Here is a 57671-nt window from a genome sequence, read left to right as displayed (position 1 = left end):
CAAATTTCCAAATTTTGTCCAGCCCGGCAAATGTAATATCAAAAGCGCCATCGGTAATTTCAGAAATTTGATTTGCCCTTTCTATGAGCTTAAATAACTCCACGCTAACCTTAACAGGCTTTATACCTGCATTTCTATTTATCTCTGAGGTTTCCGATTCCTCGTCCCAAGAAGATATCAATTTTTCTATCCTTTTAATTTCAGATACGGCCTCCTCTATATTTATATACCCTATTTCCTCGTTATCGGCAACTATGGTGATATCAAATTTTTCACCCATCAAAGTAAAGGTTCGTTGAACAGTAACGAACTTTTGCTCTTGAGCATGGCCCATTAGCGCCATACAACATAAAATAAGAGAAAATAAAACCCTCACCCTAAAACGAAATTAAAAATTGAACTATTTTCCTTCATAAAATTAAAAAGTGAATCGCCATTGACAGATTTCAATTTACCACGAGACAACCTATAAAAATTAACCTTTGCCCTATTCAAAAACCTATGATTATTAAAAGAGCGAATAATTCCATTGCCTAAAAAAGGAAATCCTAAAAAGACATATGGTAAGGGTGTGCAGAAAGATTTTAGGGGGAAATTCATGAAAGAAAGTAGGTTATAAATCCGAATTGATTATTCAAATACACGAAGGATCTGCCCGTTCAACTCCGTTTTAAAAATTTTCAGTGGTTTAGCCGGAACGCTATCAACTTGATTTAAAGGGGTGCCGTCCAGTTCAAATCGCGACCCATGTACATCGCAGTGAAAAATACCTCCATTACTAGTTGTAAAACGGACTTGATCATATGATTCATGACTACAAACCTGACTAGCTGCCACAAAGTTACCATCCAAATCTTTAACCACTACCACCAAATTTTTTAAAATAAAACTGCCAAGGTTCGCCAACTTAGCTCCCTCTGAGGAATTCAAATCAATGGTAAAGTTGACACTCTCAGGGATTTCCACAATATCGCCGTTGTTGTTATCTTTGGAACACCCATTTAAACATGGAAATGTAAGGGCGAACGCTGCTCCAGTGCCTAAAGTCCTTAAAAACTGCTTTCTTTCCATAACGTAATTTCTTTATAAAACAACGTTGAAAAAAGGGTATTCGTATACCTTAATAGACAAAGGCGCCGAACTCGCTTTCAATTGTGAGCTTTTTAACAGAATTGGCTTCCACTTTACCCACAATTTGTGCAGACACCCCGAAACTTTCCGAAATGGCGATAATGTCATTGGCAATGGATGGATCTACATACAGTTCCAACCTATGGCCACAGTTAAAAACTTGGTACATTTCCTTCCAGTCTGTCCCCGATTGTTCCTGAATTAATTTAAACAATGGAGGAACCGGAAACAAGTTATCTTTTATAATATGGAGGTTTTCCACAAAATGAAGAATTTTGGTCTGTGCACCTCCGCTACAGTGTACCATTCCGTGAATATCCCCCGCCTTATATTTATTGAGTATTTTTTTAACTATTGGTGCATAGGTGCGGGTTGGAGACAATACTAATTTCCCAGCATTCAAGGGAGAGTTGGGAACCTCATCGGTCAACTTTACATTACCGGAATACACCAAATCCTCAGGCACTGCAGCATCATAACTTTCAGGATATTTATCTGCCAAGTATTTTGCAAAAACATCATGTCTCGCAGAGGTAAGCCCATTGCTTCCCATACCACCATTATATTCCTTTTCGTAACTGGCCTGTCCAGAAGAGGACAATCCAACAATCACATCCCCGGCCTTAATATTGGCATTGTTGATCACGTTACTCCGTTTCAATCTTGCCGTCACGGTGGAATCCACGATTATGGTCCGTACCAAATCCCCTACATCTGCAGTTTCTCCACCAGTAGATCTAATGGTAATTCCGTGTTTTTCCAAATCATCGATCAACTCCTCGGTACCATTTATTATAGCAGATAAAACCTCTCCGGGAATTAAATTTTTATTTCTCCCAATGGTGGAGGACAACATAATATTGTCCGTAGCCCCAACACATATAAGATCATCAACATTCATGATCAAGGCATCTTGGGCTATTCCCTTCCAAACGCTGACATCCCCGGTCTCTTTCCAATACATATAGGCCAAGGAAGATTTGGTTCCTGCCCCATCGGCGTGCATTACCAAACAGTAATCACTATCATTGGTAAGGTAATCGGGCACAATTTTGCAAAAGGCCTGCGGAAACAAGCCTTTATCAATATTTTTTATGGCATTGTGCACGTCTTCTTTGGAAGCAGAAACCCCTCTTTGATTGTATCTTTTGCTGTTGGATGAGCTCATGAATATAAGTTTGCGACAAAAATAGTGGAATCCATAAAAAAAAGCCCACAAATTGTGGGCTTTTAATCCAATATTTTATAAACGTCCAATTATTTAATGAACAACAGTTCCCTATATTTGGTCAGGGGCCAGTATTCATCTCCTACCACCTGTTCCAATTTATCGCAATGGTAGCGTATCTCATCAAAATATGGGCGCACATTGTCACAGTAGGCAAAGGCTTTCTTGTTTATATCCGACATATTATTGGCTTTTTTTCTTTCATCCACCATGGCATCGGTCTTAATTTTTATGGCACGGATGTGCTCTGAAATGCGCTCAACAATGTCCAATTGACTTTCTGACATTTTTTTATGGGCGGCACCGTAAATCTCTTTTAGACCTACCACATTTTTTATTAATTTATTCTGATATTCCACGGCAGCCGGAATAATATATCCGTAGGCAAGCTCATTAAACACCCTACCCTCTATCTGAATGTGGAGGATATATTCCTCCAATTCAACTTCCTTTCGCACCCTCACCTCTATTTCGCTCAGGACGTTCATAGACTTGAACAATGCCAAGCTTTCTTTAGAAGTAAGTACCTGTAATGCCTGAGGGGTATTCTTATTATTGCTTAAGCCACGGGATTTTGCCTCATTTTCCCAAGCTTTACTGTAACCATCTCCCTCGAACCTTATCCTCTTGGAGGTTTTAATATATTCCCTTAGGACATTGAAAATGGCCTCATCCTTTTTAAGTCCTTTCTTATCCACCAATTGATCTACCTCTTTTTTGAAGGCAATAAGTTGCTTGGCCACAATGGTGTTTAGAACGGTCATTGGTTTTGCACAATTGCTTTTGGAACCTACCCCCCGCATTTCAAATTTATTTCCTGTAAAGGCAAAAGGAGAGGTACGATTACGATCCGTATTGTCCAATAAAATTTCTGGTATTTTACCAACTACATTCAACTTTAACTCCGTCTTTTCCTCGGGAGATAATTTCCCCTTGGTAACGCCTTCCAACTCGTTTAATACCTCATTCAATTGCTCTCCGATAAAGACAGACAATATTGCAGGTGGAGCTTCATTGGCACCCAATCTATGATCGTTGCTTGCAGAAGCTATGGAAGAACGCAATAATTCCTCATAATTATCAACTGCTTTTATGGTATTCACGAAAAAAGTTAAAAACTGGAGGTTTTTCATCGGAGTAGACCCTGGACTAAGTAAATTAACCCCGGTATCTGTAGCCAAAGACCAATTGTTATGCTTTCCAGAACCGTTTATATCCTTGAAGGGCTTTTCATGAAAAAGGACTTTAAAAAAGTGCTTGTCCGCAATTTTTTCCATGACGTCCATTAGTAACAGATTGTGATCGACCGCCAAATTGGTTTCCTCAAAAATGGGTGCTAATTCAAACTGGTTGGGTGCCACTTCATTATGCCTTGTTTTTACGGGAATACCCAATTTGGTGCATTCCATTTCCAAATCTTTCATGAAATTCAACACCCTATTTGGTATAACCCCAAAATAATGATCATCCAATTGTTGCCCTTTTGCTGCAGATTGCCCAATTAATGTCCGGCCAGCCAAACTTATATCAGGCCGTGAAAATGCCAAGGATTTGTCAATCAAAAAATATTCCTGCTCCCATCCAAGGGTTGCATAAACTTTGGTCACGTTTTTATCAAAGTACTTTGCTACGGCGGTAGCTGCTTCGTCCATTGCCCCCAAAGCCCTTAGTAGTGGGGCCTTATTATCTAGGGCCTCACCGGTATATGCCACAAACACTGTGGGTATACATAAGGTGGTTCCATATAAAAATGCGGGCGATGTTGGATCCCAAGCAGTATAGCCCCTCGCCTCAAAAGTGTTTCGAATTCCTCCATTCGGGAAGCTGGAAGCATCGGATTCCTGCTGCACCAATTGCCCCCCACCAAACTTTTCCATTACCCTGCCTTCCGGTGAAAAGTCAAAGAAAGCATCGTGCTTCTCCGCTGTGGCACCAGTAAGTGGCTGAAACCAATGGGTATAGTGTGTAGCACCCATAGATATAGCCCAAGTTTTCATGCCCTCGGCCACCTGATCGGCAACTTTTCTGTCTATTTTGGCACCGGACACTACAGCTGCCTTCACCCTGTCATACGCATCTTTGGTCAAGTATTGCAACATTCGCTCCTCGTTGAACACGTTTACTCCAAAATATTCCGAGCGCCTCCCAGTCTCCTCAACTTCTAATTTACTCCTAGTATGGCTGTTAGCTATGGCATTAAACCTTTGATTTGACATAAATACTTTTTTGACAAAAATAACAATTCATTAAAATAAACCACGAAAAATAACTATTTAATAATTTACCCCATAAAAAATAGGGGGTTCAAGAAAAATAACACCATTTTAATCATTTAACCCACTAAAAAATGGCGTATATGGTGAAAATTATTATTTTTGTCTGCGTTAATAATAAAAATCAACAAGAAATATTATGAGCAAGTCTAAATTAGAATACATTTGGTTGGATGGGTATGAGCCCACACAGAACATGAGGAGCAAAACAAAGGTTGAGGAGAATTTCAGTGGAAAACTGGAAGATTGCCCAATCTGGTCCTTTGACGGAAGTTCAACCCGCCAGGCTGAAGGAGGATCTTCTGACTGCGTTTTAAAGCCAGTGGCCATTTATCCTGATCCACATCGCATTGATGGTTATTTAGTAATGACCGAGGTTATGAATGCCGATGGCACTCCCCACGTATCCAATGGCAGAGCTACAATTGAAGATGAAGACAATGATTTCTGGTTTGGATTTGAGCAAGAATATTTCATAATGGACACTAGAACGGAACTTCCTTTAGGATTCCCAAGAGGTGGATATCCAAAACCACAAGGTATGTATTACTGTTCTGTTGGTGGTCTTAATACCCATGGTCGTGATTTGGTTGAAGAGCACGCCGATGCATGTATTGATGCAGGCCTAAACTTCGAAGGTATTAACCAAGAAGTAGCTTGTGGCCAATGGGAATTTCAATTGTTCGCCAAAGGTGCCAAAAAAGCTGGTGATGAAATTTGGATTGCCAGATACCTTCTTGATAGATTGACCGAAAAACATGGTTACTATATTGAATACCATCCAAAACCACTTGGTGATACCGATTGGAATGGTTCAGGAATGCATGCGAATTTCTCCAACACTACATTGAGAACTTGTGGGTCAAGAGAAGTTTACGAAAAAATATGTGAAGCCTTCCGTCCAGTTGTTAAAGAACACATTGCAGTTTACGGTGAGTTCAACGATCAACGTTTAACAGGAAAGCACGAAACAGCCTCTATTCATGACTTTAGTTATGGTATTTCAGACAGGGGTGCCTCTATTAGAATTCCGATCATCACAGTTCAAAAAGGCTGGAAAGGTTGGTTGGAAGATAGAAGACCAGCTTCTAACGGAGATCCATACAAAATTGCCGGTAGAATCGTTAAAACTGTTAAATCAGTTAAAATATAAAGAGAATAAAAATAATTGTTGATTATTTTTACCGACCGTTCCTCTTGTAATAAGAGGGGCGGTTTTTTTTTGCCCTTTATTTTCCTACAGCAACTTGGTTAAGCATTGGATTATTCATCCCAAAAATCGCCAATCATAAATTCCCAGGAATCATAACCCATATAGGTAATCTCCAAAGTGTCATTATGCTCTCTAAAATTAAAGTGAATTCTAAACTGCTGTCAATATTGGAAATTACCGAACAACCCTATTCTTAACCCTAAAATTGACAAAGGATATTGGCTCTATGATTTGCGCATCGAGGAACATTCCACTTAAAAATTCCTTTCCTTGGCCATGACCAATTAAATAAAACAAAATTAAGAAAGCTATAATTTTGGATCTTTTTCACATCCGCCGAATATACTATCGGCTTTTAGGTAATTGTTAAATATACAAATACCACGTACACGGCTATAAGGATTAGCCCGTCCTTCCACCCTAACCGAAGGCCCTTTGGCAAAAACACCAAAGGAAGGACCATAAAAGAAATACCCAACATCCAAAAAATATCGTTGCTCAACAGGCGTTGATCTACCACCCTGATTGGCGTTATCATTGCCGTAATTCCCAAAACGGCGAGAAGATTAAAAATATTGGACCCAATAAGATTTCCCAAAGAGATGGCCTTTTCTTTTTTCAGCACTGCAATTATGGAGGCCGCCAATTCCGGAATACTGGTTCCTATAGATACCACAGTCACAGCAATTACCCGCTCACTAACACCATATATTGTAGCCATTCCCACTGCTCCCTTTATCAATAGCTCAGATCCTCCCCAAAGGGTAAGATCACCTAAACTTAAAAACAATATCGTTTTATATAGTGGCAAAGGAACATCGTCTTCAGGTAATTCATCAACAACGGCCGTCTTCTGAAATCGTAATAGATACACCAAGAAAACAAAGAGGACAACCACCATTACAATGCCCTCATATCTCTGAATTTCACCATCAAAATAGATAAAACCAAAAAACAACATGGATGCCACCATCATAACTGGCCAATCTGTAGTATAAAAACTTTTTTTGACTTCTATACTGCCAAGGATAACGGTTATAGCCAATACCAAACCTAAATTGGCAATATTGGAACCAACAACATTCCCCAGCGCCAAATCGGGAAAGCCTTCCAGAGCTGCATTTACACTGACTATAAGTTCCGGTGCGGAGGTGGCAAAGGAAACTACGGTCATCCCTATAACAATCTTTGGAATGTTGAGCTTTAGGGACAAGGCAACGGCTGCCTTTAAAAGCCAATTTCCTCCTGCAATCAACAAAACAAGTCCTAAAACAATAAAAAGTAAATCCAGCATTAAAGGTTTTCCGGCAAATATAACCAAGAATCCGACTCTTTTTTCCTCCTACCCTAGCTTTCAATAAAAATTTTGGAAGTATAAAATGTGTTTCAAAAATTCATCGATTTCAAAGGAAAACAATAAAAAAAGTACTTTTCCCAATAAAATCCTCATTCCATTTCAATAAACAACCAAAAAAGTATATTGTTTGATTACACATTACCACCTTTAATCGTATTTATTATTTCGTATTACAACTCCAGTCAAGAAGTATTTTAAAAAAGTATAATTCAATTGATTATTTTGATTACGATATTGTAGTCAAATATCTTAATTCCATCATCGAGTTTTGGAAATCTACACAAGTATTGTATATCTTAAATGGATAAACGATTATTACACTATTCATTAACCATAAAACTTGTATTATGATAACACTAACCAAAATTTTATTGTTCCTGATTGTTTCAATATTTTTCCGGAAATAGAAATTAAGATATCGGCCTATATTATTTCAACGTCTCTGCCCTTAACATAGGGGGACGTTTTTACCCAACAAGAAATAATTCATGCTATCCCAATCATAAAACCCATAACATCCAAGTCCCTGGTAATTTTCCACGCCTAAAATTATAGCACATAATCAACGTGGCAAACCTCAGTTTACACAGCTTATAAAAATAGATTCTTGGAACAATGGCATATAGTATTAAATTGTATCTTTGCGCCCATGAATTTAGAAATTACAAAGGCTATAAAGACGTTATTGAACGTACCACAAAAAATTGTAATTATACCTCACAAAAATCCTGATGGCGATGCTATTGGTTCTACCTTGGGCTTATGGCATTATTTGAAGAACAAAGGACAGGACGCTACCATTATTGTGCCCAACGATTTTCCTAAATTCTTGAAATGGATGCCAGGAACCGAACAGATAATAATTTTCGAAAAAGACGCCTCAACGGCCAGGCAGCTCATAAACAACGCCTCTATTATATTTACTTTAGATTTTAATCACTTGGGTAGGATTGGACAATTGCAGCCTCTATTGGAAGATGCCTCGGCAACATTTGTGATGATCGATCATCACCAAGAACCTGATGATTACGCCAAGATTACTTACTCTGATGTTAGCATGAGTTCCACTTGTGAAATGGTTTACAATTTAATTGAAGGCCTAAATGACGTAGAATGCATTACCCCGGAGCTTGCAATTTCCTTATATACCGGTATTATGACCGATACCGGATCTTTTAAATATTCTTCCACCACTAGTCGTACCCATACCGTGGTCGCCAAATTAATTGAAAGAGGTGCCAAAAATACGGAAGCACACAACAAAGTATATGATACCAATACACCGAGCAGATTACATCTACTGGGTTGCGCTTTAAAAAACATGGTGATCCTTGAAGAGTTCAATACGGCATTTATTACCCTGTCACAAGCGGAGTTGGACGCCAATGATTATAAAAAGGGAGATACCGAAGGATTTGTGAATTACGGCTTAACCTTGGAAGGAATAGTGTTTGCCGTAATTTTTATTGAAAACAGGGAAGAAGGAATTATTAAAATCTCCTTTAGATCTGAAGGTGATTTTTCTGTTAATGAATTCGCCAGAGCCCATTTTAACGGAGGTGGACATACCAATGCGGCAGGAGGGCGAAGTGATGTTTCCCTGGAAGACACCACTGCCCTATTTAAATCCTTACTACCCCAATACAAAGCTGATCTAAACGCATGAAACACTTTTTATTCTTTTTCCTGATTATCGCCATTGTAAGTTGTGGTGGTCCGGAGCCACGAAAACCGGTTAAAGTTAAAACAGGAAGCATTTTACAGAAATCAGTGGAACGCAATAAGGAGCTATTGGCCCAAGAAGAAAAACAAATAATGGAAATTATTAAAAATGATTCCATGAACGACTATTTCTCTAGTGGCATTGGCTCATGGTACCATTATATATACCAAAACAACGACTCCAATTATTACCCACAAACAGATGACTTGGTTACCCTGGAATACAATGTGATCAGTTTTGGCAACGACACCATTTATTCCAAGGAACAAATTGGGCCTATTACTTATAAAGTAGATAAACAGGACCTTTTCCCAGGCTTAAGGAATAGTATAAAACTATTAAAAGAGAATGAAAGTGCTACGTTTTTATTCCCTTCCTCATTAGCGTACGGTTATCACGGGGACAACAATAAAATTGGGGTAAACATCCCAATTAAATCCACTATTACCATTTTAAAGATCGATAAACAAAAAGACAACAATTAAAATTAAGTAAAATGAAGAGAATTTATTTATTATTGGCAATCGTATCCATAGCATTTTCCAGCTGTAAGTCTAGCAAGCATGCCGATTTGGGAGATGGTATTTTTGCAGATATCACCACTACCCAAGGTGAAATTGTCCTTAAATTGGAATACCAAAAGACACCATTAACCGTTGCCAATTTTATTTCCCTTGCAGAAGGCAAAAACCCCTTTGTTAGTGATAGCCTAAAAGGAAAAAAATACTTCGATGGAATCATCTTCCACAGAGTCATTAAAGATTTTATGATTCAAGGCGGTGATCCCACTGGAACGGGGACAGGAAATCCTGGGTATAAATTCAAGGATGAATTTAACGATTCACTTACCCACCATAAGGCCGGAATTCTATCGATGGCCAATTCTGGACCCACTACCAACGGAAGTCAATTTTTCATTACCCATAAGGAAACCCCTTTCTTAAACGGCAGACATACAGTTTTTGGCGAGGTAGTTGTAGGAATGGATGTAGTTGATTCCATTGCCAATGTTAAAACAGCGCAAGGCGATAGACCTATTACAGATGTAGTCATGAACACTGTTGAAATTATTAGAAATGGGAAGGAAGCCAAAAAATTTGATGCCGTAAAAATTATGAGCAATTATTTTGCCGAGGAAGAGGAAAGAACCAAGGCAATGGAGAAAATGAAAACCGATTTCGTAGCCCAACTTACCACAGAGGAAGGTTCCGCCAATGAACTTCCTTCTGGCCTTAAAATACTTACCTTGGCCGATGGCAATGGTGAAAAACCCAAAGTAGGTCAGAAGGTAAACGTTCTATATGCCGGGTATTTATCTGATGGATCACTTTTTGATAGCAATTACGAAGAGATTGCTAAAAAATATGGAGTATATGACGAGGCCAGGAAACAAGGTCGCGGATATGAAGCAATCCCTATGGATTATAGCCCGGAAGCAAGGATAATCCCGGGTTTTAAGGAGGGGCTTATGCAAATGAAGGTTGGAGATAAGGTTCGTTTGTTTATACCATCGCATTTAGGCTATGGTGAAGCTGGATACGGGCCAATACCTCCGGATGCAAAGTTGGTTTTTGATCTAGAAATTACAGGCATAGCCCAATAATTATACTCCAAAAGATAAAAATCCTTGTTGATCTCCAATATAGAGACCAACAAGGATTTTTTAATTTCCTTTTTTATTATACCGGTACCCTTACAAGCTAAAATGTATCAGGGCCTAAAGAAATTTCCCCTTCTAATCTATCTCAGGAGAAAATCCTATTTCCAGTTTTGTGGTTTAAGCTTCAAGGTAGCTTTTAATATGTCTTTCTGGGAAATTTGTCCAACCAATTTTCCATTTTCCACGATTGGAAATCTTCTTCGTTTTTCATTCAAAAACTTATTGGCCGCATCGAAAATATTCATATTACCGTCAATGGTTTCCACATTTTTTATCATGTGTCCCTCCACTGTTAAATTTGAGCTAGGCAAATTGTGATATCTATTTTCGCTTATATGTTTTATACAATCGCCTTCAGAAATCATCCCGACCAATTCGTTATTATCGTTCACCACAGGACCTCCTGAAATTTTATACTTTATAAGGGATACTATTACCTCCTCAACGGATTGTTCAGGCTTAAATGTAATCAGCTTTCTGGTCATATAATCACTTACCCTAAGAGGTGGTTCCTCACTGGGTTGTTGAATTCTTCGCCCTTGAAAACTTTTAATTCCCATAACGGATATTACTTTGTTTCTACTAAAAATAAGGAATTTTAGGATGCCAACCTAGAAAAATAAATTAGTATTAGCTAAATTGGACATACCTACGAATGGCCGGGACGAAAATTATACATCCCAGTGTTTATTAATTTACAATAGATAATTTTAAAAGGTCTCCGCTATTTTTTTGGGATTTCCTCTAGGATTTTTACAGTAAACTTCCAAAATTTTTGCAATGATGATATACTAGCCCGCTCATCAGGTGAATGTGCCCCTTTAATCGTTGGACCAAAACTTATCATGTCCACATCCGGATAATTCTTCCCTAAAATACCACACTCCAGACCTGCATGACATGCCACTACATTTGGCTGATCCTTAAACAATTCAACGTATTTGGATTGCAACAGCTTTAAAATATCCGAATCAGGATTGGGATCCCAACCAGGATAATCACCACTTAAAGTCACTTGATATCCTGCCGTTTCAAAATTACCCTTAAGGCTATTGGCCAATTCCATCTTTCCAGCTTCCACTGAAGACCTAGTTAAACAGGCGATTTTTACGGTTCCATTTTTCACAACCACCCTAGCAATATTATTTGAGGTCTCAACCAAATCTTCCATTGCTTCACTCATGGCGTACACCCCATTATGGGCATTTTTAACGGCTTTCAATAAGGCTTGCTGATCTTGGGCTTCCATAAGCGATTCTGAAGTCTTGGAAGGTGTGGCTACGATACTAAGGTTGGGTTCGGTAGTGGCAAAATCCTTTTTCAAACCTTGGGCCCAATCCAGGAACATAGCATTAAACCTTTTTGATTCCGAATTATCTACCACCACCAATGCTGTACTTTCCCTAGGAATTGCATTTCTTAAACCTCCCCCATTAATTTCTGAAACCCGTAAACCAACATGCTCCTGCCCCAGCATCAATAAAGAATTCATAATCTTATTGGCATTACCCAGACCTTTATGAATATCCATACCACTATGCCCCCCGGAAAGGCCTTTTACGGCTATTTTATACCCTTTACAACCTTCTGGCAAAGTTTCTTCCTTATAATTTCCAGTGGCGGTAATATCTATTCCCCCTGCGCAACCAATATCGATCTCATCATCATCTTCCGTATCTAGATTCAATAAAATTTCACCTTGCAACAAACCGCCTTTCAACCCTTTCGCCCCTGTCATTCCGGTTTCTTCATCAATAGTAAACAAGGCTTCCAATGGAGGATGGGAAATATCAGTACTTTCCAAGAGTGCCATAATGGTAGCAACCCCTAGACCGTTATCAGCTCCCAAAGTTGTTCCTTTAGCCCTTACCCAATCTCCGTCCACGTACATTTCTATACCCTGGGTACTAAAATCGAATTCGGTATCGGCATTTTTTTGATGTACCATATCCAAATGGGATTGGAGGATGACCGACTTTCTATCTTCCATCCCTGTGGTGGCCGGCTTCTTAATAATTACATTGCCAACAGCATCCTTGATTGTTGTGAGACCAAGGGCATTCCCAAAATCCATCATAAATGCTATTACCCGTTCCTCATGTTTGGAAGGTCTTGGTACTGCGTTTAAATCAGCAAATCTATTCCAGATATTCTTAGGCTCTAAATTCCTTATTTCGTTGTTCATATGCATAAATTATAAAATCAAAAATACAGATAGAAAAACAACCATGCTAGATTATTGGTTATTTTTGATTTGTGAATAAAAAAATAAAAAATTTAATTGCCCTTTTAATAATTCCTCAGGTAATCATAGTAAAGTGGTTGGGCAATTACCCTGAATTTATAGAAACCTATTACAGTAATGGGCTATATCCCATTATTTCAGGATTTTGGCGAACTATATTGGGTTGGATTCCTTTTTCTGTCGGTGATTTAATATACGCACTTCTGATTATCTTGGGAATAGGATATATCATTGAAAACAGATTGGCCATTAAAAAAAACCTACTCGGATTCTTAAGGGATATTGCCATGGTCTTATCCGTAGCTTACTTTACATTTCATCTCTTGTGGGGTTTAAATTATTACCGAGAACCCATTGCAAAAACATTGGAAATAGGTGGAAAACACAGTCAAGAGGATTTGCTGAACTTGGTAGACCAACTTGTTCGGAAAACCAATGAAGTCCATTTTCAAATTACTAGGGACACCGGTAAGATTGTTGAAGTCCCCTATACCAAAAAGGAAATTTTAGACCTTACGTTAATGGGTTATGAAAGCCTTGGAAAGCAAATACCCTTATTCACTTATAATCGACCAAGCCTAAAGCAGTCGATTTTTAGTACGGCTTTGACCTATATGGGTTATGGCGGGTATTTAAATCCGTTTACCAATGAGGCCCAAGTAAATAGCAAGCTACCCAATTTTAGATTCCCGGTCATATGTGGCCATGAGATTGGCCATCAATTGGGATTTTCGGCCGAGAATGAAACTAATTTCATTGGATATCTGGTAACGGTCAACAATGAGGATATTTATTTTAAATATTCCGCCTATGCCTACGCCCTTAGTTATTGTCTTAATGAACTTGCAAGGCGTGACCTCGATGTCTTTAAAAGCCAATATAACAAACTCAACCCAGGAGTTAAAAAGAACTACAAAGAAGTAACCAACTTTTGGCTGGCACATGAAAATCCGCTAGAGCCCGTTTTTAAATCTATATTCAACAGCTTTTTAAAGGCCAACAATCAAAAAGACGGTATAAAAAGTTACAATGCCGTTGTTTCACTCTTGGTAAACTATTATCGGCAAAACCCAATTTAAGGAATAAGCAATTTGGATTTCACCCCCTAATACTTATGCGGAATATCGCATCTAAGCTCACTAAACATGAGATTTTTTATGTTATAAATAGCTTAAAACAGTCTTTATTATTTATTTGTTATGTTATTTTTAACACCTTATAAAAACGAATAAACTTATTTATGAGAATACGATTTTTTGTACTCGTCACATTTTTGTGCGGAGTATCTCTTTCTGCCCAGGATTACTTTCCAAAAAATGATGGCGTAAAAGCGGAAAACAACAATTACACAGCATTCATTAACGCAAAGATCTTTATAACACCCACAAAAATATTGGAGAAGGGAACATTGCTGATAAAAAAAGGCAAGGTGGTACAGACCGGAAAATCGGTAACAGTTCCAAAAAACTCAGTAATAATCGATCTACAAGGAAAATCCATATATCCATCATTTATTGATATCTATTCTGATTTTGGGGTGAATAAACCCAACAAAGCGACTTCTGGCGGGCGTTCTGCACAATATGAACCCACAAGGGAGGGCTTTTATTGGAACGACCACGTTATGCCGGAAAACGATGCGATATCCAGATTCAAATATGACAACAAAAAAGCGAAAGAATTACGGGAAGCAGGATTTGGCACTGTAAATACCCACATTCAAGACGGGATAGCTCGTGGAAGTGGTGCCTTGGTAACATTAAACGATACCGGCGATGATTCGGATAGAATTTTAGCCGATAAATCTGCACAATATTTTTCTTTGACCAAAAGTGTTGCCAAACGGCAAGCTTATCCAAGTTCGCTAATGGGCGCCTTGGCACTTTTAAGACAAATGTACTTTGATGCAGATTGGTACGCCCAAGGCAATATTGCTACAAAAGACCTTTCCCTAGAAGCTCTGAACGCCAACAAAGGTCTAGTACAAATATTTGAAGCCAAGGATAAAGGCAATGTGCTACGGGTAGATAAAATTGGGGATATGTTCAGCATAAATTACACCATACTTGCCGGTGGAAATGAATTTGAAAATGTGGCGGGAATAAAGGCCACCAATGCCACTTTGATCGTTCCGATTAATTTTCCAGACCCCTATGACGTTTCCGATCCATATTTGGCAGAATATATTAGCTTGGAAGATATGCGCTTTTGGAATCAAGCCCCTACAAACCCTAAAGTTCTTGAGGAAAACAACATCACATTTGGTCTAACACTTCACGATCAAAAATCTACGTCTTCTTTCAGAAACAATTTATTAAAGGCTATAGATTATGGACTGTCCAAAACAAAGGCTTTGGAGGCGCTTACCACAGTACCTGCGCAGATCCTGGGCCAATCCAACTTAATTGGATCTTTACAAAACGGTAATCAAGCTAATTTTTTAATTAGCTCCGGGGATATTTTTGAAAAGGAAACGGTACTCTATGAAAATTGGGTCCAGGGTCAACAGCACATTATCAATAACAAAGAACTTAAGGACATCCGAGGAAACTACAATTTGGCTGCTGGAAAAAAAACGTATCAATTATCCATTACTGGGGAATTGGACAAACCCAAGGCAGAGCTTAGGGAAGGAGACGAAAAATTGACTTCCAAAATTAATTATGAAGACAATTGGGTTACCCTTTCATTCAATAACAAGGAAGGTAATATGGTTTTCAGATTAACGGGAATGGCAGCCTCCAACTCGGATAATATTTCAGGGAAGCTATTGCTGCCGGACGGTAGCGAATCCACTTTTAATGCCACAAAGACCACTGCATTTTTTGAAAAAGAAAAAGATGGGGTCAAAGAAAAACATATAGTGGTTCCTATTACTTTTCCAAATATAGGTTACGGGTATTCCGACATGCCTAAGCAAGAGTCCATTTTATTTAAAAATGCCACGGTTTGGACCAGTGAGGAGGCCGGTATTTTGGAACATACGGATGTACTTGTTAAAAATGGTAAAATTACCAAAATAGGCAAAGATCTTAAAGCTAGCGGCGCATCGATTGTGGATTGCAATGGAAAACACCTTACAGCAGGCATCATTGATGAACACACCCATATAGCGGCTTTGGCCATTAACGAATCCGGACAAAATTCCTCTGCGGAGGTAAAAATGGAAGACGTGGTGAACCCTGAACATATTGGCATTTATCGGGACTTAGCGGGTGGCGTTACCTCAGCACAACTTTTACATGGGTCGGCCAATCCTATTGGTGGCCAATCGGCAATCCTAAAATTAAAATGGGGTGCCAGCGCAGAAGGTATGATATATGACAACTCTCCCAAATTTATAAAATTTGCCTTAGGTGAAAATGTAAAGCAGGCCAACTGGAACAGTTACAGTAGATTTCCGCAAACAAGGATGGGTGTGGAACAAACATTTATTAATTATTTCCAGAGGGCAAAAGAATATGATATCAAGAAAAAAAGTGGACAACCCTTCAGGTTTGATGAAGAGATGGAAACCTTGGCAGAAATAATAAACGGAGAACGCTTTATCAGCTGTCATTCCTACGTTCAGAGTGAAATAAATATGCTCATGAAAGTAGCCGAAAAATTTAACTTTAAAATAAATACTTTCACCCACATTCTGGAAGGCTATAAGGTAGCCAATAAAATGGTAGAGCATGGTGTAGGAGCATCCACATTCAGTGATTGGTGGGCCTATAAATACGAGGTAAACGATGCCATACCTTACAATGCTGCTATCATGCAAAGTCAGGGTATTACCGTTGCCATTAACAGTGATGATGCTGAAATGTCCAGACGATTAAACCAAGAAGCTGCCAAAACTGTTAAATATGGTGGCATGACAGAGCTGGAAGCATGGAAAATGGTCACTATTAACCCCGCAAAACTTTTACATATAGACCACAGGGTAGGCAGTATTAAAGAAGGAAAAGACGCGGATATTGTTCTGTGGAGCAACAACCCTCTATCGATTTATGCAAAAGCGGAAAAAACGATGATCGATGGTGCCGTTTACTTTGACCTGGAAAAAGATAAACAACAAAGGGAAGCCATAAAAAAAGAAAAGGCCTTACTCATCAACCTAATGTTAAAGGAGAAGGACAAAGGCAGCCCTACACAGGAACCCAAGAAAAAAAACCAAGAGCAATTGCATTGTGATAGCCTTTAAAAATAAAAAGATGAAAAATTTAAGAAACACTTTAGCACTTGCCGTCTTAATCATAACAACAAAGGGGTTTACACAGCAAACACCGGCTGCGCCACAAAAAGAAGCCATAACTATTGAAGGTGCTGTTGCCCATTTGGGAAATGGCGAAGTTATAGAGAACTCCCTTATCATGTTCGAGGATGGAAAAATTTTCTTCGTTGGAGATGCCAAAACAAGAATTGCGCGAAAAGGAACTATAATAAATGCCAGTGGAAAACATCTTTACCCAGGGTTCATAGCAACCTGCGCCTCGTTGGGATTGATAGAGGTAGATGCTGTTAGGGCCTCCAATGACAAGGATGAAATTGGGGAGTTAATTCCCCATGTAAGAAGCTTAATTGCCTATAATGCAGAATCCAAAGTTGTGGAAAGCATGCGTCCAAACGGGGTACTCTTGGGGCAAATTTCCCCTAAGGGAGGCACCATTGCCGGAACTTCTTCCATTATGCAATTCGATGCTTGGAACTGGGAAGATGCTGTGGTAAAGGCGGATGACGGAATACACCTGTCCTGGCCAAAAAGCTTTAAACAAGGTCCTACCTCGGTAGGTCAAGAGCGCAGGCATAAGCCAAATGATGATTATTCAAAGGAAAAAAATATAATAATAAGCTTTCTAAAAAATGCATCGGCCTATGGAAAAAGTCCGGCGCCAGAAATCAATCCGGCATTTGCAGCTACCCAAGGTTTGTTCAACGGAACACAAAAACTATATGTTTATGCCGATGGTGAAAAGGAAATAATAGACGCCATAACAAATACCAAAAATTTAGGAGTTAACCAGGTTGTCTTGGTTGGTGGATACCATGCCTATAAAATCACCGATTTTTTAAAACGTAATAATGTACCTGTATTGATAAGGGCTCCCCATAACTTACCCGTATTTGAGGACGATGATTATGACCTGCCTTATAAACTACCCAAATTATTATCCGATGCCGGAATATTGGTAGCCATGCAAAACATAAACGCGAAAAATTTTCAAAATAGAAACCTCCCGTTTTATGCCGGACAGCTTGTTCAACAAGGACTATCCCAAGAAAAAGCACTTCAAATGATCACACAAAATCCTGCGAAAATTTTAGGGATAGACAAGGACTATGGTACCTTGGAGGTAGGAAAAAGTGCTACGTTATTTATTTCTGAAGGCGATGCACTGGACATGAGGACCAATCAATTAAACAAGGCCTATATAGATGGAAGGGATATTTCTTTGGAAACCCACCAAACGGAACTATGGAAAAGGTATATGGGAAAATATAACGGCAAATAGTCTAGAGTTCACAAGCATCAAGAAAATGAAGGGGCATCGAAATATTATTTTCCTGCCCCTTTTCCTTTTTGGGGACTACTCTTGTACTTTTCCTTCTACAAATATTCCGTTTTCTGGCTTCGCAAAGAAACTTATCGGTTTGGGCTGCTCACTAAACTCTATCGCTTCAAATACAACCGGTTTTCTAGGTTCTTTAATCGTGCGCCCTTCTGAACTATACCAAGTTAATTCCTTTGGAACCTTTAGTCCATTTACTTCCGTCCAATCGTGATAACCTATCCAACTTACATTATCGGAACGTTCACCACTTCGGTAGCTCACCGTATATCCAAGCCAAGCCATTTCAAAGGTCTGGGGGTCATAATGAAGGAAATACTCATCCTTATATGAGGTGCCTATTCCGGAATTGAAGCGTACTGCTATACCGGGATAATTAACCCCTTCATAAACCAAATCTTCCGTTTCATCATAAACAATACCTTTATCACCCAATACAAAGGGCATATTAAAAAAATAAGACCTAAGATTGTGATAAAACACTGGATCGCCTTTAAAAGCATTTTCTTCGTTGAGCAGCCATACCTTATCGCCGTCAAATCCGAGGGAATAGGCTGGTCCGTCCACCCTATCCATCCTAGATTGAAGATCAATAGTATGAAGCTCTTGCCCTTGCTTAAAAACCAAACTCTTTTTGTTCTTCCAATTCACAATTCCTCCATGGGCTTCAAAAACCTTTAACAAAGGTTCTGGATATCGCTCCAAGTTTATTTTTGATTCCGTTTTAGTTTTGGCCAATTCCATATCAACTTCCTTTGCTTTGTTTTCCATCTTACAGGATAACACGCCAGTCAACATCAGCACTACAATCATATATTTCATCATACTTATCTTTAGTTGCTCCATTCGTCGCACAACTTTAATTAAGTTAACAATAATATATTATTTTTGCTGGGATGAACTACCTTAAAGAAATCACGAGTACCCACAACCCTCTAGTAAAGAGCATCATATCATTAAAAGAAAAATCGCGTGAACGAAAAAAAAATGGGCTTTTTGTTATAGAGGGAGTCAAGGAGCTTCAGCTTGCCATAAAAGGCGAATATAATCTTAGGACCATCCTTTTTTACCCTGAGTTAATTTCCCATGATACTATTTTGGATTTAACACAAGGCATTTCACCACAACCAGAAATTATAGCCATTTCGAGAGAGATTTTTCAGAAATTGGCCTACAGGGGTACCACGGAAGGCATTTTGGCAGTCGCTGCAACTAAAGAACATTCACTGGAATCATTAAGTTTCAGAAACGACCGCCCTTTAATTCTGGTGGCAGAAGCGCCTGAAAAACCTGGCAATATAGGAGCCCTTCTTCGTACTGCGGATGCCGCCGATCTGGATGCCGTAATTATTGCCAACCCAAAAAGCGATTTGTACAATCCCAATATAATTCGGTCCAGCGTAGGTTGTGTTTTTACAACTAAATTGGCCCAAGGTTCCACGCAAGAGATTATTCAGTATTTAATAAATCGCAACATAGCAATCAACTGTGCAGCCTTAAGTGCTTCCAAACCATATACAGAATTGGATTTTACCCAACCAACTGCCATTGTTGTGGGTACAGAGGCTACCGGTTTATCCGAGGAATGGCTGAACAAATCCTCACAAAATATTATTATTCCCATGCACGGAGAAATAGACTCTATGAATGTTTCCGTATCCGCCGCAATACTTATCTTTGAAGCAAGGAGACAAAGGGGATTTTAGAAATAGAATCAGCGTAAAAAACCTGCTCCTTAAATTAATATATAAATCCACCAATTTTTTAAATGAATAGTAGCATCCTTTTTTATATAATAATAGCCATATTGGTAATACAATTTTTCATTGAAACCTTTTTGGAGTACTTAAATGCCAAACGCTATTCCGATGTGGTACCAAACGAACTAAGTGATGTGTTTGACCAGGAAGAATATCGAAAATCCCAGGAGTATAAAAAAATCAATTATCGTTTTGGACTTGTCAGATCTATCTTTTCGATAACACTGACCTTGCTCTTCTTGATTTTTGGAGGATTTGAATGGATAGATACGATGGCTAGGAGCCTTAGCGACAACCCTATTCCAAGTGCACTGATATTTTTTGGAATAATCATGATTGGGAATGATATAGTAACCATACCCTTTTCATATTACCATACCTTTGTTATTGAGGAAAAATTCGGCTTTAATAAAAGTACTAAAAAGTTATTCTGGACAGACAAAATTAAGGGATGGATCATGATGATGATTTTAGGCGGAGGAATATTGGCATTGGTCATCTGGTTTTTTCAATGGGCAGGAACCAACTTTTGGATCTATGCATGGGCGCTGGTTGCCGTATTTTCCCTTTTTATGAATTTGTTCTATAGTAAACTAATAGTTCCACTTTTTAACAAACAAACTCCCTTAGCGGAAGGTAGTTTAAAAAGTAAAATCGAAGCCTACGCCAAAAACGTGGGCTTTGAGCTCAAAAATATCTTTGTTATAGACGGATCAAAACGATCTACCAAGGCCAATGCCTATTTTTCGGGTTTTGGTAAAGAAAAGAGAATTACATTATACGACACGCTTATCAACGATCTAGAAGAGGATGAAATTGTCGCTGTTCTGGCCCATGAAGTGGGGCATTATAAAAAGAAGCACATCATTTTTAATTTGTCTGCCTCCATTTTACTTACTGGTCTTACCTTATTTATATTATCCATTTTCATTAACAATCCAGAGGTTTCTTTGGCTATTGGTGTTTCACAACCTAGCTTTCATGCTGCGCTTATCGGTTTTGGAATATTATATAGCCCTATATCTGAAATCACGGGGTTGGTCATGAACTTCATGTCCAGAAAATTTGAATATCAGGCAGATGATTATGCCAAAAATACTTTTGGCTCCAAACCCCTGATCACGTCCTTAAAAAAATTATCAAAAAATAGTCTAAGTAATCTCACTCCACACCCAGCCTATGTTTTTATGCACTATTCGCACCCGACCCTAATGTCCAGAATTCAAAATTTAAAGGCATAATTTTTGTTGTCTACTATATTAGTTTATGCTATTTTTAAATTATGATGACCGAAGCTGCAATAGAAAGAGAAAACAAGGAGATTGCCAAGCAATACAAGGAATTGCTCCGCATAAGCTATCAAAATCTTAACGATGAGGATAAGAAATTAATACGCTCCGCCTTTGATATTGCTGTTGATGCGCATAAAAATCAAAGAAGAAAATCTGGCGAAGCTTATATTTTTCACCCTATAGCAGTTGCCAAAATAGTGGCCTCCGAGATAGGTTTGGATGCCGTTTCCATAGCCTCTGCACTATTGCACGATGTTGTTGAGGATACTGAGTATACTCTGGCCGATATAGAGCGTATGTTCGGGGAAACGGTGGCACGGATCGTGGACGGACTTACTAAAATTGCCCACCTTAAAAAGGATATGAACATATCCCAACAGGCTGAGAATTTTAGAAAAATGCTTTTAACGTTAAATGATGATGTACGGGTCATTATTATAAAAATTGCCGACAGGTATCACAATATGCTCACTATGGATTCCATGCCAGAGCATAAACAAGTAAAGATAGCGTCCGAAACCCTGTACATATACGCACCATTAGCGCACAGAATAGGTCTGTACAATATTAAGACCGAACTGGAAGACCTCAGCCTTAAATATACGGAACCCGATGTTTACGACGATATTTTAGGTAAAATTGAAGAATCCAAGGAAGAACAACAGGCATATATTGACGCTTTTTCTGGAGTAATTAGCGATTCTTTGGACAAAGAAAAGTTAAATTACTACATAAAGGGGCGGATGAAATCCATATTTTCAATACGCCGAAAAATGAAGGTTCAGAATGTTTCCTTCGATGAGATTTATGACAAATTTGCGATTCGGATCATTTACAAATCGGACCGTCCAAACGAAAAGTTTTTAGCCTGGAAAATTTACTCCATTGTCACCGATCACTTCACCCCTAACCCTGTTCGTTTGCGCGATTGGATTTCCTCCCCGAAATCTACGGGTTACGAAGCACTGCATATTACCGTAATGGGGCCCAAGGGCAAATGGGTAGAAGTACAGATTAGAAGTGAAAGAATGCATGAGATTGCAGAGAAAGGTTATGCTGCCCATTTTAAATACAAGCATGGCAATCAAAAAGAACAGGGTATTGAAGAATGGCTGAACAAACTGCAGGAAGCCTTGGAAAATGCAAATACCAATGCGGTTGATTTTGTTGAAGAATTTAAACTTAACCTATATTCCAAAGAAATATTTGTATTTACACCTAAAGGAGAATTAAAATCACTTCCTAAAGGGGCCACCCCTTTGGATTTTGCCTTTAACATACATACAGAGGTAGGTATGCACACCAGAGGAGCTAAGGTGAATGGAAAATTGGTCCCCTTGAACACCACTTTAAATAGTGGCGACCAGGTGGATATCTTAACCTCCGATACTGCCAAGCCAAGTTCAAGTTGGTTGGACTATGCCACAACGGCTAGGGCCCGGGCCAAGATAAAATCTTCTTTAAGGGAAGAAAAAAAGTCCACTGCACAGGATGGTAAGGAAATACTTAGACGCAAACTAAAATCCCAAAAAATCACCCTTAATGAGGATACTATAAATAAATTGGTCATCTTTTTTAAGTTAAAGACCAGTTTAGATCTTTTTTACAGGGTTGCTATCGGGGCCATTGACAATCAAATGTTGAAGGATTTTGCCGCTTCCTATAGCAATGCCTTTATAAGCTTCTTCAAAAATAAGATGAGGAAGCACCCTATTCCAGAGGACATCCATAAAGATGAAATAACTTCCAAATTCGATACCCTAGTTTTTGGAAAGGAAGAAGACAAGCTGGAATATAAATTATCCCAATGCTGTAATCCCATTCCTGGAGACGAAGTATTTGGGTTCGTAAGTGTAAACGATGGTATTAAGGTACACAAGAAAAACTGTCCCAACGCCATTTCGTTACAGTCCAACTACGCCTATAGAATCATTTCCGCCAAATGGATAGATTCTTCACAGGAAGAATTTACGGTAGAAATAAAGCTGACCGGAATAGACAACTTGGGATTGATAAGTGAAATTACCGAAGTAATCTCTGGCAATTTACATGTTAATATGAGAAATATTAATTTCAGTACGGACGGAGGCACCTTTTCGGGAAGAATTACACTTGTTGTAAAAAATAATGCCATCCTGAAAAAAGTTATAGATAAACTAAAGCAGCTCAACGGCATCGATAAAGTATCCAGAATTTAAATTTTAACTGTACATTTGTACCCTAATGCTGGGTAAATGCTATGGGCGAAAATAAGAATCAAGAAATAGTTAAAAATGTCTTCACCACTTTTCTAGAGGGAAATGGTCACAGAAAGACACCTGAGCGCTACGCAATTTTACAGGAAATCTACGATAGCGAAGAGCATTTTGATATAGAATCTCTTTATATCACCATGAAGAACAAAAATTATCGCGTAAGCAGGGCTACACTGTACAATACTATTGAACTTTTATTGGAATGCAAGTTGGTCAGGAAGCATCAGTTTGGGAAAAATCAGGCCCAATACGAAAAATCATATTTTGACCGACAGCACGATCATGTTATCCTTACCGATACTGGCGAAGTCATGGAATTTTGCGATCCCCGCATTCAAAGTATAAAAAAGACCATTGAGGAGGTTTTCAAAATAAAGATCAATACACACTCACTCTATTTTTACGGGACAAGAATCAAAGAAGAGAACACGAATAATTAATCCAATTACATAAAGAATGGCAGTAGATTTACTACTAGGACTCCAATGGGGAGATGAAGGAAAAGGGAAAATAGTTGATGTTTTAACCAAAAACTATGACATTATTGCACGTTTCCAAGGCGGCCCCAATGCTGGCCACACATTAGAATTTGATGGTATAAAACACGTTTTGCACACCATTCCTTCCGGAATTTTTCACAAAACTGCAGTTAACATAGTCGGTAATGGTGTAGTAATAGATCCGGTTATATTTAAAAAAGAACTCGATAATCTAAAGAAATTCAATCTAGATATTAAGTCGAAATTATTTATCTCCAGAAAAGCACATTTAATTTTGCCCACCCATCGCCTACTGGATGCCGCTTCCGAAACGGCTAAAGGCAAGGCCAAAATTGGGTCTACACTCAAGGGTATTGGCCCAACCTATATGGACAAAACGGGAAGAAACGGAATGAGAGTTGGTGATCTGGAATTTTCCGATTGGAAAGAAAAATACCGATCATTGGCCAACAAACACGAGGCTATGATCAGCTTTTACAATGTTGAGATCCAATATGACCTTAAGGAATTGGAGGCCGACTTTTTTATGGCTGTTGAAGAACTAAAAAAATTAACCTTCATAGATAGTGAGGAGTATATTTTTAATGCCCAGCGGGAAGGTAAAAAAATATTGGCGGAAGGTGCACAAGGGTCTTTGTTGGATATCGATTTTGGAACATATCCATTTGTAACCTCATCCAACACTACAGCGGCGGGAGCCTGTACTGGTTTGGGCGTGGCACCAAATAAAATTGGCAATGTTCTAGGTATATTCAAGGCCTATACCACGCGTGTAGGTAGTGGACCGTTCCCCACAGAACTTTTTGACGAAGACGGTGAAACCATGGGTAGGGTCGGAAACGAATTTGGCGCCACTACCGGTAGGCCAAGACGTTGCGGATGGCTAGACCTAGTAGCCCTTAAATACGCCGTTGAAATTAATGGAGTAACAGAATTGATGATGATGAAAGCGGACGTGCTTAGTGGAATTGAAAAACTAAAAGTATGCACTGCTTACAACTATAAGGGAAACCAAATTAAACATTTGCCCTATAGTATAGAACCGGAATATGTGACCCCGGTTTATACTGAAATGAAGGGCTGGGCAAAGGACTTGACCAAAATGAGCAAGTCCGATGAACTTCCGGACACCTTAATGGATTACATAAAATTCTTGGAAAAAGAACTGGAAGTCCCCATCAAAATTGTTTCGGTTGGGCCAGATAGGACTCAGACCATATATCGATAAACAAAAGCCATCTTTTAAGATGGCTTTTTTGTTAATGTCATTTTATTAAAACTATCCCAAACTGTAACTTCCTCCCTCAAAATATACTATTTTTGACCAAAATTTCAAACATTGCTTAAGTCCATATTCTTTTTATTTACAGTATTCATTTGTTGGACTGGTTGGGCCCAGGAGCCGAAGACCGAGGTTAAAGAAATAAATATTGTTTATGGAGCCAACTTCACCAAAGATGAAAAACAATATCCCGGTGCGGCTATTTTTAGTAAAGATGATCGACAAGTGCAATTTGAGCACGAAGGAGCCGATTTATGGTGCGATATTGCAATCTATTACCAAAAAGAAAATAAGCTAAAGGCGATTGGAAATATTAAACTTCAGCAGGGAGATTCTGTACAATTAACCAGTGGAAAAATAGATTATGACGGCAATTTAAATCTTGCCAAGGCCTGGGAAAATGTTGTTTTGAACCATACCAGCATGACCCTTACCACGGACACTTTACGATTTGACAGGGAAAAACAAGAGGCATATTATAAAGATTATGGAACTGTAGTAGATTCTTCCAATACCCTTACCAGTAAAATTGGACGCTACTTTACCCAACTTAAGAAATCACAATTTCTAGATAGCGTAAACCTGGTCAACCCGGAATTTAAATTGGTATCCAAACAATTGGATTATTATACAGTTTCCAAAAACGCTTATTTATATGGTCCGTCTACCATCACTGGTGAAGCCTATAAGATGTATTGTGAACGCGGATTTTATGATACCAAAATTGAAAATGGCTACGGAATTAAAAATACACGAATAGACTATAATAATCGAATAATAACGGGGGACAGTTTATATTTTGACAAGAAGACAGAATTTGCCTCCGCCACTAACAATATTGTCATAAGGGATACTATAAACAATGGATTGATCCGGGCACACTATGCAGAAGTATATAAGGCCAAAGATTCTGTATTTGCTACAAAAAGAGCCGTTTCCATTAATTTGGTAGAGCAAGATTCCCTATATATGCATGGTGACACCCTAATGATCACCGGAAAGCCAGAACAACGTATTCTTAGGGCTTTCAGGAATGCAAAGTTCTATAAGACCGATTTAAGTGGCAAGTGCGATTCCATACATTTTAACCAAAAGACCGGAATTACCCAATTAATTACCAAACCCATTATTTGGAACGGCGAAAATCAAATGACCGGGGATAGCATTCATTTACTATCCAATTTGGAAACCGAAAAATTGGACTCCTTAAAGGTTATCAATAATGCCTTTGTAATTTCCATGGATACTGTTGGCAAAGTAGGCTTCAACCAGGCCAAGGGCAAAGATCTTTTTGGAAAATTCATAGACAATAAATTAAGTCTTATTGATCTTGTAAAAAACACCGAGGTCATCTATTATATGTACAATGATGACCAGGAATTTATTGGAATCGACAAAACCATATGCAGTGCCATTAGAATGACACTTGCGAATAATGAAATAGAGGATATTACTTTTATCACCAATCCCGATGGCGATATTTTCCCAGAAAAAGACATCCCAGAAAACGGTAGGCTTTTAAAGGGGTTTATTTGGCGGGGTGATGAACGAATTCTCAGTAAGGACGACATATTTGACGAGGACGACAACAATATTAAACTGGCTACCATTAAAGGTGTGGAAAATCCCATAGATTTGGACGTAGATCCGTCTGAAGCGGTAGAAGATCAAAGAAAACGCGATTCCATAAATTCTTCAAAATCACTACCACCCAACCCCCTGAAGAAAAAATTGGAAACGAACAAAAACGACCTACAGAAAAAAGGGACAAAACCGGCAGTTACGGAAGGAAAAATAAAGGAACGTTACGAAGAGGGCAACAAGGAAGACGGATTGGATCCCGGCTACTATTTAATTGCCAATGTTTTTGAGGAAAAGAAAAATTATGAGAAATTTTTTAAAAACCTTATAGATAAAGGCCTGGAACCTAAATATTTCTTCCGAAATTTTAATAAATATCACTACGTGTATTTAGAACGATTTAATTCATGGCAAGAAGCACTGAATTCCCGTAATAGTGATTTCAACGGTAAATATTTGGACGAAACCTGGATTTTTAGGGTTCTGGACCATTAGAGCGATGATAAATGATAGAGGATTATTATAAGTACCAGGCACAGACTTCTGCGCACCCCTTGGCCTTGGAAATTTCACATGCCAAGGGCAGTTATATTTACGATTCCAAAGGTAATGCGCATCTTGATTTTGTTGCCGGGGTTTCTGCATGTAGTTTGGGGCACTGCCATCCAAGAGTGGTAAATGCCATTCAGGATCAGCTGCAAAAATATATGCATGTCATGGTCTACGGGGAATATATTCAGGAACCGGCGGTAGCCTATACCAAGCTTTTGGCAGAACAACTCCCTTCTCCTTTAGAAACCACTTATTTGGTTAATTCCGGGACAGAGGCCATTGAAGGAGCTTTGAAATTGGCGAGAAGATTTACGGGAAGAAGCCAAATTCTTGCCGCTAGGAATGCTTACCACGGAAATACAATGGGAAGTTTGAGCATTATGGGCTATGAAGAGCGCAAAAGTGCTTTTAGACCACTTATTCCAGACGTTGGTTTTATTCGTTTTAATTCCGAAGAGGATTTATTTAAAATAACGGAAAAAACTGCTGGTGTGGTCCTGGAAACCATTCAAGGGGGAGCTGGTTTTATATTGCCGGAAAATGGATATTTGAAAAAGGTAAGGGAACGATGTTCCGCAGTGGGTGCCATGTTAATTTTGGATGAGATTCAACCTGGATTTGGGCGAACGGGAAAATTGTTCGCTTTTGAACATTTTGATTGTATTCCGGACATTCTAGTAATTGGCAAGGGTATGGGCGGTGGTTTACCAGTAGGAGCCTTTGTAGCATCGCACAACATGATGCAGACATTAACAGAAAATCCAAAATTGGGTCATATCACCACCTTTGGAGGGAATCCTGTAATTGCTGCTGCCTGCTTGGCCACCTTGCAAGAGTTAATAGAAAGCACACTTATCCAAGAATCCCTGGAAAAAGAAAATCTGTTAAGGAAACTTTTACAACATCGACTAATTAAAGAAATTCGAGGAAAGGGCCTAATGTTGGCCTTAATAATGGAGAATCCAGAAATAGCCAACGAAGTTGTTCTTAAATGTGCTGCAAAAAACCTGATTTTATTCTGGCTGCTTTTTGAGCCAAATGCGGTTCGCATATCTCCTCCGTTGACCATTACCACTGAAGAAATTACACTTGGCTGTGCACTGATTTTGGAGGTATTGGACAGCCTTAAACAATAAATTGTTAACTAATTTGTTAATATTATAGACCAAATCTGTCGGAATTAAGGGGTTCAATAGACTACTTTAGTTCCAATGAATAACTAAAAGTTCCTATGGCGTTAGAACAAAACGAGAGACCAGGGCAACCAATTGCTAAATTTGAATCCATGCTCAAGACCGACGATGTCTACTTCTTTGATGCGGAAGATTTTCAAGATATTATTCACCACTATCTTAATAACGGTAAGATTGCCTTGGCAAAAAAGGCGATTAAAATAGGGCTACAACAGCATCCTGGCAGTATTGAACTGAAGTTATTGTCTATAGAGGTCCTTGTTTTTGAAAATAATCTGGAGCTGGCTGAAAAAATGTTGGATGAACTGCAGGTGATAGATAGCAACAACGAGGAAATATACATTCAAAGGGCCAATATCTATTCTAAAAAGGACAATCACGAAGCGGCTGTCTCTCTTTTAAACCATGCCTTAAATTTGACCGATGACAGTTTTGACATCCATTCACTATTGGGAATGGAGTATCTGTTCATGGATAATTTTGAAGACGCCAAACAAAATTTCATGATGTGTGTTTCCTTTGATGAGGAAGACTATTCATCACTTTACAATGTAATTTATTGTTTTGAATTTCTTGAGGATTATGACGGAGCCATTGTGTACCTAAATGACTATCTGGAACGAAACCCATATAGCGAAGTTGCATGGCACCAATTGGGTAAAATGTATTTTACCAAAAAGATGCATAAGGAAGCATTGACGGCTTTTGACTTTGCCATAATTTCCGATGACACCTTTATTGGTGCTTATTTCGAAAAAGGAAAAGTATTGGAAAAACTGGGCAGATACAATGAGGCCATTGAAAATTATGAGACCACCATTGCCATTGAAGACCCAACCTCCCATGCCTATTTAAGAATTGGCAGATGCCATGAAAAATTAAACAATGATGAGTTGGCAAAATCCTATTATTACAGGACAGTACATGAAGACCCATTATTGGATAAAGGATGGTTATCCATTACAGATTACTACATTAGACAGGAGAATTACGAAAAAGCATTGTACTACATCAATAAGGCCATAAATATTGATGGAGAAAATACCAAGTATTGGAAAAAGTGTGCAAAGATACATGCTGCCTTAAAAAACAATGATGAGGCATACTATGCCTATCAACAGGCAGTGGACTTGGGGAACTACGAGTTTGACACTTGGTTTCATTGGGCCGATGTAGCTGTACAAAACCTAGATGTTCATGCTGCAATAGAAATATTGCTCCAAGGTCATGAATTTTATCCTCAGCGATGTGAAATGCAGTATAAAATGGCTGGATTCTATTTGCTTATAAGCGATTTCCCCAGAGCACAATATAGATTGTTAAATGCCTTAAAAATAGATATAGACCAACTTCATTTATTTGAGGACGAATTCCCCCAATTCTTCAATACCGATTGGGCTCAAAACTTAATTGAAGATGCGAAAAATGCTTCCAGATAAATAAACTATTTTTGTTTTTTTTATCATTTATGGAAAATCGCAATCTATTAAATTACATCATCATTTTATTAAAGGGAATGGCCATGGGTGCTGCAGATGTGGTTCCAGGGGTCTCTGGAGGCACAATTGCCTTTATTTCCGGAATTTATGAAGAACTCATCACCAGTATCAACAATGTAAACTTATCCCTTTTAAGGACTTTGAGAACTGAAGGAATCAAGGCCTTCTGGACCAAACTCAATGGCAACTTTCTTCTTGCCCTAATGCTTGGTATAGGCATTAGTGTCCTATCGCTGGCCAAGCTTATTAGTTGGTTGTTGGAGAACGAACCCATTCCATTATGGTCCTTTTTCTTTGGGCTGGTCGTGGCTAGTATATTGCTCGTGGGCAAGGAAATTAAAAAATGGAATTTGGCTGCCATACTAATATTGATCATAGGTGCCGCCATAGCTTTTTACATTACCCAGTTGCCACCTTCCGAAAATTCAGCCGCCCTCCCTTATCTATTCTTTTCCGGGGCCCTAGCCATATGCGCTATGATTTTACCTGGTATCTCAGGTGCCTTTATCCTTGTGCTATTAGGTTCCTACAAAACAGTTTTGGATGCTGTACACGAACGCGACCTACAAATTATTGCCACCGTTGGCTTAGGCGCAATCTTTGGGCTTTTAAGCTTTGCAAAACTTCTAAAATGGATGTTCACGCATTACAAAAATCTAACATTGGCGTTACTTACAGGATTTATATTAGGTTCCTTGAACAAAATTTGGCCATGGAAGGAAGTCTTGGAGACCAAAATGTTCGGTGAAAAAATAATTACGATTAAGGAGCAGAACGTATCCCCTTTTTCTTTTGAGGGCGACTCTCAATTAATAAGTGCAGTTATTCTAGCTATACTGGGTTTTTCCCTTATTTTTATACTGGAAAAATTGGCCGCAAAAAAATAAACGTCCTACCCCAAATGAAAAACCCCAGAACATTAACGGATAAATTTTTCCTTTTTATCAAAGGATTGTTTATGGGTGCTGCCAACAAAGTTCCCGGAGTATCCGGGGGAATTGTGGCTTTCGTGGGCGGTTTTTATGAGGAGTTCATTTACTCCCTTCAAAAGGTAAACGGAAAAGCCTTTAAACTATTGATCAGCGGAAGACTAAAAAGTTTCTATCAGTACACCAATGGCCAGTTCTTAACGCTACTCATATTTGGGATGTTGGTAAGTTATTTCAGTGTCTCCAAAATTTTGGATTATTTTTTGGAACGCAATGAACTCTACGTATGGTCTGCCTTTTTCGGTATGATATTGGGCTCTATTTACTTTATTGGAAAAGATTTTGGCTATTGGGGAAAAAGGACTATATCTGCCGGTATAATTGGGCTGACAATAGGTATATCTATAAGTTTCCTAAGTCCGGCTACACAGAACGATAACTTGACCTTTATATTCTTTTGCGGCATTATTAGTGTTTCAGGAATGACTTTACCTGGCCTGTCCGGGTCGTTTATCCTCATCCTTCTTGGTAATTATGTACTTCTCCTGGTAGATTCGGTAAATGCACTTTACGACTCCTTTTCGGAAATGTTTAGGGGCGACTTCAGTTTTATCAATAATCCAACAAGGCTCTATACCTTAAAAATACTTGCCGTATTTACGGCTGGATCAGCTACCGGATTGGTAACTCTATCACATTTACTGAGCTATGTACTTAAACATTACAGACATATTACTACAGCTGTAATAATAGGTTTCATCACAGGCTCCCTTGGGGTAGTTTGGCCTTGGAAACGAACTCTGTTTAAAACGGATAATGCTGGCAATTTACTTTTGGACACGAATCAGAATCCCATTATAAAAAATTACGAAAGGTATCTACCAAATTTGGCATCTTCCGAGACTTGGTGGGCTATTTTTTTTATATTTTTTGGGGTATTAATTTTATTAGGTTTAGACTGGTATGGAAAAAATAGAAAAAGATAAAAATAGATTTGGCCTAATAGGAAAGGATATCTCCTACTCGTTCTCACGTGGCTATTTTACCAAAAAATTTTCTGAGTTGGGACTTGAACAACATTCTTATGAGAATTTTGACCTTGAGCAAATTGACCTGTTCAAAAACCTGATGAAACAAAATAGCGATATCAAAGGTTTTAACGTTACCATTCCCTACAAGGAGCAGATCATGCCCTTTTTATCTAAAATAGACGAAGAGGCACAGGCTATTGGCGCCGTGAACACCATTAAAATTGTGAAGAATGCAACAATAGGCTATAACACGGATGTATATGGCTTTCAAAAATCAATTGAGCCCTACCTAAGGAATCACCATAAAAAAGCGCTTATCCTTGGTACTGGGGGCGCTTCCAAAGCTGTAGCCTTTGTTCTTAATAAATTGGGGATAACCTATAAATTTGTCTCTAGAAATCCTAAAAAAGACCAACTTAACTACAAGGACCTAAGCAAAGAGGTCTTATCCGAGTATACGGTTCTTGTTAATTGCACTCCATTGGGCACTTACCCAAACATAAAAGACAAGCCAGACATTCCATACCACTTTATCACCAACGAACATTTGCTATTCGACCTTATTTACAATCCTGAAAAAACGGCCTTTTTATTGGCCGGTGAGCAGGAAGGCGGAAAAATTAGCAACGGTTCCAATATGCTACAATTTCAGGCCGAAAAATCTTGGGAAATCTGGAATTCATAGGATAAAAGAGCCTTAGGTTTGTGAAAACCAAAAAAATATAGGCTTGCCCCACTTATAAAATCCCTAAAAAGAAGTTTCATTACCTTTGATATTAAAACGGATGTAATTATATTTCCGTACATTACATATAGAAAGCTATAAACATTCATAAAATGTTAGAAGATAAAGAAGACAAACTACAGAATAATGTAGGTACAGAGGAAACTTCGGAAAATACTGAATCCACAAATATTTCGGACACCGAAGCCGAAACAAATTCCTCCCTCAAGCCCGAGGACAAGGAAACCGATTCTGGAAATAATTCTGCCGAGGTAAGCGCAAAAGAAAGTGAGTCTATTGAGGCTGAAGCCAAAGAAGAAAAAGAATTGGTTGCAGAAAAGCGTGAAAAACCTTCTATTCAGGAAACACCGGAGGAAATAGTATCCAACATAAAGAATGATGATTCCGAAGAAAAGGCAGAAGAGTCAACAACAGACCCTAAGTCCGAGGAGGAAACTGTAAAAAAGGAAAAAACTGTAGAAAAGGAAGAAGATGTTTTGGAGGAAATAGATGAATCAAATGCAGAAGATGCGGAAGATTCTGACAACCATCAGAGACACCATATCCCTATGCCAGATTACCATGCCATGTCCATGGAGAATCTCGTAGGAGAACTTCAACGATTGGTAAGAAATGAAAAAGTACAGGCTATTAAAAAGCATGTGGATGGAATTAAATATGAATTCGACCAAAAGTTTCAAGAGTTTATAGATGAAAAGAAGGAGGACTTTATCAACAGTGGTGGCAACGAAATAGATTTCCGGTATAATTCCGTTACCAAAAGGCAATTTAATGAGGTTTACTCCGATTATCGGGAAAAAAGAAATAGCTATTATAAAAGTCTTGAACAGGGCCTTAAATCCAATCTTACACAAAGATTGGAAATCATTAATGAGCTCAAGGCATTGGTAAACGTTGAGGAGGACATCAACACCACTTATAAAAACTTTAAAGATCTTCAGGAACGATGGAAAAATGCCGGCCCAATACCACGTACAAATTACAACGATGTATGGCGCACTTACCACCATCATATTGAAATATTTTATGACTTTCTCCATTTAAACAGGGAGCTAAGGGATTTAGATTTTAAACACAACTACGAGGAAAAGTTAAAAATCGTAGTACGTGCAGAAGAGTTGGTCCAATTAGAGGATTTAAACAAAGCATTTCAGGAACTGCAGACCCTGCACAAAATATGGAAAGAAGATATTGGTCCAGTAGGCAAGGAACACAGGGAAGAAATATGGGACCGCTTTAGCAACGCCACCAAATTACTTCACCAAAGACGTCAAGAATATTTTAAAGACCTGGAAAAGGTTTACGAACAAAACCTGGAGAGGAAAAATGAAATTATCCAATCCATAAGTAAAATAGCCACCCATATTGCATCTAGCCACAAAGAGCTACAACAACAAATAAGGGAAGTAGAAAAATTGCGCGATTCCTTCTTCAAAGCTGGAAAAGTACCACAGAAAGTTAATGAAAAAACTTGGGCAAATTTTAAGGATGCAGTGCGTGAATTCAACAGAAACAAGAATAACTATTACAAAAATCTTAAGAAGGAGCAGCAAGTAAACCTAGATAAGAAAAGAGCTTTGTTGGAGCTGGCGGTTTCCTTAAAGGATAGTGAAGACTGGGACACAACTACCCAGGAGTTAAAAAGAATTCAGAACGAATGGAAAAAGATAGGACATGTTCCCAGAAAGTACTCCGATAAGATATGGAAGGAGTTCAAAACCGCATGTAACCACTATTTTGACCGTTTCCATGCCCTAAAAAATAAAGCGCACAAAGAAGAGGCCGAGAATTTTGAACGGAAAAATGCCTGCTTGGAAAATTTAAAAAGTTTTGAACTCAGCGGAGATAAGGATAAAGATTTGGCTACCATTAAAGAATTCATTTCCGAATGGAAAGAGGCAGGTAGGGTACCTTTTAATAAAAAGAGTATAAATGCCAAATTCAATAAAATTCTTGATGCTTTGTTCAAAAAATTAAATGTCAATAGACAGGAGGCCGAATTGTTGAAATACGGGAATAAGATTCAGCAGTTGGCCAATAATGACAATGACTATGCCATCTCCAATGAGCGCACTTTTATCAGAAGAAAAATTGACGAAAGTAAAAATGAAATTAGGCAATTGGAAAACAATCTTCAATTCTTTTCCAATGCCTCAGAGGATAATCCCTTGGTAAAAGAAGTTATTAAAAACATAAATAATCACAAGGATTCGTTGGCCACATGGAAAGCCAAACTTAAAAAGTTGAACATTCTGGAAAACAATTTAATGAAAGAGATGGAGGAGACGGAAAATGAAGAGGACCCATCCACTGAAGAAGAATAGGCCACACCCTAAATAAATAAAAATATAAGCATATTAGAAAATGTAAGGTTGGTTTTACTGTAGCTATGTGGTTTGTTATTTTACTGACAAGCTGTGGTACGCCTAGAATAATTGTTAAAGAAACAGGAAACGGACCTGCCAAATCAATATCCCAACCTCATGTCCTATTTGTTATTACCAAAGAAAACCCTAAGCTAAACGACTCTCTTTTAATTGGTACCATAGCCACCAAACACAATGCCTTTACAGGAGATTGTAATCTTCGACAAGTGAAACAGGCCGCAAAAAAAGAGGCTCAGGAAATTGGCGGCAATTTAATATTCATAACAAAACACAAGTCCCCTAATGCCCTTTTAAATCCCTGTCACAGAATACGGGGAAAAATATATTACGTTCCCAATCCAGAAGTCTTTGAAAAGGAAATCCTGTGGACACCGAATAGAAAACTAAAGGTGACCGACTTTAAAGGAACTTCGGAAGACAAGCCATTTCTAGCAGCAACAAATGCCTATTTCGGCTATGCCACAAGTATAAAAAGCAAGGAAAACTTAGTCATTGTTGAAGTGGACACTTATTTCGATTGTAAAGCCTCATACTTCAAAAATAATAAGAATAAATCCTTGGTACTAAGTCATGAACAAACACATTTTGACATTACCGAACTCTACGCAAGGAAATTTATCCAGAGATTACAGTTAGAGATTAAGAATTATAAAGACCTAATAAAGAAAGTGGAACGCATAGGAGATGAAATCAATCAAGAACTACAGTTAAAACAGCAAGCCTATGACACGGATGTCTATAGTAATTTTTCACAGCAATCCTATTGGGATGAATGGGCCGAAACTGGATTGAGAGCATTGGCCATGTACAAAAACAAGACCATTAGCAGGCCATATAAAGAGAATTAGGGACTGAAAGCCAAAGCTGTCAGACTACCCACTTTCACTATTTAAATCCCTTTAGGTACAACATAAAAAAAGCCTTCCCCAAAATAATTTTTACAATCATTTTGGGGAAGGCTTTTTTTAAAATACGTTTATATATTACTTGGCCACGTTTACCGCCCTGGTTTCCCTAATTACAGTAACCTTCACCTGACCAGGATAAGTCATATCTGTTTGGATTTTTTGAGAGATTTCAAAAGAAAGCTCAGCTGCTTTGTCATCGCTCACTTTCTCACTTTCCACGATTACCCTTAACTCCCTACCTGCTTGTATAGCGTATGCCTTTTGCACACCACCAAACCCGAAGGCTATTTCTTCCAAATCCTTTAAACGTTGGATATAGGAATCCAGCACCTGTCTCCTTGCCCCTGGTCTTGCACCGCTAATGGCATCGCAAACCTGTACGATTGGTGCAATAAGGGTTTTCATTTCTATCTCGTCGTGGTGGGCGCCAATGGCATTACAAATATCCGGTTTCTCACCAAATTTTTCTGCCCATTGCATACCAAGAATTGCATGGGGAGTTTCCACCTCAACTTCAGTATTGGGCACTTTTCCGATATCATGCAATAGTCCGGCACGTTTTGCCAATTTTGGATTTAATCCCAACTCAGCGGCCATCACGCCACAAAGTTTGGCAACCTCCCTAGAATGTTGCAACAAGTTTTGACCATAGGATGAACGATATTTCATTCTACCCACTGCCTTGATCAATTCTGGATGTAGGCCATGTATCCCTAAATCGATTACGGTACGTTTACCTATTTCAACTATTTCCTCCTCTATCTGTTTTTCAGTCTTTTTAACGATCTCCTCAATTCTTGCTGGGTGTATCCTTCCATCTGTCACCAACTTGTGTAATGACAAACGTGCCACTTCCCTACGAACAGAATCGAAACAGGAAAGAATGATGGCCTCGGGAGTATCGTCCACAATTATTTCTACTCCGGTAGCCGCCTCCAACGCCCTAATATTTCGTCCTTCACGGCCTATAATCCTTCCCTTTACATCATCGGATTCCAAGTTAAACACGGAAACGCAATTTTCCACCGCCTCTTCCGTACCAATACGTTGTATGGTATTGATAATAATCTTCTTGGCTTCTTGCTGGGCAGTAAGCTTTGCCTCCTCTACGGTAGATTGTATATAGGCCATGGCATCCGATTTTGCCGTATCCTTTAAAGATTCCAACAATTGTGATTTGGCATCATCGGCAGACAGACCGGAAATTACTTCCAACTGTTGTACTTGACTCTTGTGTAGCTTCTCTAATTCAGATTGCTTCTTTTCCAGAAACTCGCTCTTGTAATCTACCTCTTTAAGTTTAATCTCGAGTTGCTCGCCCAGTTTTTTACCTTTGGCCAATTCACTGCTTATTTGAGACTCCTTGTCCCTTGCTCGTTTTTCGGATTCCGAGATTTTCTTGTCCTTATTAATAATTACCTTCTCATGCTCGGCTTTAAGTTCCAAGAACTTTTCCTTGGCCTGAAATATTTTATCTTTCTTTATACTCTCCCCTTCAATATTAGCTTCCTTTATTATGTTTGCCGCCTCTTTTTTTGCGCTGGCAATGGTTTTCGAGGCCTTGCCCTTTTCCATAAACTTCGCAATGGCAAAACCAATTGCCAATCCAACCAATCCTATTATTATTGCTATACTATCCATATTTAATTTCAAAATTATTTATAAAAAAAGCCCACATTGATGGAAGTTTTGTACAAACCCCGATAAACAGGTTTAGGGCTACCAGACTGCTCAAGGATCCTTATACTAGTAAGGCCTGCTTTTACAATCTAAACTCACCCTTTTCAAACAAATTAGTGTTGAGTTTGTCAAAAATTAATTACCAATATGGGCAGTAACTATATTTATTTTAAAGAACGTTATTTCATCCCTAGCTTGGAACCTACCAACTGATTAAGTGCCTTAAGTCGCTCTGCGGCTTCTTTTACACCTTCTGACTGATCTATTCCTTTTTGCTCAATCTTGGAAGCAAACTGGAGTGCGCACATAGCAAGCACATCCTGCTTATCCCTAACGGCATAGTTTTGCTCAAATTTCTTTGCCAGCTGTTCTATGTTCTTAGCTGCCTTTCTTAGCCCCTCCTCTTGTAAAGGATCAATTGTCAAGGGATATACCCTATCTGCTATAGAAAGTTTTATCTTGAGCTTCTCTGCCATATTATTCATTTACACTATTCAGAAAGTTGGGCAATACAATGGTCCAACTCCCTTATTAATGTGTTTATTTTAAGCTTAGCTTCGGTCTTATTTGTATCACTGCCCAGCATAGAACTTGCCATTTTTAGTGAATTGTACCTTTCCTGCCATTCGTTCACTGAAACTCTTGTTGCTTCATGATCATTTTTTACAGAAACCAATTCTTCTTCCAATTTTATGTTCGTATTATGCAGCAGCTCTAACTTATGCAACAACTTACTTATTTTATTTTCTAAAGAATCAACAATATCTACCAATTCACCCATTTGCAAATATCAATGCATTTTACACAAAGTTAACACACCGCTTTATACTTAGCAATTCTTTTTTCAATTATTCTTAAAGTTAAATTGCTACACTCAATTTAAGAAAAAAAATTGACTCCTTCTCTATTATATAACACAGACTTTTTTTCAATTAGAATGGTATTAATTACATTCGTACCAATTATTTAATTTTTATGAAAGGCATTATCTTAGGATTTTTTTTATTTACATCAATATTTTACGGACAAGCCCCGTATCCCACGGATTTTTTCCGCTCCCCTTTGGATATTCCGATAATATTATCGGGAACCTTTGGTGAATTGCGTTCCAACCATTTTCATTCAGGTATAGATATAAAAACACAACAACGCCAGGGATTACCGGTCTATACCATTGGCGATGGCACAATTACAAGGATCAAAGTTTCTGAATGGGGATATGGCAAGGCATTGTATATAGCCCATCCCAATGGATATACTTCTGTCTATGGCCATCTTCAAAAATTCTCACCGGACATAGAAGCCTACGTCAAGAAAGTACAGTATCAAAAAAAATCCTTTGAAGTGGAAATTTTTCCGGATTTTTCAGAACTTAAGCTTCAAAAAGGTGAACTAATAGCCTATACTGGAAATACCGGCGGTTCTGCCGGACCCCACCTACATTTCGAAATTAGGAGTAGCACCTCTGAAATGCCCACAAACCCACTCTTACATGGACTGGAGATAAGGGATGCCACTGACCCAACCCTATTGAGTGTATATGCCTATCCCCTTTCGGAAAACTCGCAGGTAAACCAAAGTCAGGAAAAAATAAAACTAAAATACCATAGACAAAGCGATGGAACTTTTCTTGCCGACAAAGTAACCGCCCTGGGCACCATCGGTTTTGGCATAAATACCTTTGACCGGCAAGATCTAGCCGCGAATCAAAATGGGGTTTACTCTGTAAAACAAGTAGTGAACGGGAAATTATATACCGATTACGATTTTGAAACCTTCTCATTTACAGAAAGTCGATATATAAATACCTTGATTGATTATGACCATTTTAGCACCTCTAGGGAGCGTATTCAAAAGTGTTTCAAGGACGACAGCAACCTTCTGGGCATCTACAGAACCATTTATAACAATGGCAAGATCGAGGTAAGCGAAGGATTATCTTATAATGTTGAAATTCTCATCAATGATCTGGCCGGTAATCTCACCAAATTGATTATCCCGGTGGAGGGAAAACAACAGGATATTAAAATATCCAAAAAAGAAGAGAAAACGGACAACTATATTATTGCTAAAAAACCGAACAATTTTGATTTGGGCGGGGCAAAAGTATACTTCCCTGCCAATACCTTTTATAATAATTTCTATATCGACCTAAAAAATGGACAGGATACCGTTACCATCCACAACAGCAGAGTACCCGCACATAGAAACTTTACCATAACTTTTGATGTTTCAAAATATTCCGATGAAGAAAGGAAACAGTTATTTATAGGAAGATTGGATAACAATAATTTGGCGAGCTACGCTTCAACCTACAAACGGGGAACGACCTTTACCACACGAACCAGGAATCTGGGAACCTATACCTTGGCAAAAGATACCGTTGCCCCGCAGATTAGGCCAAAAAATTTCAAAGACAAACAATGGCTTACCAACTATAGTTACTTAAGTCTAAGTATAACTGATAATCTAAGTGGAATTAACACATACAACGCCACACTTAACGGAGAATGGATACTATTGGAATATGAGCCTAAAACAAATACCATTACCTATAATTTTGATGATCTTATATTGGACAAAAAACAATGTGAATTAAAAGTCGTGGTTACCGATAATGTTGGCAACAGTAGCACATTCACGAGTACTTTTTACAGAAAATGAAACATTGAGACTTTTTAAACTATTTTTTCTAGTCTTTTTAACAGGTGCAACCACCTGTCTTAAGGCTCAAACAGCTACCATAACAGGTGTGGTTTTTGATGAAAACCAAACGCCTCTGCCCAATGTTAATATTACTTCTTATAACAAGGGAACTTTCTCCGATGTTAATGGCTTTTATATATTGGAAATTGTAGCGGATCAAGAAACAACCATAAATTTCTCCCATCTCGGCAGTGAAAGCTTAATTCTCAAAGATCTAATATTGAATACGAACGAGAATTATGAATTTAATCCCGTTCTACAGCAAAAAGCCATACTGATCGCCGAGGTCGTAGTTACCCCATCTGGCACAAGATATGCCGAGGGTGTTACCACTATTTCATCGGATATTGCTAGAAACATTCCTGGCTCCAATGCCGGGGTAGAAAATATTTTGAAGCTCTTACCCAGCGTTTCCTCCAACAACGAGCTTAGTACCCAGTATATGGTCCGTGGCGGTAATTATGACGAAAACCTGGTGTATGTAAACGACATTGAGATATATCGGCCTTTTCTTATCCGCTCCGGTCAACAGGAAGGTCTTAGTTTTGTAAACAGTGACATGGTGGAGAATTTACAATTTTCTGCCGGTGGCTTTCAAGCCAAATACGGTGATAAACTTTCCTCGGTTCTGGATATCACCTATAAAACCCCTGTTGCCTTTGGCCTCAAAATAAACGCAACCTTGCTAGGTACTGCGGCTACTTTGGAAGGTGTGTCAAAAAATAAAAAATTATCCAATATAACAAGCATAAGGTCCAGAGACAACAGCCTTCTTGTAAATAGCAGTAATACCAAGAGTAACTATGATCCTTCATTTTTTGATATACAACAGTACACCACCTATATTTTTTCGCCTAAGTTTCGGATAAGTTATCTAGGAAATCTTTCCATCAACAATTACCGAAACCAACCATTCACTAGGGAGACAAATTTTGGGACTCTGAACGATATAAAAACCCTAACAGTATACTATGCAGGAAGTGAAAAAAGCCAATTTAGGACCAACCTGAACGCCCTCAAAGCGGAATACCGGCTAAACGACAGAACTACTTTTAAACTTATTTCCTCCTTGTATTTTAATCGGGAGCAAGAATATTCCGATGTCATATCCCAGTACCAGCTCAGTGAGTTAAATTCTAATATTGGGGATGATAATTTGGGAGAGCCCACCCAAATCAGTGGATTGGCTACACAATACAACCGTGCAAGAAATGATTTGGATGCCAAAATTGTTAATTTGGAACACAAAGGAACGTACTCTAATGCCGGAAAGGTAATCGCATGGGGATTGAAATATGAGTACACTGATATTCGGGATCAAATAAGGGAGTCAGAATTTATAGATTCAGTAGGGTATATGGTTCGCCCTCCCAATTATGAATTTCAACGCAATGAACCCGAAATTTCTTACGAGGCCCCTCTTATTCCCTTCCAAAGCATTATTGCCAAGAATTCCGTAAACACGAATAAAGTATCGGGATTTGTACAGTACAGCCATCAGACGCAATGGAACGGCCATAACCTCTACTATAACCTAGGAGCTAGAGCCACTTATTGGGTCGTAAGAGGAAAAAATATTGCAAAAGGCGCACACACCATATTTAGTCCCCGAGGGCAATTGTCCATTAAACCAAATTGGGAAAAAGATATGCTGTTCAGACTCTCCGGCGGAGTCTACCAACAGCCTCCTTTCTATAGGGAACTACGGGACAACACGGGTACCGTCCATCCAGAAGTAGCGGCCCAAAAATCCTATCATTTTGTAATGGGAAACCAGTATAGCTTTAAATTATGGCAAAGGCCATTTACCTTAATCGGGGAGACTTACTGGAAAAAATTGACCAATGTAAACCCTTATACCTTGGAAGATGTGCGTCTACGCTATGCCGCACAAAACAATGCAAAAGCTTATGCGTATGGCGCTGAATTTAGACTAAGCGGTGCTTTTGTTCCCGGAACGGAATCTTGGTTCAGTTTAGGATATCTAAAAACAAAGGAAAATATTGATGACCAAGGTTATATTTCGAGACCCACGGACCAGCGCTTAAACTTTGGGATTCTTTTTCAAGATTATATGCCCGAGGTTCCGGATATTAAAATGTACCTAAACCTAGTTTACAACACGGGTCTGCCCGGTGGATCACCAAGCTATGCGGACCCCTATCTTTATCAAAATAGATTAAGGGATTATAAGCGTGCAGATTTAGGAATTTCCTATATTTTTGTGGGGGCCAATAATTCGTATGACAAAAACACGTTTTTACGGCTTTTTAAGGAATTAAATGTAGGTTTCGAAATATTTAATTTATTCAATAATCAAAATTCCATAACCAACACATGGGTTAGGGATTTAACGAATGAACAACAATTTGCCGTACCTAATTTTATGACCGGTCGTATCCTGAATATGAAAATAGAGATGCGATTTTAATATTAAAAATAAGGTCCATTTACAAACCCGACCTGTACAGCGGACTGTAACAATATAAAACACACTTTTAAAAATAAATTTAGCGATAGCTATATAAAGAACAAAATATCAATAGATGAAAAATATTATTGCATTCATTTTTACTCTCATATGCCTTACCATATCGGCCCAAAAAAACATTTATGAGAGCGAAAAATTTGATGAATTGAGTCGAAATCATGATAATCTGGCCATTATCCCCTTTTTGACCAACTTGGAATTAAAGGATCAAATATCCACTGAGGAATTAAAAAACCTTGAGGAAAAGGAGGGATATGCGGTTCAGGACGCGCTAGAAACCTATTTTTCCAAAAGAAAAAAGAAAAAGAAATTTTCAGTGGAATTCCAAAATATTAAAAACACCAATGCCATTTTAAAACAGAAAGGCATTTCCTATGACAATATTGATGTTTATAGCGTTAAAGAGCTGGCAGAAATTTTGGAAGTTGACGGTATTATAAGCGGTACTTTGGACTTAAATGTACTCCTATCCAAAGGTGTCCCCACAGAGTTTAGCCTGCTGGATTATATTAAGGGAAGCGCCAATTACGGTAGAATAGGCGTAAAAATAAGTGATGGGACAACGGGTAAATTACTGTGGAAATACGAAAAACAAATCAATAAAAAATCGGGAAAAAACACTACGGACCTGATAGATTTGATGATGAAATTGGCTTCCAGAAAATTTCCTTATGATAGGGAACGGCCCAGAGACCGTAAAAAGGATTAATGGGAACCGAATTCTTTTAACACCTCTATTACGTAATCCAATTCCTCTTTGGTATTATATTTAGAGAAGGAAAACCGCAAAGATGGTTTCTCCAAGTCTTCAGGGGAAAGGATTTCGGTAAGTACGTGCGAACCAATATCACTGCCGGACTGGCATGCGCTGCCCTTGGAACAAGCAATACCTTTTAAATCTAGATGGAACAATAACATTAGTGCCTTTTCCGGATCAAATGGAAGGCGTATATTCACCAAGGTATAGGTACTTTTCTCCATATCTCCCGAAAGACCATTAAAAGCTATATCTGGAATAGCTATGGCTATTTTTTCTATAAAATACCTTTTTAATTCGGTTACATAATTCCTTTCCGCTTCCATATGATCATAGGCAGCATTCATTGCTTCTTCCAGACCTACAATATTGTGAAAAGGTTCTGTTCCCGCCCTAAAACCACGTTCTTGAGACCCTCCTAAAATCAATGGCTTTAAACCAGTGTTTCTTTTAATATAGGCAAAGCCAACGCCCTTGGGTCCATGAAATTTATGGGCCGCCGCTGTTAAAAAATGAGCCTTGCATTTTTGTACATCCCAAGGAAAATGACCTATGGACTGTACGGTATCGGAATGAAATAAAGCACCGTATATCTCACAAAGATTGCCTATGGCCTCAATATCTATTGTGTTTCCTATTTCATTGTTCACGTGCATTAAGCTCACCAATTTCTTACTTTCATCCCTTTTCAAAAGAGACTCCAAATGGCCCAGGTCTGGATTTCCTACACTATCCAAATCCACGAATAGCAATTCAACACCATATTCAAATGCCAACGCTTGAGCCGTATGCAATACGGCGTGATGCTCTATTTTGGAAGTAATGATGGTTTTAACCCCAAGATCCCTAACACTACACCTCAGTATCATGTTGTCCGCCTCGGTTCCACCAGAAGTAAAAATTATCTCTGCAGGGTGAGCATTTAAGTGCTTCGCGACGGTTTTTCGCGCTTGTTCAATCGCTGTTTTGGCAGTTCTTCCAAAGCCATGTGAAGAAGAAGGATTGCCGTAGGAATTTGCCAAAGCATCTTGCATTCTTGAGATGACCTCAGGCCTAACCTGCGTGGTTGCGGCACTATCCAAATAAACCTTTTTCATTTAATTATAAATCGAATTAAAAGCTTTCCCAACTCCAGGAAAGTCCGCCAAAATTACTCGAAATAAAGTTAATTTCCTGTAAAATGCACATAAACCTCTAGGATTATAACCTATATTTCGATTAAATTTGAGGCATGAAAAATCTCTTGACTTTCCTTTTGTGCTTAACCCTTTATTCATGTGATGATGGGGATTTAACCATAGAGACTATAGACTTTGACGATATTGACATAGATTACTGTGACACTACCGTAACGACCAGCACCACTTTATTCTTTAAAATTAGCGGCAACGAAGCTCTAATACTCACGTTGGCAAGTGGGACACTTAAGAATGAAGCATCGGACGGAGAGGTTGAATATCCTATTTCTTCTAGCACGACCGTCACCTATCGTGATTTTTCCGATGACGTTTCCAATGATTATTTTTGCGATCTTATCCCAGCAACCGAACCTACGGTTATCGAAGAAATTGAAGCCGAGAGCGGTTCAGTGCTTATAACCACTACAGAAATAGTTGATGGTGATACCACTTCTTATGAACATACCATACGACTTAGCGAGATTACTTTGATCAATGCATCCAACAATCAGCGAATCACGGACTTAAGTATCAATGATTTCGGGACAGTGACAACCAATTAATTACGGGGTATTTTGAAGAAAATATACTTCAGTGGCTCCCAGGCCATATTTCTGATAGTCCGCATCATAGTACTTTACATTTTCGTACCGCTTAAAAAGAAAATACAACTCTTCCTTTAAAATACCTTCCCCTACACCGTGAATAAATACAACCTTTTGTATCTTTTTGCGAATAGCGAAATCCAGTTGACGTTTGGCCGTATCCAATTGAAGGTTCAACATTTCAAAATTGGTCAAACCTTTTGTGGTAGGTGTCAACTTATTTATATGCAGGTCTACTTCCATCTGCGGTGCATAGCGCTCCTTCGGTCTTAATTTCTTATGGTGCCTGTTTTTGGGTATTTCCTTTTCGGCCTTTATTCTGGCCACTTCATAATTGGATACCTTAATGGCATTGGAGCTGGCAATTTTCAATAATTCATTTTCAGTATACCGCAATAAGAACCCGTCCTTGCTTTCTACAGTAATTTGCGTACCATTTATTTCTACCACAACACCTTGAATAATATCATCGATGGCCTCAACTTTATCTCCAACTTTTAAATCCATTACTTATCGCCTTTATCTTTTTCCTCATCCCCATAGTGGTCCATGCTCCACAACTGTGTGGTCTTGTACAAACCGAACATCAAAAGAACAATTCCAATGCTTAGTGCATATTCCTCTTCCATAATACTGTCTCCCAACCCAGCAATTACCGCTCCTACTATGATCAGCACTAAATAAAAAGTCCGTTTTGTTTTCATTGCCCAAAAATAATAGTAATTTTCGGTAAAGAATTATATTAGCTCTTTAAATAATCCTAATGGCTATTCTCTTGGAACTGGAAAATTATATGCTGCCTTGTATGAACAAGCAGATTTTCGGTATCGAATGTCCTGGTTGTGGCTTTCAACGATCCCTTTCCTTTTTGCTGGATGGTAATTTTCTTGACGCCCTAAAGATATATCCCGCCATATATACCCTGATATTGCTGGTAGGCTTTATTGGCGCTTCAATAATATTCAATATTAAAAATTCCTTCAAGATCAAAATTTATCTTTTATACCTAAACGCCGGAATCATTATTATTAGCTATTCATATAAGATGATCCATCTAATACATTAAAATAAAATTATGGAACAACAAAAACTGCCTAACGCAACACTGATTTTAGTTTTCGGGATTATCTCTATAGTTACCTGTTGCTGCTATGGAATTATAGGGTTGATATTTGGAATCATCGGACTTATTTTGGCAAACAAGGCCACCAATCTATATGCATTGGACCCCAGTATTTATGAAGGCTATAACAATGTTAAATTAGGCAGGACCCTTTCTATTATAGGTATTATTCTTAATATCCTAGTGGTTATCTTCTTTATTTGGATCATCTCTATTATTGGCTGGGATGCATTACAGAACGAAGAACTTATGAGGGAAAGAATGGAAGATTATTTCCAAAACCTTCAATAATTTCAATTATAATCGGTTGATTTTTTAAATTATTTTATGGATAATAATCAAACACGACCCAAGCCAAACAACTATTTGGTATTAGCTATTATCAGCACCGTATTTTGTTGCTTAATTCCTGGTATCGTCAGTATTGTAAATGCGGCCAAGGTAAATGAAGCCTATGCCCTGGGCAATTATGATCAAGCGGAAAAGGCTTCCAAAAATGCCAAAACTTGGGCCATTGTAGGTATGGGCATTGCCGGCCTATTTTGGCTTTTGTATATCGCTATTTTTGGCTTTGCCTTAATTGGTTGGTTAATGAGTGCTGGTGATTTCTAAGAAAATAAAAATACCTGTAACAATAATTTTGGGAGTAGTGTTCCTTGGAATACTACTCCTATATTTTTTTATAAATCCCAGTAATTCCAACCATTTTCCAAAATGTCCCTTTTTATCAGCCACAGGTTATTATTGTACCGGTTGTGGTAGCCAAAGAGCCCTACACGATCTGCTACACTTAAATTTTATAGGTGTCGCTCGGCACAACATCCTCTTTATGCCTGCTTTTCTGTTGATCGCTTATCATTGTGCTCGTAATTACACCCCATTAAAAAACAAAAAATCCTTACCAGACCTACTATATCATCCCAAAACACCGATAGCACTTTTCGTATTAATAGTGCTATTTACAATTTTAAGGAATGTAAATATTTATCCTTTTACCCTTTTGGCTCCTGGATAAAATAAAAGCCCGCTATAAAGACAATAACGGGCAATGAATTAAAAATTAAAACAAAATTATTTTTCAAACTTCTTAAGTGTTTTTATAATAATCCCTACACATTCCATAAGCTGCTCCTTATTCATTACCAAAGGCGGTGCGAATCTTATAATATTGCCATGGGTTGGTTTGGCCAAGAGACCATTTTCCTTTAAGGCCATACAAATATCCCAAGCCGTAGAGCTGTCCTCTGAATCATTTATCAGTATAGCATTTAATAATCCTTTGCCCCTAACGGCATTTACAATATTACACTTTGGAATAAATTTATTAAGTTCTTCCCTAAAAATTTCTCCTAGCTGAAAAGCATTCTCTGCCAAACCCTCATCCTTGACCACCTCAAGTGCGGCTATGCCAACAGCGGCTGCCACTGGATTACCTCCAAAAGTACTTCCATGACTACCTGGTGTTATAACATCCATAATTTCATCATTGGCCAGAACTCCAGAAATTGGGTAGGCCCCACCTGAAAGTGCCTTTCCTAAAATTAAAATATCCGGCTTCACTTCAGGTGTCCCGCTACAATGCTTTTCCGGGCAATTACAGTTACCACAGGTTGCCAGTAATTTTCCGGTACGGGCTATCCCAGTCTGCACTTCATCAGCTATAAAAAGAACGTTATGCATTTTACACAATTCCTTTGCCTTGGCGAGATATCCTTCCGACGGTACAAACACTCCGGCTTCACCCTGTATGGGTTCTACCAGGAATCCTGCAATATTTTTATTTCCTTCCAAAACCTCTTTCAACGCATTAAGATTATCATACTCAATCTTAATAAAGCCTTCGGTATACGGTCCATAATTATTGTGGGCTACAGAATCATTTGAAAATGAGATTATAGTGGTAGTTCGTCCATGAAAATTATTTTCACAAACCACGATCTGTGCTTGATTTTCAGGAACCCCTTTTTTCTCATAAGCCCATTTTCTACAAATTTTTATCGCAGTCTCCACTGCCTCCGCCCCAGTATTCATAGGTAACAACTTACTATACCCAAATGTTTCAGCAGCCAACTTCTCAAACTTACCGAGCATATCATTGTAAAAGGCCCTGGAAGTTAAAGTGAGCGTTTGCGCTTGCCGAATCATGGCATTTACGATTTTAGGATGACAATGCCCTTGATTTACTGCTGAATAGGCAGATAAAAAATCGTAATACTTTTTCCCTTCAACATCCCAAACATACACCCCTTCTCCCTTACTTAAAACAACTGGTAACGGATGATAATTATGTGCCCCGTATTTTTCTTCCAATGCAATTGCATCCTTAGAAGTTAATTTTTCCAAAACTGACATGATTATTATACTTTAAATAAAACTTTAGCAATTCCTTCTTGGGGAGAGAAATCATCCTTCTTTTGTAGAGACTGCAAATTACGAATTGTAATTTGCATCCTAAAATATTTTGTGAATTGATTTTTGTTTCAGAAAAACCTACCAATCAATCCTTTAGGTCAAGACTAGCACTAACAGGATAATGACCTGACAAATACGAATTTTCATGATTATGGAGGAATTGTGCATACATCTGACAACTATTTATCAATAACATAATCTACCCCCAGATCATTTTTTCTAACTGATTTTAATTTTTCCTTTAATTTCATTTGCATTTCTTCCACAACGTGCCCATAAGCTGGATTTTGTGCCAAATTATTATATTGTTTGGCGTCGTGCTCCATATCAAAGAGTTCCATTCCGGCTCCTGCGTCTTCATCGTACTGTATATATGCCCATTTATGGTTGCGCAACAAAAAGGACTTTCCACCTTGGCTTACGGAAAAGGCATAATCCCTTACTTCCAAACACGGGTCAACCAAAGTCTTTACAAGGCTTTTACCCTGTAAATGTTTGGATGCCTTTAACCCTGCCAATTCGGCTAAAGTAGGATACAGGTCCAACAGTTCGGAAAAGGAATTACAGACTGCCGGTGCTTTTCCAGGCACTTTGATAATCAAAGGCACCCTAACCGATTCCTCATGTAGGCTTACCTTCATCCAAAAACGATGCTCCCCCAAATGAAAGCCATGGTCCGAAGTAAAAACAACAATGGTATTGTCCTCCAAGCCTTCTTCCTTTAAAGTCTTTAGAATCTTACCAACCTGTGCATCCATATAGGCTACAGAAGCGTAATACCCAGCTACAGCCTTTTTTTCCTGTTCTTCGGACATCTCTCCATTTACACTGGTCACATAGTTAATTCCTCGGGCGGGAATATCGTCCCAATCATTATCAACCTTAGGGGGCAATACCATTTGCTCATGTGGATAAGGTTCAAAATATTTCCTTGGAGCAACAAAAGGTACATGGGGCCTTACCAACCCCACTGCCAAAAAGAAGGGTTTATTTTTGTGTTGTTTAATAAGTTCGATAGCTTTTTCGGCTGTTTTTCCATCGGAATGTGCCAAGTCGTCCCCATCCGCCTTTACAATGGTCATAACATTTCCCCCTTTTCTTGGTTTAAGTCCGTAAGGATTATTTTGCACCAATTCGGCCTCCCCTTCTGCAGTCCATTCCGGTCCCTGACTATTAAACCTTTCGGTCCAGGAGGCCTCATCGTCCTGTCCGTTGGAACCTGTTTCAATATCTATAGGAACTCCCATATGGTATATCTTGCTTACCCTTGCTGTATAATAACCATCATCCTTAAACAATTGTGAAAGTGATTTGCTTGAAGGTCCAACATTCTCCCTCCCGCTTACATATCCGTATGTGGTAGTAGCATTGGGGTAATAGCCAAACATTAAAGAGGCCCTTGAAGGACCACAGACCGGATATTGGGTATAGGCTCTGGTATACTTAACACCTTCTGCCGCCAATTGATCAATATTGGGTGTATGTGCCGACTGATTTTCATAGGACGAGACTGCCGTAGCTGTTAAATCATCCGCTATTATGAACAGAACATTAGGTTTATTATTTTTTATCTTTTTCCTGAATTTGCCTTGCTGTGCTTGTCCAGAGAAAAAACCGATCATGAGGAGACAAAAAAGCAATTTTCTCATTGTATCTAATTATATAGGATTTAAAAATAGTGATATTCAATTATTCTCCAAGGAATACTACTCCTCTCCCTTTTACTTTTCATGGGCTCACCGTGGTCTATGGACCGAAAAATTTTAATGGCAATTCCCATTTTATTTTCACCATAGTCAAAACGAATCTAGTAAATACAAATAAGACTGTGTTAAAAAGCACCATAAATCCTAAAAAATTCTCCTATTTTTGCGCCATGCGCAGAAAGAATACTAGACAAGTTTTTGAAAATGTAGAAGTGGTGGATGCTGGAGCCAAAGGAAAAACTATTGGAAAGGCACCCGATGGTAGGGTAATTTTCTTGACCAATACCGTACCAGGTGATGTTGTAGACGTTGAGACCACTAAAAAAAGAAAAGCATATTTCGAAGGAATTGCCACTAAATTCCATACTTTTTCGGACAAAAGGACCACTCCGGTTTGTGAACATTTTGGAGTTTGCGGTGGCTGTAAATGGCAAGATATGGGCTATGAGCACCAGCTATTCTATAAACAAAAAGAGGTAGAGAACAATCTCCGAAGAATTGGGCATTTGGAATTGCCCAAAACCAATACCATCTTGGGATCTAAAAAACAGTACTTCTATAGAAACAAGATGGAATTTTCCTTTTCGGACAGTAGGTGGTTAACATTGGAAGAAATAAACTCCGGCAAGGAAATTGAAGATAAAAATGCTTTGGGATTTCATATTCCAGGGATGTGGGATAAAATATTGGACATTAAAAAATGTCATTTACAAGAAGACCCCTCCAATGCCATTAGATTGGAGATAAAGGATTTTGCTATCAAGAACGGACTGACTTTCTTTAATCCCAGAAATCAATATGGCATGCTCCGAACGGTGATGATCCGTACTTCCTCTATTGGTGAAATTATGGTTATGGTCCAGTTTTACGAGGACGACTTGGATAAGCGGGAGTTGTTGATGAACCATTTAGCAAAAACCTTTCCAGAGATTACCTCCTTATTATATGTAATCAATCAAAAACAAAACGACACCATATATGACCAAGAAATACTATGTCATTCTGGTCGCGATCACATATTTGAGGAAATGGAAGGTCTTCAGTTTAAAATAAATGCCAAATCTTTTTATCAAACCAACTCGGACCAAGCCTATGAACTTTACAAGATAACTAGGGATTTTGCCGGACTTACAGGAAATGAATTGGTCTACGATCTTTATACAGGTACAGGCACCATTGCCCAATTTGTAGCGAAAAAAGCTAAAAAAGTTGTGGGCATAGAGGCCGTTCCTGAAGCTATTGCCGATGCCAAGGCCAATGCCGAAAGAAATAAAATAGATAATGTAGATTTCTTTGTTGGGGATATGAAGAACGTCTTTAATCCCAGTTTTATTAAGGAACACGGGAAACCCGACCTTATTATAACCGACCCACCAAGAGATGGCATGCATGCCGCAGTTGTACAGCAAATATTGACTATAGCCCCTGAAAAGGTCGTCTATGTTAGTTGCAACAGTGCAACACAAGCCAGGGATTTGGAACTAATGAAGGAGGATTATGAAATAATAAAGGTCCAACCAGTGGATATGTTTCCGCAAACCCATCATGTTGAAAATGTTGTACTTTTGAAAAAACGGATTAAATAATCCAACTAAGCATGAAGAAAGTCTATATTCCAATACTTTTCATAATTGCATTTATCAGCTTTGGAGCCTGTGAAAAAGATGATATTTGTGTGGATGGCGATACCCCATTAATGGTGATAAGGTTTTATGATGTGGACAACCCCACCGTATTAAAAAAGGCAACTAAATTTAGAATTGTAGGGGTTGGTCAGAACACAACCGTAACCACTGTTTCCGATAGAACCGATTTGGATTCTATTTCCATTCCATTAAAAGTTACCGAAGACAGTACAGGTTTTTACTTCATTAAGAACTCTGCCGATGTTGATTCTTTGGAAGTGGGAGATTTGGATACCTTATATTTCAATTACACCAGAAAAAATATATTTGTTTCCAGGGCCTGCGGCTATATTACCAACTATGATGATTTAAGTAGCGATTTACAAACGGAAACCGATAACTGGATAAAGGATATAGAAATTGTAAACCCATTGGTAGAAAATTCAACTGAGGCCCATGTTAAGATATTTCATTAGTAGTTTTATATTTCTCGCCTTTCTTTTGGGATACTCACAAAGTAAGCCTATTGACTTGCAGCCAAAAGACACGGTAGCCCATACTGACCCATACGGTATTAGGGTTGGAATAGATCTTAGCCGGCCGTTAATTTCATTTTTAAATGATGACTATACCGGACTTGAAATAGTTGGCGATTATAGGATTACCAACAAGCTTTATGTAGCCGCCGAATTGGGTAATGAAAAAAATACCAAACAAGAGGATCTTTATAATTTCACCACTTCCGGAAGCTATTTAAAGCTCGGGGTGGATTATAACACCTACGGGAATTGGTATGGCATGAACAACTCAATTCACGTAGGAGGTCGCTATGCTTACAGTACTTTTAGTCAAACCTTGAACAATTATCAAATTTATGATACCAACCGATATTGGAACGATCCTGATTATCAGATCGACCCTGATCCCAATACCGTGAACGATTTCCCTTTTGGTTCAGATGTCTCCCAAGAATTTAGCGGATTAAATGCCAGCTGGCTAGAGGCCGTACTAGGTGTAAAAGCAGAACTCTTCGCTAACATCTATCTGGGTGCAAGTGTACGAATCGGGTTTTTGGTCAGCAATAAAGATCCTGAGAATTTTAGAAATTTATGGATTCCAGGATTCAATAAAGTTACCGATGGGAGCAATTTTGGCGTTGGCTACAATTATTCCATTACCTATTTTTTGCCGCTCTATAAAAAAGCTAAGAAAATCAAGGAAAAGGAAGAAAAACCCGCACAAAAGAAACCGGGACAGGAAGGACCTAAAGTTCCCGGAAACCTTTAATAAAAATCCATTTCATCATTATTTTGTCGCTTTTATTGGATTTGACAACCACAAATTTCGGCGCCATTAAACTTGCAACTATTGCTGCTATAACCGCTAAGACAAGTGTGTCTAGTGATAGTAACATACCAAGCAATAATCGGCCCACCACAAATAAAATAGCGAAGCCTAGAAAATTATAGATAAGAACTTTATGTTTTGGTTTCACGCTTATGATATTGTTAAACTATTGGCTATTCCGCCTTATTAAACTTGGCCTTCTTACTTCCTTCGTACATCACGTATTTTACCAATCGCGATTCCAAATGACTATTGAACACCTTTATCTTTCTAGATGGACGTAGACCAACATATTTTAAGGCCTCCAAGTTGGAAGTGATAAACCACGCATCGGTTCCTGGATAATTCCTCTTCAAGGTATTTCCAATGTCGGTATAAAAATCCTCCATTTCAATGTCCAATCGCTCACCATAGGGCGGATTAAAAACCATATGCAAATGCCCTTCCGTAAATTTCTCAGTATCAAAAAAGTTCTTCCTTTCAATCGTTATATAATCGGATAGATTGGCGTTTACCACATTATCCTGCGCTTTTCTAACAGCAGAAGGCGCCTTATCATATCCAATAATCTTATGATTAAACTCCCTTGTCCTATTTAGACTGCTATCTACAATTTTTTCAAAAAGTTCGGCATCAAAATCATGCCATTTCTCAAAAGCAAATTCCTTTCTATTAATATTTGCCGGAATATTACAGGCAATCATGGCCGCTTCCGTCAGCATGGTCCCACTACCACACATGGGATCCAAAAAATCACATTGTCCGTCCCACCCGCTTAATAACAAAAGTCCGGCTGCCAAAACCTCATTTATGGGTGCAATATTGGTTGCTGTCCTATATCCCCTTTGGTGCAAAGACCTGCCGGAGGAGTCCAAGGCCACATTACATTGATCATTTTGAATATGGATATTGATCCTCACATCCGGAAATTTTATATCTACATCCGGTCTACTACCATCCGTATCCCTGAATTTATCCACAATGGCATCTTTCGTCTTTTGGGATACATATAGGGAATGGGTAAAATTTTCGCTATTCACCGTGGCGTCTATGGCAAAAGTTGTGGAGGTTGAAAGATAATCGAACCAATCCATGGCATAGATTTTTTTATAAAGATCATTCTCATCCCGAACGCGAAACGAATGTATAGGTTTAACAATTTTAATTGCTGTACGCAGACAAAGATTTGCCTTGTACATAAAACCGGTATCCCCTTCAAAAAAAACGCTCCTAACCCCTTCTTCAACATTACCAGCACCGAGGTTACGCAATTCCTTGGCCAAAATTTCCTCAAAACCAAACATGGTCTTGGCCACCATTTTAAAATTTTTGTTCATATCTACCATTAAGATTACCACAAAAATACGTTAATTTTAGCCCTTATTAGCCAATATGGTAATTTTGTACAATACCAGAATTAATCCTCAATGAAATATTTATTGCCCATTCTTGGCGTTTTGCTAAGCTTTATATTTGTATACTTCACCAAACCAAAAAACAAGGAAGTGTTTAAACTACTTCTGGCTTTTAGTGGAGCTTTTTTACTGGCTCTTACTGTATTTGAATTATTCCCAGAAGTTTATGGTAGTGAGGAACCAAAAACTGTCGGAGTATTTATTATGCTGGGGATTCTCCTCCAGATTTTTCTTGAATTTTTTTCCAAAGGAGCGGAGCATGGTCATGTACATTTAGATCCCGAAAAATCGGATTTTCCATGGATGCTTTTTATAAGCCTATGCATACATTCGCTTCTTGAAGGATTGCCAATAGAAAATCACAGCACCATTTTATATGGAATATTAATACATAAAATTCCTATTGCCATTATCCTTAGCATATTTTTATTAAGCTCAAAGATCAAGTTACAATCTGCCATATTTTTTATTGTGCTTTTCTCCTTAATGACACCCATAGGCACTTATATTGCCGCCAATTATGAGTTTATCCACGCTTATGCCGTTTTACTTAACGCTTTGGTCATTGGTGTCTTCCTTCATATTTCAACTGTTATTTTATTCGAAAGTTCGGAAGCACATAAATTTAACTTGCGTAAATTGGTAGTCATTATTTTGGGTATCGTAATTGCTTATTCCTTATAGATGTTCAGCAAGGAAGAAGCAAAAAAGTTACGTCAGGATTTCTGGATTTCCTTTGGAAAGTCCTTTCCCAGAAAATGGATTCTATATAACACCGGTATTAAGGATTTCTCCTTTAAATTTCATTTTGATTTAAAAAGTGCAATGGTTTCGATGGATATTGAAAATCAAGATCTGGAGAAACGTGTAGAATTATGGGAAAATTTGATTTCTCTTAGGTCGATTTTATTAGAAAAATATCTACCGAAAGCCCTATTTGAAGATACGGTCTTTCTTGAAAATGGAAAGGAAATTTCAAGGGTATCCGTCCGTTTGGAAAATGTATCCATACACAACAAAAACACCTGGCAGGAGACCATGGTTTTTTTAAAGGAAAACATGGCCATATTTGAAGATTTCTTCAACGAATATGAAGACGTTATTCGTCCTTAAACCACATCGATCAAAATAAAAAACCAATGGCTAATGGCGCCTCCCAGCACAAACAAATGCCAAATGAAATGGTTGTAGGGAATTTTTTCAATAGCGTAAAAAAGAATCCCCAAGGTATAAAATGCACCCCCCAGAAAAAGGGTTCCCAACCCAATGGTCGTAGTATTACTTAGTAAATTATCCAAATCCAATACGATCAACCAACCCATTGCCAGATAAAGAAAAACTGAAATAAACTCATATTTCCCTGTATAAAATAATTTCAAGATGGTACCCGCAGCTGCTATGCCCCAAACTGTATAAAAGATGAACCATCCATTGCCTTTTTCCAACAAAATCAAGGCAACAGGTGTATAAGTCCCGGCAATTAAAAAATAAATACTAATATGATCTAGAATCCTTAATTTGCTTTTCCAATTCGGATTCCGAACTCGATGATATAAGGTTGACACCGTAAACAACAATAGAACGGTAAAACTGTAAACAATAATTGAAAAGGTACCGTAAAAAGTTTGCTCCCCCGCATATTCAATTAAAGCAATAAAGCCGATAAGCCCTAAGAAAATTCCCAGGGCATGCGAAAGAGTATTTAGTTTTTCCTCAATGGATAACATATTTCAAAATTAGTCAAATGTTCCCAATTAATACGTCAACTATGCAACACATTACCACGCCAAGGAAGCAGGAATTGATCACGCCGGCAGCGTGGCCACAACAGATCGTATCAAAAAAAAAGCACCTACCATATACATGGTAAATGCTTTCAAAAAAAGGCGGCGGCCTATTCAATGACCGTCCCTGGGTACAAACGCAGTGCGGTACAAAGGGCTACGGGAATTAATCACGCTGTAGGCGTGCATTCAATGACAGTCCCTGGGTACAAACGCAGTGCGGTACAAAGGGATGCGGGAATTAATCACGCAGTAGGCGTGCATTCAATGACCGTCCCCGGGTACAAACGCAGTGCGGTACAAAGGGCTACGGGAATTAATCACGCAGTAGGCGTGCATTCAATGACTGCCCACCGTTACAGGTAAAACGCAGTAGAGGCGGGTGCAGGAATTGATTACGTTAGGGCGTGCGCTTTTGTTGGATATGGAACAAAAAAAAAGTCCCCTCATCTTGCGATGAAGGGACTTCAAAAAAAGGCGGCGGCCTACTCTCCCACTTGGTGTAGCAGTACCATCGGCGCAGACGGGCTTAACTTCCCTGTT

The 57671-nt window shown here is 38.5% G+C and carries 50 protein-coding genes, 1 other RNA gene and 1 pseudogene (1 of these 52 running past the window's edge); 33 read left to right on the top strand and 19 right to left on the bottom strand.

Features of this window, described 5'->3' with window-relative positions; translation table 11 throughout:
- The 4 genes from MWU78_RS14675 to MWU78_RS14660 form a co-directional block, all read right to left on the bottom strand.
- On the bottom strand, positions 1-343 hold the 5' end (the start) of the coding sequence (locus MWU78_RS14675; RefSeq protein ID WP_246999027.1) for an FAD:protein FMN transferase. It extends 611 nt beyond the left edge of the window; only the first 343 of its 954 coding nucleotides appear in the window; it begins with the start codon at positions 341-343; its stop codon lies beyond the left edge, outside the window.
- Between the two features lie 287 nt (positions 344-630).
- Positions 631-1071 carry a Rieske (2Fe-2S) protein gene (locus MWU78_RS14670; protein ID WP_246999025.1) on the bottom strand — a complete coding sequence of 147 codons (441 nt, stop codon included), beginning with the start codon at positions 1069-1071 and terminating at the stop codon, positions 631-633.
- A 49-nt stretch (positions 1072-1120) separates the two neighbouring features.
- Positions 1121-2299, bottom strand: coding sequence for an AIR synthase related protein (locus MWU78_RS14665; protein ID WP_246999023.1), 1179 nt, complete (start codon positions 2297-2299; stop codon positions 1121-1123).
- An 89-nt stretch (positions 2300-2388) separates the two neighbouring features.
- The gene (locus tag MWU78_RS14660; protein ID WP_246999021.1) at positions 2389-4575 is read right to left on the bottom strand and encodes a glutamine synthetase III; all 2187 of its coding nucleotides are present in this window, start codon (positions 4573-4575) and stop codon (positions 2389-2391) included.
- A gap of 196 nt (positions 4576-4771) precedes the next feature.
- Here MWU78_RS14660 and MWU78_RS14655 point away from each other — a divergent pair, with 196 nt between their 5' ends.
- Positions 4772-5785: a glutamine synthetase beta-grasp domain-containing protein gene (locus MWU78_RS14655; protein ID WP_246999019.1), complete on the top strand. Its 1014-nt coding sequence runs from the start codon at positions 4772-4774 to the stop codon at positions 5783-5785.
- Positions 5786-6200: 415 nt separating this feature from the next.
- On the opposite strand, the gene MWU78_RS14650 is transcribed toward MWU78_RS14655, so the two are convergent.
- Positions 6201-7139, bottom strand: a complete 939-nt coding sequence (locus MWU78_RS14650; protein ID WP_246999017.1) for a calcium/sodium antiporter — start codon at positions 7137-7139, stop codon at positions 6201-6203.
- A 712-nt stretch (positions 7140-7851) separates the two neighbouring features.
- On the opposite strand from MWU78_RS14650, the gene MWU78_RS14645 reads away from it, so the two are divergent.
- The 3 genes from MWU78_RS14645 to MWU78_RS14635 are packed head-to-tail and all read left to right on the top strand — an operon-like array spanning position 7852 to position 10528.
- Positions 7852-8868, top strand: a complete 1017-nt coding sequence (locus tag MWU78_RS14645) for a bifunctional oligoribonuclease/PAP phosphatase NrnA (protein WP_246999016.1) — start codon at positions 7852-7854, stop codon at positions 8866-8868.
- Positions 8865-9410, top strand: coding sequence for a gliding motility-associated peptidyl-prolyl isomerase GldI (gene gldI / locus MWU78_RS14640; protein ID WP_246999014.1), 546 nt, complete (start codon positions 8865-8867; stop codon positions 9408-9410). Before MWU78_RS14645 ends, gldI begins: the two co-directional genes overlap by 4 nt.
- Before the next feature lie 11 nt (positions 9411-9421).
- Positions 9422-10528 (top strand): peptidylprolyl isomerase, encoded by a 1107-nt coding sequence (locus tag MWU78_RS14635; protein WP_246999012.1) that lies wholly within the window; start codon positions 9422-9424, stop codon positions 10526-10528.
- Positions 10529-10683: 155 nt separating this feature from the next.
- Here the strand turns inward: MWU78_RS14635 and MWU78_RS14630 are convergent, their stop codons facing one another.
- Both MWU78_RS14630 and MWU78_RS14625 read right to left on the bottom strand, forming a co-directional pair.
- Entirely contained in the window at positions 10684-11145 is a 462-nt protein-coding gene (locus MWU78_RS14630; protein WP_246999010.1) for a CBS domain-containing protein, read from the bottom strand.
- A 164-nt stretch (positions 11146-11309) separates the two neighbouring features.
- Positions 11310-12770 carry an aminoacyl-histidine dipeptidase gene (locus MWU78_RS14625; RefSeq protein WP_246999008.1) on the bottom strand — a complete coding sequence of 487 codons (1461 nt, stop codon included), beginning with the start codon at positions 12768-12770 and terminating at the stop codon, positions 11310-11312.
- Between the two features lie 71 nt (positions 12771-12841).
- On the opposite strand from MWU78_RS14625, the gene MWU78_RS14620 reads away from it, so the two are divergent.
- From MWU78_RS14620 to MWU78_RS14610, 3 genes are all read left to right on the top strand, one after another.
- Positions 12842-13909 (top strand): DUF3810 domain-containing protein, encoded by a 1068-nt coding sequence (locus tag MWU78_RS14620; protein ID WP_246999005.1) that lies wholly within the window; start codon positions 12842-12844, stop codon positions 13907-13909.
- 161 nt (positions 13910-14070) lie between these two features.
- Positions 14071-17019, top strand: a complete 2949-nt coding sequence (locus tag MWU78_RS14615) for an amidohydrolase family protein (protein ID WP_246999003.1) — start codon at positions 14071-14073, stop codon at positions 17017-17019.
- Positions 17020-17029: 10 nt separating this feature from the next.
- Positions 17030-18328 carry an amidohydrolase family protein gene (locus MWU78_RS14610; protein WP_246999001.1) on the top strand — a complete coding sequence of 433 codons (1299 nt, stop codon included), beginning with the start codon at positions 17030-17032 and terminating at the stop codon, positions 18326-18328.
- 75 nt (positions 18329-18403) lie between these two features.
- Here MWU78_RS14610 and MWU78_RS14605 read toward each other — a convergent pair whose 3' ends face one another.
- Positions 18404-19231, bottom strand: a complete 828-nt coding sequence (locus MWU78_RS14605) for a DUF6503 family protein (RefSeq protein WP_246998999.1) — start codon at positions 19229-19231, stop codon at positions 18404-18406.
- Positions 19232-19281: 50 nt separating this feature from the next.
- Between MWU78_RS14605 and MWU78_RS14600 the strand changes: the two genes are divergently transcribed.
- The 13 genes and pseudogenes from MWU78_RS14600 to MWU78_RS14540 all read left to right on the top strand — a co-directional run bounded on the left by MWU78_RS14600 (position 19282) and on the right by MWU78_RS14540 (position 36239).
- On the top strand, positions 19282-20091 hold the full coding sequence (locus MWU78_RS14600) for an RNA methyltransferase (protein ID WP_246998997.1): 810 nt from the start codon (positions 19282-19284) through the stop codon (positions 20089-20091).
- 62 nt (positions 20092-20153) lie between these two features.
- Positions 20154-21386, top strand: a complete 1233-nt coding sequence (locus tag MWU78_RS14595; protein ID WP_246998995.1) for a M48 family metallopeptidase — start codon at positions 20154-20156, stop codon at positions 21384-21386.
- Positions 21387-21430: 44 nt separating this feature from the next.
- Complete coding sequence (locus tag MWU78_RS14590; protein ID WP_246999308.1) at positions 21431-23635, top strand: RelA/SpoT family protein; 2205 nt, start codon at positions 21431-21433, stop codon at positions 23633-23635.
- Between the two features lie 41 nt (positions 23636-23676).
- Positions 23677-24132 (top strand): transcriptional repressor, encoded by a 456-nt coding sequence (locus MWU78_RS14585; protein ID WP_246998993.1) that lies wholly within the window; start codon positions 23677-23679, stop codon positions 24130-24132.
- A gap of 16 nt (positions 24133-24148) precedes the next feature.
- Positions 24149-25420: an adenylosuccinate synthase gene (locus MWU78_RS14580; RefSeq protein WP_246998991.1), complete on the top strand. Its 1272-nt coding sequence runs from the start codon at positions 24149-24151 to the stop codon at positions 25418-25420.
- A gap of 147 nt (positions 25421-25567) precedes the next feature.
- Positions 25568-27115 (top strand): annotated as a pseudogene (locus MWU78_RS14575) (OstA-like protein); the annotation flags it as partial.
- A gap of 446 nt (positions 27116-27561) precedes the next feature.
- Positions 27562-28743, top strand: coding sequence for an aspartate aminotransferase family protein (locus tag MWU78_RS14570; RefSeq protein ID WP_246998989.1), 1182 nt, complete (start codon positions 27562-27564; stop codon positions 28741-28743).
- A 95-nt stretch (positions 28744-28838) separates the two neighbouring features.
- Positions 28839-30239 (top strand): tetratricopeptide repeat protein, encoded by a 1401-nt coding sequence (locus MWU78_RS14565; protein WP_246998987.1) that lies wholly within the window; start codon positions 28839-28841, stop codon positions 30237-30239.
- Between the two features lie 29 nt (positions 30240-30268).
- Positions 30269-31186: a DUF368 domain-containing protein gene (locus tag MWU78_RS14560; protein ID WP_246998985.1), complete on the top strand. Its 918-nt coding sequence runs from the start codon at positions 30269-30271 to the stop codon at positions 31184-31186.
- Between the two features lie 14 nt (positions 31187-31200).
- Positions 31201-32214 carry a DUF368 domain-containing protein gene (locus tag MWU78_RS14555; RefSeq protein WP_246998984.1) on the top strand — a complete coding sequence of 338 codons (1014 nt, stop codon included), beginning with the start codon at positions 31201-31203 and terminating at the stop codon, positions 32212-32214.
- A complete protein-coding gene (locus MWU78_RS14550; RefSeq protein ID WP_246998981.1) occupies positions 32192-32944 on the top strand; it encodes a shikimate dehydrogenase in 753 nt (250 codons plus the stop codon). The genes MWU78_RS14555 and MWU78_RS14550 overlap by 23 nt, the downstream gene beginning before the upstream one ends.
- Positions 32945-33096: 152 nt before the next feature.
- A complete protein-coding gene (locus MWU78_RS14545; RefSeq protein WP_246998979.1) occupies positions 33097-35328 on the top strand; it encodes a DUF349 domain-containing protein in 2232 nt (743 codons plus the stop codon).
- 65 nt (positions 35329-35393) lie between these two features.
- On the top strand, positions 35394-36239 hold the full coding sequence (locus MWU78_RS14540) for a hypothetical protein (protein WP_246998977.1): 846 nt from the start codon (positions 35394-35396) through the stop codon (positions 36237-36239).
- Positions 36240-36374: 135 nt separating this feature from the next.
- Here MWU78_RS14540 and rny read toward each other — a convergent pair whose 3' ends face one another.
- The 4 genes from rny to MWU78_RS14520 all read right to left on the bottom strand — a co-directional run bounded on the left by rny (position 36375) and on the right by MWU78_RS14520 (position 38760).
- The gene (gene rny / locus MWU78_RS14535) at positions 36375-37940 is read right to left on the bottom strand and encodes a ribonuclease Y (protein ID WP_246998975.1); all 1566 of its coding nucleotides are present in this window, start codon (positions 37938-37940) and stop codon (positions 36375-36377) included.
- 54 nt (positions 37941-37994) lie between these two features.
- Positions 37995-38104: non-coding RNA, 6S RNA (gene ssrS, locus MWU78_RS14530), on the bottom strand.
- Positions 38105-38158: 54 nt separating this feature from the next.
- Positions 38159-38455 carry a cell division protein ZapA gene (locus MWU78_RS14525; protein WP_187583509.1) on the bottom strand — a complete coding sequence of 99 codons (297 nt, stop codon included), beginning with the start codon at positions 38453-38455 and terminating at the stop codon, positions 38159-38161.
- 14 nt (positions 38456-38469) lie between these two features.
- The gene (locus MWU78_RS14520; protein ID WP_103442032.1) at positions 38470-38760 is read right to left on the bottom strand and encodes a hypothetical protein; all 291 of its coding nucleotides are present in this window, start codon (positions 38758-38760) and stop codon (positions 38470-38472) included.
- 194 nt (positions 38761-38954) lie between these two features.
- Between MWU78_RS14520 and MWU78_RS14515 the strand changes: the two genes are divergently transcribed.
- The 3 genes from MWU78_RS14515 to MWU78_RS14505 all read left to right on the top strand — a co-directional run bounded on the left by MWU78_RS14515 (position 38955) and on the right by MWU78_RS14505 (position 43885).
- Positions 38955-40643 carry a M23 family metallopeptidase gene (locus MWU78_RS14515; protein ID WP_246998973.1) on the top strand — a complete coding sequence of 563 codons (1689 nt, stop codon included), beginning with the start codon at positions 38955-38957 and terminating at the stop codon, positions 40641-40643.
- Positions 40597-43116: a TonB-dependent receptor gene (locus MWU78_RS14510; RefSeq protein ID WP_246998971.1), complete on the top strand. Its 2520-nt coding sequence runs from the start codon at positions 40597-40599 to the stop codon at positions 43114-43116. The genes MWU78_RS14515 and MWU78_RS14510 overlap by 47 nt, the downstream gene beginning before the upstream one ends.
- A gap of 115 nt (positions 43117-43231) precedes the next feature.
- Positions 43232-43885: a hypothetical protein gene (locus tag MWU78_RS14505; protein ID WP_246998969.1), complete on the top strand. Its 654-nt coding sequence runs from the start codon at positions 43232-43234 to the stop codon at positions 43883-43885.
- Here the strand turns inward: MWU78_RS14505 and MWU78_RS14500 are convergent.
- Complete coding sequence (locus tag MWU78_RS14500) at positions 43882-45030, bottom strand: cysteine desulfurase family protein (protein WP_246998967.1); 1149 nt, start codon at positions 45028-45030, stop codon at positions 43882-43884. The two genes, MWU78_RS14505 and MWU78_RS14500, sit on opposite strands and share 4 nt — an antisense overlap.
- 134 nt (positions 45031-45164) lie before the next feature.
- Here MWU78_RS14500 and MWU78_RS14495 point away from each other — a divergent pair, with 134 nt between their 5' ends.
- A complete protein-coding gene (locus tag MWU78_RS14495) occupies positions 45165-45674 on the top strand; it encodes a hypothetical protein (protein WP_246998965.1) in 510 nt (169 codons plus the stop codon).
- Here the strand turns inward: MWU78_RS14495 and MWU78_RS14490 are convergent, their stop codons facing one another.
- Entirely contained in the window at positions 45675-46223 is a 549-nt protein-coding gene (locus MWU78_RS14490; RefSeq protein ID WP_246998962.1) for a Smr/MutS family protein, read from the bottom strand.
- Complete coding sequence (locus MWU78_RS14485) at positions 46223-46420, bottom strand: hypothetical protein (protein WP_246998960.1); 198 nt, start codon at positions 46418-46420, stop codon at positions 46223-46225. Before MWU78_RS14485 ends, MWU78_RS14490 begins: the two co-directional genes overlap by 1 nt.
- A gap of 59 nt (positions 46421-46479) precedes the next feature.
- Between MWU78_RS14485 and MWU78_RS14480 the strand changes: the two genes are divergently transcribed.
- Genes MWU78_RS14480 through MWU78_RS14470 form a run of 3 tightly spaced genes read left to right on the top strand, consistent with a single transcriptional unit; the run spans position 46480 to position 47451 of the window.
- Positions 46480-46782: a DUF2752 domain-containing protein gene (locus MWU78_RS14480; RefSeq protein ID WP_246998958.1), complete on the top strand. Its 303-nt coding sequence runs from the start codon at positions 46480-46482 to the stop codon at positions 46780-46782.
- A 9-nt stretch (positions 46783-46791) separates the two neighbouring features.
- On the top strand, positions 46792-47130 hold the full coding sequence (locus MWU78_RS14475; RefSeq protein WP_246998956.1) for a CCC motif membrane protein: 339 nt from the start codon (positions 46792-46794) through the stop codon (positions 47128-47130).
- A 36-nt stretch (positions 47131-47166) separates the two neighbouring features.
- Entirely contained in the window at positions 47167-47451 is a 285-nt protein-coding gene (locus MWU78_RS14470) for a CD225/dispanin family protein (protein ID WP_246998953.1), read from the top strand.
- A gap of 459 nt (positions 47452-47910) precedes the next feature.
- On the opposite strand, the gene rocD is transcribed toward MWU78_RS14470, so the two are convergent.
- Together rocD and MWU78_RS14460 are read right to left on the bottom strand one after the other, a co-directional pair.
- Positions 47911-49191, bottom strand: coding sequence for an ornithine--oxo-acid transaminase (rocD, locus tag MWU78_RS14465; protein WP_246998951.1), 1281 nt, complete (start codon positions 49189-49191; stop codon positions 47911-47913).
- A 239-nt stretch (positions 49192-49430) separates the two neighbouring features.
- Complete coding sequence (locus MWU78_RS14460) at positions 49431-50900, bottom strand: sulfatase (protein WP_246998949.1); 1470 nt, start codon at positions 50898-50900, stop codon at positions 49431-49433.
- 227 nt (positions 50901-51127) lie between these two features.
- Between MWU78_RS14460 and rlmD the strand changes: the two genes are divergently transcribed.
- Genes rlmD through MWU78_RS14445 form a run of 3 tightly spaced genes read left to right on the top strand, consistent with a single transcriptional unit; the run spans position 51128 to position 53869 of the window.
- Positions 51128-52543 carry a 23S rRNA (uracil(1939)-C(5))-methyltransferase RlmD gene (gene rlmD, locus MWU78_RS14455; RefSeq protein ID WP_246998947.1) on the top strand — a complete coding sequence of 472 codons (1416 nt, stop codon included), beginning with the start codon at positions 51128-51130 and terminating at the stop codon, positions 52541-52543.
- 11 nt (positions 52544-52554) lie between these two features.
- A complete protein-coding gene (locus tag MWU78_RS14450; RefSeq protein ID WP_246998945.1) occupies positions 52555-53058 on the top strand; it encodes a DUF6452 family protein in 504 nt (167 codons plus the stop codon).
- Positions 53039-53869, top strand: coding sequence for a DUF6048 family protein (locus tag MWU78_RS14445; RefSeq protein WP_246998943.1), 831 nt, complete (start codon positions 53039-53041; stop codon positions 53867-53869). Before MWU78_RS14450 ends, MWU78_RS14445 begins: the two co-directional genes overlap by 20 nt.
- Before the next feature lie 233 nt (positions 53870-54102).
- Here MWU78_RS14445 and MWU78_RS14440 read toward each other — a convergent pair whose 3' ends face one another.
- Positions 54103-55266: a THUMP domain-containing protein gene (locus tag MWU78_RS14440; protein ID WP_246998941.1), complete on the bottom strand. Its 1164-nt coding sequence runs from the start codon at positions 55264-55266 to the stop codon at positions 54103-54105.
- 90 nt (positions 55267-55356) lie between these two features.
- Here MWU78_RS14440 and MWU78_RS14435 point away from each other — a divergent pair, with 90 nt between their 5' ends.
- The gene (locus MWU78_RS14435) at positions 55357-56028 is read left to right on the top strand and encodes a ZIP family metal transporter (protein WP_246998939.1); all 672 of its coding nucleotides are present in this window, start codon (positions 55357-55359) and stop codon (positions 56026-56028) included.
- Positions 56029-56457: a DUF4268 domain-containing protein gene (locus tag MWU78_RS14430; RefSeq protein ID WP_246998937.1), complete on the top strand. Its 429-nt coding sequence runs from the start codon at positions 56029-56031 to the stop codon at positions 56455-56457.
- Here MWU78_RS14430 and MWU78_RS14425 read toward each other — a convergent pair.
- Positions 56454-57071 carry a hemolysin III family protein gene (locus tag MWU78_RS14425; protein ID WP_246998935.1) on the bottom strand — a complete coding sequence of 206 codons (618 nt, stop codon included), beginning with the start codon at positions 57069-57071 and terminating at the stop codon, positions 56454-56456. The two genes, MWU78_RS14430 and MWU78_RS14425, sit on opposite strands and share 4 nt — an antisense overlap.
- A 174-nt stretch (positions 57072-57245) precedes the next feature.
- Between MWU78_RS14425 and MWU78_RS14420 the strand changes: the two genes are divergently transcribed.
- The gene (locus MWU78_RS14420; protein WP_246998933.1) at positions 57246-57494 is read left to right on the top strand and encodes a hypothetical protein; all 249 of its coding nucleotides are present in this window, start codon (positions 57246-57248) and stop codon (positions 57492-57494) included.
- The last annotated feature ends 177 nt before the right edge of the window (positions 57495-57671 follow it).

The organism is Arenibacter sp. F26102 (assembly GCF_023015865.1).
In the GTDB taxonomy this organism is placed as follows: Bacteria; Bacteroidota; Bacteroidia; order Flavobacteriales; family Flavobacteriaceae; genus Arenibacter.
The sequence above is the reverse complement of the archived record's forward strand: the minus strand, read 5'-3'. Positions and strand labels throughout refer to the sequence as shown.

Excerpts from the sequence above, each read along its gene's own strand:
- MWU78_RS14670 (WP_246999025.1), bottom strand. The coding sequence starts at position 1,071 with ATGGAAAGAAAGCAGTTTTTAAGGACTTTAGGCACTGGAGCAGCGTTC.
- MWU78_RS14665 (WP_246999023.1), bottom strand. The coding sequence starts at position 2,299 with ATGAGCTCATCCAACAGCAAAAGATACAATCAAAGAGGGGTTTCTGCT.
- MWU78_RS14660 (WP_246999021.1), bottom strand. The coding sequence starts at position 4,575 with ATGTCAAATCAAAGGTTTAATGCCATAGCTAACAGCCATACTAGGAGT.
- MWU78_RS14655 (WP_246999019.1), top strand. The coding sequence starts at position 4,772 with ATGAGCAAGTCTAAATTAGAATACATTTGGTTGGATGGGTATGAGCCC.
- MWU78_RS14650 (WP_246999017.1), bottom strand. The coding sequence starts at position 7,139 with ATGCTGGATTTACTTTTTATTGTTTTAGGACTTGTTTTGTTGATTGCA.
- MWU78_RS14645 (WP_246999016.1), top strand. The coding sequence starts at position 7,852 with ATGAATTTAGAAATTACAAAGGCTATAAAGACGTTATTGAACGTACCA.
- gldI (WP_246999014.1), top strand. The coding sequence starts at position 8,865 with ATGAAACACTTTTTATTCTTTTTCCTGATTATCGCCATTGTAAGTTGT.
- MWU78_RS14635 (WP_246999012.1), top strand. The coding sequence starts at position 9,422 with ATGAAGAGAATTTATTTATTATTGGCAATCGTATCCATAGCATTTTCC.
- MWU78_RS14630 (WP_246999010.1), bottom strand. The coding sequence starts at position 11,145 with ATGGGAATTAAAAGTTTTCAAGGGCGAAGAATTCAACAACCCAGTGAG.
- MWU78_RS14625 (WP_246999008.1), bottom strand. The coding sequence starts at position 12,770 with ATGAACAACGAAATAAGGAATTTAGAGCCTAAGAATATCTGGAATAGA.
- MWU78_RS14615 (WP_246999003.1), top strand. The coding sequence starts at position 14,071 with ATGAGAATACGATTTTTTGTACTCGTCACATTTTTGTGCGGAGTATCT.
- MWU78_RS14610 (WP_246999001.1), top strand. The coding sequence starts at position 17,030 with ATGAAAAATTTAAGAAACACTTTAGCACTTGCCGTCTTAATCATAACA.
- MWU78_RS14605 (WP_246998999.1), bottom strand. The coding sequence starts at position 19,231 with ATGGAGCAACTAAAGATAAGTATGATGAAATATATGATTGTAGTGCTG.
- MWU78_RS14600 (WP_246998997.1), top strand. The coding sequence starts at position 19,282 with ATGAACTACCTTAAAGAAATCACGAGTACCCACAACCCTCTAGTAAAG.
- MWU78_RS14595 (WP_246998995.1), top strand. The coding sequence starts at position 20,154 with ATGAATAGTAGCATCCTTTTTTATATAATAATAGCCATATTGGTAATA.
- MWU78_RS14590 (WP_246999308.1), top strand. The coding sequence starts at position 21,431 with ATGACCGAAGCTGCAATAGAAAGAGAAAACAAGGAGATTGCCAAGCAA.
- MWU78_RS14585 (WP_246998993.1), top strand. The coding sequence starts at position 23,677 with ATGGGCGAAAATAAGAATCAAGAAATAGTTAAAAATGTCTTCACCACT.
- MWU78_RS14580 (WP_246998991.1), top strand. The coding sequence starts at position 24,149 with ATGGCAGTAGATTTACTACTAGGACTCCAATGGGGAGATGAAGGAAAA.
- MWU78_RS14570 (WP_246998989.1), top strand. The coding sequence starts at position 27,562 with ATGATAGAGGATTATTATAAGTACCAGGCACAGACTTCTGCGCACCCC.
- MWU78_RS14565 (WP_246998987.1), top strand. The coding sequence starts at position 28,839 with ATGGCGTTAGAACAAAACGAGAGACCAGGGCAACCAATTGCTAAATTT.
- MWU78_RS14560 (WP_246998985.1), top strand. The coding sequence starts at position 30,269 with ATGGAAAATCGCAATCTATTAAATTACATCATCATTTTATTAAAGGGA.
- MWU78_RS14555 (WP_246998984.1), top strand. The coding sequence starts at position 31,201 with ATGAAAAACCCCAGAACATTAACGGATAAATTTTTCCTTTTTATCAAA.
- MWU78_RS14550 (WP_246998981.1), top strand. The coding sequence starts at position 32,192 with ATGGAAAAAATAGAAAAAGATAAAAATAGATTTGGCCTAATAGGAAAG.
- MWU78_RS14545 (WP_246998979.1), top strand. The coding sequence starts at position 33,097 with ATGTTAGAAGATAAAGAAGACAAACTACAGAATAATGTAGGTACAGAG.
- MWU78_RS14540 (WP_246998977.1), top strand. The coding sequence starts at position 35,394 with ATGTGGTTTGTTATTTTACTGACAAGCTGTGGTACGCCTAGAATAATT.
- rny (WP_246998975.1), bottom strand. The coding sequence starts at position 37,940 with ATGGATAGTATAGCAATAATAATAGGATTGGTTGGATTGGCAATTGGT.
- MWU78_RS14525 (WP_187583509.1), bottom strand. The coding sequence starts at position 38,455 with ATGGCAGAGAAGCTCAAGATAAAACTTTCTATAGCAGATAGGGTATAT.
- MWU78_RS14520 (WP_103442032.1), bottom strand. The coding sequence starts at position 38,760 with ATGGGTGAATTGGTAGATATTGTTGATTCTTTAGAAAATAAAATAAGT.
- MWU78_RS14515 (WP_246998973.1), top strand. The coding sequence starts at position 38,955 with ATGAAAGGCATTATCTTAGGATTTTTTTTATTTACATCAATATTTTAC.
- MWU78_RS14510 (WP_246998971.1), top strand. The coding sequence starts at position 40,597 with ATGTTGGCAACAGTAGCACATTCACGAGTACTTTTTACAGAAAATGAA.
- MWU78_RS14505 (WP_246998969.1), top strand. The coding sequence starts at position 43,232 with ATGAAAAATATTATTGCATTCATTTTTACTCTCATATGCCTTACCATA.
- MWU78_RS14500 (WP_246998967.1), bottom strand. The coding sequence starts at position 45,030 with ATGAAAAAGGTTTATTTGGATAGTGCCGCAACCACGCAGGTTAGGCCT.
- MWU78_RS14495 (WP_246998965.1), top strand. The coding sequence starts at position 45,165 with ATGAAAAATCTCTTGACTTTCCTTTTGTGCTTAACCCTTTATTCATGT.
- MWU78_RS14490 (WP_246998962.1), bottom strand. The coding sequence starts at position 46,223 with ATGGATTTAAAAGTTGGAGATAAAGTTGAGGCCATCGATGATATTATT.
- MWU78_RS14485 (WP_246998960.1), bottom strand. The coding sequence starts at position 46,420 with ATGAAAACAAAACGGACTTTTTATTTAGTGCTGATCATAGTAGGAGCG.
- MWU78_RS14480 (WP_246998958.1), top strand. The coding sequence starts at position 46,480 with ATGGCTATTCTCTTGGAACTGGAAAATTATATGCTGCCTTGTATGAAC.
- MWU78_RS14475 (WP_246998956.1), top strand. The coding sequence starts at position 46,792 with ATGGAACAACAAAAACTGCCTAACGCAACACTGATTTTAGTTTTCGGG.
- MWU78_RS14470 (WP_246998953.1), top strand. The coding sequence starts at position 47,167 with ATGGATAATAATCAAACACGACCCAAGCCAAACAACTATTTGGTATTA.
- rocD (WP_246998951.1), bottom strand. The coding sequence starts at position 49,191 with ATGTCAGTTTTGGAAAAATTAACTTCTAAGGATGCAATTGCATTGGAA.
- MWU78_RS14460 (WP_246998949.1), bottom strand. The coding sequence starts at position 50,900 with ATGAGAAAATTGCTTTTTTGTCTCCTCATGATCGGTTTTTTCTCTGGA.
- rlmD (WP_246998947.1), top strand. The coding sequence starts at position 51,128 with ATGCGCAGAAAGAATACTAGACAAGTTTTTGAAAATGTAGAAGTGGTG.
- MWU78_RS14450 (WP_246998945.1), top strand. The coding sequence starts at position 52,555 with ATGAAGAAAGTCTATATTCCAATACTTTTCATAATTGCATTTATCAGC.
- MWU78_RS14445 (WP_246998943.1), top strand. The coding sequence starts at position 53,039 with ATGTTAAGATATTTCATTAGTAGTTTTATATTTCTCGCCTTTCTTTTG.
- MWU78_RS14440 (WP_246998941.1), bottom strand. The coding sequence starts at position 55,266 with ATGAACAAAAATTTTAAAATGGTGGCCAAGACCATGTTTGGTTTTGAG.
- MWU78_RS14435 (WP_246998939.1), top strand. The coding sequence starts at position 55,357 with ATGAAATATTTATTGCCCATTCTTGGCGTTTTGCTAAGCTTTATATTT.
- MWU78_RS14430 (WP_246998937.1), top strand. The coding sequence starts at position 56,029 with ATGTTCAGCAAGGAAGAAGCAAAAAAGTTACGTCAGGATTTCTGGATT.
- MWU78_RS14425 (WP_246998935.1), bottom strand. The coding sequence starts at position 57,071 with ATGTTATCCATTGAGGAAAAACTAAATACTCTTTCGCATGCCCTGGGA.
- MWU78_RS14420 (WP_246998933.1), top strand. The coding sequence starts at position 57,246 with ATGACCGTCCCTGGGTACAAACGCAGTGCGGTACAAAGGGCTACGGGA.